At 40.1% G+C, this 57,671-nt stretch carries 53 protein-coding genes, 1 tRNA gene, 1 other RNA gene and 4 pseudogenes (1 of these 59 running past the window's edge); 22 read left to right on the forward strand and 37 right to left on the reverse strand.

Annotation, left to right across the window (positions count from 1 at the left end; translation table 11 throughout):
• Window positions 1-28: 28 nt before the first annotated feature.
• The 3 genes from truA to CZ367_RS05160 are packed head-to-tail and all read right to left on the reverse strand — an operon-like array spanning window position 29 to window position 2,938.
• Window positions 29-811 (reverse strand): tRNA pseudouridine(38-40) synthase TruA, encoded by a 783-nt coding sequence (truA, locus tag CZ367_RS05150; protein WP_077195897.1) that lies wholly within the window; start codon window positions 809-811, stop codon window positions 29-31.
• A 24-nt stretch (window positions 812-835) separates the two neighbouring features.
• Complete coding sequence (locus CZ367_RS05155; RefSeq protein WP_077195898.1) at window positions 836-2,389, reverse strand: ComEC/Rec2 family competence protein; 1,554 nt, start codon at window positions 2,387-2,389, stop codon at window positions 836-838.
• A 30-nt stretch (window positions 2,390-2,419) separates the two neighbouring features.
• A complete protein-coding gene (locus tag CZ367_RS05160; RefSeq protein ID WP_077195899.1) occupies window positions 2,420-2,938 on the reverse strand; it encodes a histidine phosphatase family protein in 519 nt (172 codons plus the stop codon).
• Window positions 2,939-3,061: 123 nt separating this feature from the next.
• Here CZ367_RS05160 and CZ367_RS05165 point away from each other — a divergent pair, with 123 nt between their 5' ends.
• The gene (locus tag CZ367_RS05165) at window positions 3,062-3,724 is read left to right on the forward strand and encodes a DUF308 domain-containing protein (RefSeq protein WP_077195900.1); all 663 of its coding nucleotides are present in this window, start codon (window positions 3,062-3,064) and stop codon (window positions 3,722-3,724) included.
• A 279-nt stretch (window positions 3,725-4,003) separates the two neighbouring features.
• On the opposite strand, the gene CZ367_RS05170 is transcribed toward CZ367_RS05165, so the two are convergent.
• The 4 genes from CZ367_RS05170 to CZ367_RS05185 all read right to left on the reverse strand — a co-directional run bounded on the left by CZ367_RS05170 (window position 4,004) and on the right by CZ367_RS05185 (window position 7,948).
• Window positions 4,004-5,572, reverse strand: a complete 1,569-nt coding sequence (locus CZ367_RS05170) for a peptide chain release factor 3 (protein ID WP_077195901.1) — start codon at window positions 5,570-5,572, stop codon at window positions 4,004-4,006.
• 171 nt (window positions 5,573-5,743) lie between these two features.
• A complete protein-coding gene (rfbD, locus tag CZ367_RS05175) occupies window positions 5,744-6,628 on the reverse strand; it encodes a dTDP-4-dehydrorhamnose reductase (protein WP_077195902.1) in 885 nt (294 codons plus the stop codon).
• 14 nt (window positions 6,629-6,642) lie between these two features.
• Window positions 6,643-7,248 carry a DUF4924 family protein gene (locus CZ367_RS05180; protein WP_077195903.1) on the reverse strand — a complete coding sequence of 202 codons (606 nt, stop codon included), beginning with the start codon at window positions 7,246-7,248 and terminating at the stop codon, window positions 6,643-6,645.
• 25 nt (window positions 7,249-7,273) lie between these two features.
• Window positions 7,274-7,948 carry a LysE family translocator gene (locus CZ367_RS05185; protein WP_202613140.1) on the reverse strand — a complete coding sequence of 225 codons (675 nt, stop codon included), beginning with the start codon at window positions 7,946-7,948 and terminating at the stop codon, window positions 7,274-7,276.
• 125 nt (window positions 7,949-8,073) lie between these two features.
• Here CZ367_RS05185 and CZ367_RS05190 point away from each other — a divergent pair, with 125 nt between their 5' ends.
• Window positions 8,074-9,054 carry an ROK family protein gene (locus CZ367_RS05190; protein WP_077195905.1) on the forward strand — a complete coding sequence of 327 codons (981 nt, stop codon included), beginning with the start codon at window positions 8,074-8,076 and terminating at the stop codon, window positions 9,052-9,054.
• A 316-nt stretch (window positions 9,055-9,370) separates the two neighbouring features.
• Here the strand turns inward: CZ367_RS05190 and CZ367_RS05195 are convergent, their stop codons facing one another.
• The 5 genes from CZ367_RS05195 to CZ367_RS05215 all read right to left on the reverse strand — a co-directional run bounded on the left by CZ367_RS05195 (window position 9,371) and on the right by CZ367_RS05215 (window position 16,507).
• A complete protein-coding gene (locus tag CZ367_RS05195; RefSeq protein WP_077195906.1) occupies window positions 9,371-9,811 on the reverse strand; it encodes a lipocalin-like domain-containing protein in 441 nt (146 codons plus the stop codon).
• Between the two features lie 11 nt (window positions 9,812-9,822).
• Complete coding sequence (locus CZ367_RS05200; protein ID WP_077195907.1) at window positions 9,823-11,406, reverse strand: capsule assembly Wzi family protein; 1,584 nt, start codon at window positions 11,404-11,406, stop codon at window positions 9,823-9,825.
• Window positions 11,407-11,730: 324 nt separating this feature from the next.
• Complete coding sequence (gene tnpC, locus CZ367_RS05205) at window positions 11,731-13,368, reverse strand: IS66 family transposase (RefSeq protein WP_237581549.1); 1,638 nt, start codon at window positions 13,366-13,368, stop codon at window positions 11,731-11,733.
• Between the two features lie 84 nt (window positions 13,369-13,452).
• A complete protein-coding gene (gene tnpB, locus CZ367_RS05210; protein WP_077195909.1) occupies window positions 13,453-13,797 on the reverse strand; it encodes an IS66 family insertion sequence element accessory protein TnpB in 345 nt (114 codons plus the stop codon).
• Between the two features lie 421 nt (window positions 13,798-14,218).
• Window positions 14,219-16,507, reverse strand: a complete 2,289-nt coding sequence (locus CZ367_RS05215) for an NADP-dependent malic enzyme (protein ID WP_077195910.1) — start codon at window positions 16,505-16,507, stop codon at window positions 14,219-14,221.
• A gap of 135 nt (window positions 16,508-16,642) precedes the next feature.
• Between CZ367_RS05215 and CZ367_RS05220 the strand changes: the two genes are divergently transcribed.
• A complete protein-coding gene (locus CZ367_RS05220; RefSeq protein WP_077195911.1) occupies window positions 16,643-17,263 on the forward strand; it encodes a TetR/AcrR family transcriptional regulator in 621 nt (206 codons plus the stop codon).
• A gap of 73 nt (window positions 17,264-17,336) precedes the next feature.
• On the opposite strand, the gene CZ367_RS05225 is transcribed toward CZ367_RS05220, so the two are convergent.
• Entirely contained in the window at window positions 17,337-19,547 is a 2,211-nt protein-coding gene (locus CZ367_RS05225) for a RelA/SpoT family protein (protein WP_077195912.1), read from the reverse strand.
• A 110-nt stretch (window positions 19,548-19,657) separates the two neighbouring features.
• On the opposite strand from CZ367_RS05225, the gene CZ367_RS05230 reads away from it, so the two are divergent.
• Window positions 19,658-21,187, forward strand: coding sequence for a DUF4301 family protein (locus tag CZ367_RS05230; protein ID WP_077195913.1), 1,530 nt, complete (start codon window positions 19,658-19,660; stop codon window positions 21,185-21,187).
• A 294-nt stretch (window positions 21,188-21,481) separates the two neighbouring features.
• Here CZ367_RS05230 and CZ367_RS05240 read toward each other — a convergent pair whose 3' ends face one another.
• From CZ367_RS05240 to CZ367_RS05270, 7 genes are all read right to left on the reverse strand, one after another.
• Window positions 21,482-21,637: a DUF4295 domain-containing protein gene (locus CZ367_RS05240; RefSeq protein WP_077195915.1), complete on the reverse strand. Its 156-nt coding sequence runs from the start codon at window positions 21,635-21,637 to the stop codon at window positions 21,482-21,484.
• A 35-nt stretch (window positions 21,638-21,672) separates the two neighbouring features.
• A complete protein-coding gene (gene rpmG / locus CZ367_RS05245) occupies window positions 21,673-21,861 on the reverse strand; it encodes a 50S ribosomal protein L33 (RefSeq protein WP_004364424.1) in 189 nt (62 codons plus the stop codon).
• Window positions 21,862-21,866: 5 nt separating this feature from the next.
• Window positions 21,867-22,130 carry a 50S ribosomal protein L28 gene (gene rpmB / locus CZ367_RS05250; protein WP_077195916.1) on the reverse strand — a complete coding sequence of 88 codons (264 nt, stop codon included), beginning with the start codon at window positions 22,128-22,130 and terminating at the stop codon, window positions 21,867-21,869.
• Between the two features lie 125 nt (window positions 22,131-22,255).
• A complete protein-coding gene (locus tag CZ367_RS05255; protein ID WP_077195917.1) occupies window positions 22,256-22,759 on the reverse strand; it encodes a CinA family protein in 504 nt (167 codons plus the stop codon).
• Between the two features lie 188 nt (window positions 22,760-22,947).
• Window positions 22,948-23,979, reverse strand: a complete 1,032-nt coding sequence (tsaD, locus tag CZ367_RS05260) for a tRNA (adenosine(37)-N6)-threonylcarbamoyltransferase complex transferase subunit TsaD (protein WP_077195918.1) — start codon at window positions 23,977-23,979, stop codon at window positions 22,948-22,950.
• A gap of 21 nt (window positions 23,980-24,000) precedes the next feature.
• Window positions 24,001-24,861, reverse strand: coding sequence for a type I methionyl aminopeptidase (gene map / locus CZ367_RS05265; protein ID WP_077195919.1), 861 nt, complete (start codon window positions 24,859-24,861; stop codon window positions 24,001-24,003).
• Window positions 24,862-25,886: 1,025 nt separating this feature from the next.
• On the reverse strand, window positions 25,887-26,558 hold the full coding sequence (locus tag CZ367_RS05270) for a Crp/Fnr family transcriptional regulator (protein ID WP_077195920.1): 672 nt from the start codon (window positions 26,556-26,558) through the stop codon (window positions 25,887-25,889).
• Between the two features lie 410 nt (window positions 26,559-26,968).
• Here CZ367_RS05270 and CZ367_RS05275 point away from each other — a divergent pair, with 410 nt between their 5' ends.
• The gene (locus CZ367_RS05275) at window positions 26,969-27,376 is read left to right on the forward strand and encodes an Hsp20/alpha crystallin family protein (RefSeq protein ID WP_077195921.1); all 408 of its coding nucleotides are present in this window, start codon (window positions 26,969-26,971) and stop codon (window positions 27,374-27,376) included.
• A 220-nt stretch (window positions 27,377-27,596) separates the two neighbouring features.
• Window positions 27,597-28,565: a calcium/sodium antiporter gene (locus CZ367_RS05280; protein ID WP_077195922.1), complete on the forward strand. Its 969-nt coding sequence runs from the start codon at window positions 27,597-27,599 to the stop codon at window positions 28,563-28,565.
• Between the two features lie 128 nt (window positions 28,566-28,693).
• Here the strand turns inward: CZ367_RS05280 and CZ367_RS05285 are convergent, their stop codons facing one another.
• The gene (locus CZ367_RS05285) at window positions 28,694-29,536 is read right to left on the reverse strand and encodes a TlpA family protein disulfide reductase (protein WP_077197369.1); all 843 of its coding nucleotides are present in this window, start codon (window positions 29,534-29,536) and stop codon (window positions 28,694-28,696) included.
• Between the two features lie 183 nt (window positions 29,537-29,719).
• Between CZ367_RS05285 and CZ367_RS05290 the strand changes: the two genes are divergently transcribed.
• The 7 genes and pseudogenes from CZ367_RS05290 to CZ367_RS16210 all read left to right on the forward strand — a co-directional run bounded on the left by CZ367_RS05290 (window position 29,720) and on the right by CZ367_RS16210 (window position 33,644).
• On the forward strand, window positions 29,720-30,412 hold the full coding sequence (locus tag CZ367_RS05290; RefSeq protein WP_077195923.1) for a queuosine precursor transporter: 693 nt from the start codon (window positions 29,720-29,722) through the stop codon (window positions 30,410-30,412).
• Window positions 30,413-30,461: 49 nt separating this feature from the next.
• Window positions 30,462-30,917: a preQ(1) synthase gene (gene queF, locus CZ367_RS05295; protein ID WP_077195924.1), complete on the forward strand. Its 456-nt coding sequence runs from the start codon at window positions 30,462-30,464 to the stop codon at window positions 30,915-30,917.
• A 693-nt stretch (window positions 30,918-31,610) separates the two neighbouring features.
• A complete protein-coding gene (locus tag CZ367_RS15335; RefSeq protein ID WP_154669290.1) occupies window positions 31,611-31,763 on the forward strand; it encodes a hypothetical protein in 153 nt (50 codons plus the stop codon).
• Window positions 31,764-31,797: 34 nt separating this feature from the next.
• Window positions 31,798-32,142, forward strand: coding sequence for an IS66 family insertion sequence element accessory protein TnpB (gene tnpB / locus CZ367_RS05305; RefSeq protein ID WP_077195310.1), 345 nt, complete (start codon window positions 31,798-31,800; stop codon window positions 32,140-32,142).
• Between the two features lie 782 nt (window positions 32,143-32,924).
• On the forward strand, window positions 32,925-33,083 hold the full coding sequence (locus CZ367_RS15830) for a hypothetical protein (RefSeq protein WP_154669291.1): 159 nt from the start codon (window positions 32,925-32,927) through the stop codon (window positions 33,081-33,083).
• Between the two features lie 146 nt (window positions 33,084-33,229).
• Window positions 33,230-33,397: pseudogene (locus tag CZ367_RS14855) on the forward strand (IS1380 family transposase); the annotation flags it as partial.
• A 12-nt stretch (window positions 33,398-33,409) separates the two neighbouring features.
• Window positions 33,410-33,644: pseudogene (locus CZ367_RS16210) on the forward strand (hypothetical protein).
• A 116-nt stretch (window positions 33,645-33,760) separates the two neighbouring features.
• Here the strand turns inward: CZ367_RS16210 and CZ367_RS05315 are convergent.
• From CZ367_RS05315 to CZ367_RS05325, 3 genes are read right to left on the reverse strand one after another with little or no spacing between them, the layout of a single operon-like run.
• Complete coding sequence (locus CZ367_RS05315; protein ID WP_077195926.1) at window positions 33,761-34,858, reverse strand: glycosyltransferase family protein; 1,098 nt, start codon at window positions 34,856-34,858, stop codon at window positions 33,761-33,763.
• Window positions 34,855-35,835 (reverse strand): glycosyltransferase family 2 protein, encoded by a 981-nt coding sequence (locus CZ367_RS05320; RefSeq protein WP_077195927.1) that lies wholly within the window; start codon window positions 35,833-35,835, stop codon window positions 34,855-34,857. Before CZ367_RS05320 ends, CZ367_RS05315 begins: the two co-directional genes overlap by 4 nt.
• The gene (locus CZ367_RS05325; RefSeq protein WP_077195928.1) at window positions 35,787-36,680 is read right to left on the reverse strand and encodes a glycosyltransferase family 2 protein; all 894 of its coding nucleotides are present in this window, start codon (window positions 36,678-36,680) and stop codon (window positions 35,787-35,789) included. The genes CZ367_RS05320 and CZ367_RS05325 overlap by 49 nt, the downstream gene beginning before the upstream one ends.
• A 54-nt stretch (window positions 36,681-36,734) precedes the next feature.
• Here CZ367_RS05325 and CZ367_RS05330 point away from each other — a divergent pair, with 54 nt between their 5' ends.
• Entirely contained in the window at window positions 36,735-38,231 is a 1,497-nt protein-coding gene (locus CZ367_RS05330) for an oligosaccharide flippase family protein (protein WP_077195929.1), read from the forward strand.
• Complete coding sequence (locus CZ367_RS05335) at window positions 38,218-39,210, forward strand: glycosyltransferase family 2 protein (RefSeq protein WP_077195930.1); 993 nt, start codon at window positions 38,218-38,220, stop codon at window positions 39,208-39,210. Before CZ367_RS05330 ends, CZ367_RS05335 begins: the two co-directional genes overlap by 14 nt.
• 8 nt (window positions 39,211-39,218) lie before the next feature.
• Here the strand turns inward: CZ367_RS05335 and CZ367_RS05340 are convergent, their stop codons facing one another.
• Window positions 39,219-40,067, reverse strand: a complete 849-nt coding sequence (locus CZ367_RS05340; protein ID WP_077197370.1) for a DnaJ domain-containing protein — start codon at window positions 40,065-40,067, stop codon at window positions 39,219-39,221.
• A 170-nt stretch (window positions 40,068-40,237) separates the two neighbouring features.
• Here CZ367_RS05340 and CZ367_RS14860 point away from each other — a divergent pair.
• Together CZ367_RS14860 and CZ367_RS05345 are read left to right on the forward strand one after the other, a co-directional pair.
• Window positions 40,238-40,399 (forward strand): annotated as a pseudogene (locus tag CZ367_RS14860) (IS982 family transposase); the annotation flags it as partial.
• Between the two features lie 7 nt (window positions 40,400-40,406).
• Window positions 40,407-40,571 (forward strand): annotated as a pseudogene (locus tag CZ367_RS05345) (transposase); the annotation flags it as partial.
• Between the two features lie 141 nt (window positions 40,572-40,712).
• Here CZ367_RS05345 and CZ367_RS15345 read toward each other — a convergent pair.
• The 7 genes from CZ367_RS15345 to CZ367_RS05380 form a co-directional block, all read right to left on the reverse strand.
• Window positions 40,713-40,783 (reverse strand) — tRNA-Cys (locus CZ367_RS15345).
• A gap of 322 nt (window positions 40,784-41,105) precedes the next feature.
• Window positions 41,106-41,513, reverse strand: a complete 408-nt coding sequence (locus tag CZ367_RS05355; RefSeq protein WP_077195932.1) for a YkvA family protein — start codon at window positions 41,511-41,513, stop codon at window positions 41,106-41,108.
• Window positions 41,514-41,546: 33 nt separating this feature from the next.
• Window positions 41,547-41,975, reverse strand: coding sequence for a hypothetical protein (locus CZ367_RS05360; protein ID WP_077195933.1), 429 nt, complete (start codon window positions 41,973-41,975; stop codon window positions 41,547-41,549).
• Between the two features lie 69 nt (window positions 41,976-42,044).
• Window positions 42,045-42,424, reverse strand: an RNA gene (rnpB, locus tag CZ367_RS05365) — RNase P RNA component class A.
• Between the two features lie 785 nt (window positions 42,425-43,209).
• Window positions 43,210-43,833: an AbgT family transporter gene (locus CZ367_RS05370; RefSeq protein WP_077195934.1), complete on the reverse strand. Its 624-nt coding sequence runs from the start codon at window positions 43,831-43,833 to the stop codon at window positions 43,210-43,212.
• Window positions 43,823-44,548: a DUF5932 domain-containing protein gene (locus CZ367_RS05375; protein WP_077195935.1), complete on the reverse strand. Its 726-nt coding sequence runs from the start codon at window positions 44,546-44,548 to the stop codon at window positions 43,823-43,825. The genes CZ367_RS05370 and CZ367_RS05375 overlap by 11 nt, the downstream gene beginning before the upstream one ends.
• A 15-nt stretch (window positions 44,549-44,563) precedes the next feature.
• Window positions 44,564-48,076 (reverse strand): sensor histidine kinase, encoded by a 3,513-nt coding sequence (locus CZ367_RS05380; protein WP_237581552.1) that lies wholly within the window; start codon window positions 48,074-48,076, stop codon window positions 44,564-44,566.
• A 202-nt stretch (window positions 48,077-48,278) separates the two neighbouring features.
• On the opposite strand from CZ367_RS05380, the gene CZ367_RS05385 reads away from it, so the two are divergent.
• Window positions 48,279-49,343, forward strand: coding sequence for a LacI family DNA-binding transcriptional regulator (locus CZ367_RS05385; protein WP_077195936.1), 1,065 nt, complete (start codon window positions 48,279-48,281; stop codon window positions 49,341-49,343).
• Window positions 49,344-49,432: 89 nt separating this feature from the next.
• Window positions 49,433-50,251 (forward strand): hypothetical protein, encoded by an 819-nt coding sequence (locus CZ367_RS05390; RefSeq protein WP_077195937.1) that lies wholly within the window; start codon window positions 49,433-49,435, stop codon window positions 50,249-50,251.
• Between the two features lie 105 nt (window positions 50,252-50,356).
• Here the strand turns inward: CZ367_RS05390 and CZ367_RS05395 are convergent, their stop codons facing one another.
• The 3 genes from CZ367_RS05395 to CZ367_RS05405 form a co-directional block, all read right to left on the reverse strand.
• The gene (locus tag CZ367_RS05395; protein WP_144005941.1) at window positions 50,357-51,127 is read right to left on the reverse strand and encodes a hypothetical protein; all 771 of its coding nucleotides are present in this window, start codon (window positions 51,125-51,127) and stop codon (window positions 50,357-50,359) included.
• Window positions 51,128-51,192: 65 nt separating this feature from the next.
• Window positions 51,193-51,777, reverse strand: coding sequence for a LemA family protein (locus CZ367_RS05400; RefSeq protein ID WP_077195939.1), 585 nt, complete (start codon window positions 51,775-51,777; stop codon window positions 51,193-51,195).
• 51 nt (window positions 51,778-51,828) lie between these two features.
• Window positions 51,829-52,608: a TPM domain-containing protein gene (locus CZ367_RS05405; RefSeq protein ID WP_077195940.1), complete on the reverse strand. Its 780-nt coding sequence runs from the start codon at window positions 52,606-52,608 to the stop codon at window positions 51,829-51,831.
• A gap of 649 nt (window positions 52,609-53,257) precedes the next feature.
• On the opposite strand from CZ367_RS05405, the gene prmA reads away from it, so the two are divergent.
• The gene (gene prmA, locus CZ367_RS05415) at window positions 53,258-54,130 is read left to right on the forward strand and encodes a 50S ribosomal protein L11 methyltransferase (protein WP_077195942.1); all 873 of its coding nucleotides are present in this window, start codon (window positions 53,258-53,260) and stop codon (window positions 54,128-54,130) included.
• Here the strand turns inward: prmA and CZ367_RS05420 are convergent.
• Both CZ367_RS05420 and CZ367_RS05425 read right to left on the reverse strand, forming a co-directional pair.
• Entirely contained in the window at window positions 54,054-54,929 is an 876-nt protein-coding gene (locus CZ367_RS05420) for a glycoside hydrolase family 25 protein (protein WP_077195943.1), read from the reverse strand. The genes prmA and CZ367_RS05420 overlap by 77 nt on opposite strands.
• Before the next feature lie 52 nt (window positions 54,930-54,981).
• Window positions 54,982-56,640: a diphosphate--fructose-6-phosphate 1-phosphotransferase gene (locus tag CZ367_RS05425; RefSeq protein ID WP_077195944.1), complete on the reverse strand. Its 1,659-nt coding sequence runs from the start codon at window positions 56,638-56,640 to the stop codon at window positions 54,982-54,984.
• 208 nt (window positions 56,641-56,848) lie between these two features.
• Here CZ367_RS05425 and CZ367_RS05430 point away from each other — a divergent pair, with 208 nt between their 5' ends.
• Both CZ367_RS05430 and CZ367_RS05435 read left to right on the forward strand, forming a co-directional pair.
• Window positions 56,849-57,121: a hypothetical protein gene (locus CZ367_RS05430; RefSeq protein ID WP_077195945.1), complete on the forward strand. Its 273-nt coding sequence runs from the start codon at window positions 56,849-56,851 to the stop codon at window positions 57,119-57,121.
• Window positions 57,122-57,124: 3 nt separating this feature from the next.
• Window positions 57,125-57,671 carry the 5' portion of a 1-acyl-sn-glycerol-3-phosphate acyltransferase gene (locus CZ367_RS05435; RefSeq protein WP_077195946.1) on the forward strand. The gene runs 14 nt beyond the window's last position, so 547 of the gene's 561 nt are visible here — the first part of the coding sequence; it begins with the start codon at window positions 57,125-57,127; the stop codon falls past the right edge of the window.

Raw genomic sequence — 57,671 nt, forward strand, 5'->3', positions numbered from 1 at the left:
CGAACAACTTGCTTGGTGAGCCAAAAGATTAGGCTTCTTTGGCAGTTTTTTCCGCTACAGGATAGGTTACGTCCCACAAGAAGAGTGCATTACCAGGCATACTTTCGCCTGCATCATTACGTGTACCACTGTCAACAATGCGCTTAAAATCGGCAAGCGTTATCTTGCCACGCCCCACTTCTACAAGCGTACCCACAACAGCACGCACCATATTGCGCAAAAAACGATTGGCAGAAATAACAAAGTACCAGTCTGCCCCATTGCCTTCGCCCAATTCGGCATCATAAGCTACCCATCGTGCCTCGGTAACATTGCAAATGGTGGTTTTAGAGTCAGCTCCCGACTTGCAGAAACACTTAAAATCTTTTTCGCCCAATAGGTACTTGGCAGCCTCGTTCATCTGCTCAAAGTCTAAAGCATACGTAAGTTGGTGCGAATAATGTCGTTGGAAGGTAGATTTGCGACGATGTATGTAATAATGGTAGGTGCGCTGTGTAGCCGAAAAACGTGCGTGCAAATCGTTGCTCACTTCATAAACGCTCGTTGCAGTAATATCTTTCGGCAATATTCGGTTCAACTTGTAAGTTAGTTGACCTCCATCTATTTCAGTTTCAAAATCGAAGTGTGCCACCATTATACGTGCGTGCACACCTGCATCGGTACGCCCTGCCCCAACGGTTTCGATAGGTGTGCGCAAGAGTGTAGACAAAGCCTTGTCTAAGACTTCTTGTACTGAAATGCCGTTAGGCTGCTTTTGCCAACCGTGGTAGCGTGTACCATCGTATGAGAAAGTTATAAAATATCGTTGCATATCTGCTCGCAAAGGTACAAAAAATTACTTGAATGGTTGTCGTTCTACAAAAATTCTCGCTAAGAACCATACGCAAGCAATGACGACATATACCAAAAATACTTGCAACATTGTGGGGTGTAAGGCTATACGGGCATAAGGAAGGTGGGCTATCCAAGAGATGGAGGTATTCATAAAGTCAACGATATAGGCAACACATTCGAACAAAAAGGTATGAACCTTAGGCAACAGCAGCAAAAGAGAGGCAATAACCATACCATAAAGTATGAGCAGCGTGCAAGGAATAACTATAAAATTGGTAAAAAGAAAGTAGGTGCTAAAGCCTCCAAAATAATAAGCTACAAGGGGAGCTGTTCCCAATTGGGCAGATACAGAAACAGCTGCTAAGCTCCACAAATATCGGAAAACAAAGTGACGCTGAAGCCACGTTTGCGAAACCAACTCATCGAAAAGGGGCATAAAAAGCAAGATGGCAAACACGGCAGAAAACGAGAGTTGAAAACCTATATCCCAAAGATTTTGAGGGCGGACTACAAGCAAAACAAGGGCTGTAAAGGCGAGCGTATTCAGCGAAAAACGATTGCGATTGAGCAGAGTTACACAGGTATAGATCGTTAACATTGTGGCAGAACGCACCACGGAGGGAGAAAAATCTACTAAGAATACATACGCCCAAATGAGTAAAACCACACTACATTCGGGCAAACGATAGCGAGCTAAATGGCGAAGCAGAGGCAAGTATTTCCAAAAGGAAAAAATACTGAGAAGAAAGATGTAAATGATACTAAGATGAAGACCTGAAATGGCGAGTATATGACTTGCACCAGAGATGGAATAATCGTCTTTTAAATCTTTTGTTAACAATGTTTTATCTCCCAATCCCATTGCTAACAATACAGCAATATTATTATTACCTGTAATAATGGATTTAAGGCTGTTCACCATTCGCTGTTTTTGGCATTTTATTACCAATATGGTGCGGTCAAGAACACTCAAAAAGCCTAAGGAGATAGCAGCTTTTTGCCAATGCTGATGATAAATAAAGGTTTCGGCAAGATAGCCTTGCTGTTTGAGCCAACGTGCATAATCAAATTCAGATTGTACAAAGTTGTAAGGCGGAGTAAGCGCTGAATAAGCCTGAATGCCATCGCCTACGTGAAGAGTAAGGTAACGTTGGGTAAGGGTATCACGAAGGATAGAAGCCTTGGTCTTAATGTATCCATTAGTGGTTTGTATAGCAAGGTCTACTTGTATCACCTTTTTGCGCTGCACAGGTTCGGACAATAGCACCGCATTATAAAGTTGCGGAGAGGTGGGAAGCTGTGTTTCGAGCTTCTTTTCCGACTTTGCCATCAAGCAACCACCCATTGACAGCACTGCAAAGAATAGTCCAAGAAGCGAAACAACTGGTTTCTTTAAGGCAAGAAGTGCCAATAATAAGCCTCCTACCACGAAGATAAGCCACGTAAATGCTGAGAAAAGCGAAGTGGTGTATCGTCCTAAAATCATACCCACAATAAAGAAGAGGGCGACTTTAAGTAAGGGATACAACTCAAAATTAAACTTTGCTTTCGTCATAAACGTTACTGAGCCTTGTAAATAATAGGTTTACAGTTCCAATATACGCACATCGGCATTTTTCATCACTGCTATTTCGTTCATTGGTTTGTTGTGATATACGCTCTGAATGGCTTTATTAATAATGCCGTGACCTACAGCCAATACTGTTTTATTCTCATAGTTTTCTTTCACAAAGGCTAAGAATTGTGCCGCACGAGTTTTCAGTTCATCTAAAGTTTCTATATCTTTCGGCCATTCATCCGGGTTATTTAAGTTAGCCAATTCGGGTATATATTTTCCTGTAAATGAACCCCAATCACGTTCACGCAGAAGTTTTGATTGAATAATATTTACATCTGGCTTCCCTGCAATAATTCTACACGTATCAATACATCTCTTCAAATCGCTTGAGATGTACACATCTATCGCAACAGACGCAAAGTTTTCACCTACTTGCATAGCTTGTTGGCAACCATTTTCGGTAAGTTCGCCTTGGGTTTGTCCTTGCATTATGCGCTTTACATTGTCAACAGTTTCGCCGTGTCGCACCAAATATAATGTAGTCATAGGATAATTTTTTAGACAAAAGTAATAAAAACTTGAGAGTTAGAAGACAATACTTCAGATTATTTTGTACATTTGTAACCAAATAAAGTCTACTGATTAGATTTATTCAAATAAATATTTTTTATGAAGATTATTCAAAGTTCAATTTTAAGAGCAGTAGTAGCAATTGCCGTGGGTGTACTTCTCATCAAGTATAGAGAAGAAACAATGACGTGGATGACTATTGCTGTAGGTGTGCTTTTCTTTATGTCAGGTCTTATTTCGTGTATCGTTTATTACTTTGAAAAAGAACGAGCAGCAAAAGCAAGTGGAAAGGTTGACGAGGCAGGAAACACCATCAAGGTGAGCCAACCTATGTTCCCTATCGTGGGTGTGGGTAGTGGTGTGTTGGGCGTTATTCTCGCTTTTATGCCTGAAGGGTTTATCAAGTGGGTGGCGTACATCTTGGCTGCAATTCTTATTCTTGGAGCTATTAATCAGTTTATGAACCTTGCTAATGCTCGCCACTTTGCACGTGTACCCGCATTGTTTTGGTCGTTTCCTATAATAACCTTATGTGTTGGCATCTATATCATTGCCAATCCAATGGAAGCAGCATCGTTACCTTTGAAGATAATAGGTTGGTGTTTGATGTTCTATGGTGTGGTAGAAATCATCAACTCGATAAAAATTTTCCAAATGAAACGAGCCTACGATAAAATAGAGGCTGCAAAGGTTGTAACAGGAACACCTGTTGCTGCAAACGAAGAAATAGAAGAAGCGGTGGTCATAGAAGAAGAAAAATAACAGAAAAACTTTTCTTTTCGGTTTTTAACCCAAATCGGTCATTAGACCAGTTTAGGTGCTTACTTTATTATTTTTGAAACTTATGAGCTGTCTTTTGGATTATTTTGGCTTTTTTTTACCTATATCTGCAGTCACATAGCCCGCTATGCTCCTTTGATATATGCAAAATAAATCTCAAAATAATCGCAAAATACATTCTCATTCTAACGACAGATTTGGGTTAAAAGAAGGTATAAAAACAATAAAAGCTCGGTCTGCAGAAACCGAGCTTTTATTGTTTTAGAACTCACTTGTAAAGTGGAATTTTATGTTTTCAAAGTCTTGTTGTGCCATACTTAGCACATATCCAGAGTCGGCAAGGAAGACATCGCGTCCTTCAATATCTTTTGCCATATATTGATACTTGCGCTTCTTGAAGCTGTCTAACTCTTTATCGTCTTCTGCTTCTATCCAGCACGCTTTGTGAAGATGCACAGGTTCCCAACGACACTTGGCATTGTATTCGTGTTCCAAACGATATTGGATAACCTCAAACTGAAGTTGCCCCACTGTTCCCACAATTCTACGATTGTTAAACTGATTGACAAACAACTGTGCTACACCTTCGTTCATCAATTGTTCCAAACCCTTTTGGAACTGCTTAGCCTTCATTGGGTCGTCGTTCTCAATATATTTGAACAGTTCAGGAGAGAAACTTGGTAAGCCACGGAAGTGGATATTTTCGCCCTCGGTAAGGGTATCACCAATCTTAAATACGCCTCCACTATCGGGCAAACCTACAATATCACCAGGATAAGCCTCTTCTACAGTGTTCTTGCGTTGTGCCATAAACTGTGTAGGCGAAGAGAATCGCATAGTTTTACCATTGCGCACGTGAAGATAAGGTTGGTTGCGTTGGAACTTACCAGAGCATACTTTGCAGAAAGCAATACAACTGCGGTGATTAGGGTCGATATTGGCTGTAATCTTAAAGATAAAGCCTGAGAATTTCTGTTCAGCTGGTTCTACCATTCTTTCTTCTGCCTTGGTGGGCTTAGGACTTGGGGCTATCTTTATAAAGCAATTTAAAAGCTCTTGTACACCAAAGTTGTTCAATGCTGAACCAAAGAATACGGGTGCAACTTCCGCAGAGCGATATGTTTCGATATTAAATTCAGGATACACACCATCGACCAATTCTATATCATTGCGCAACTGTTCGGCGAAATTGCTACCTACTTGCTTGTCCAACTCTTCAGAGTCGACAGCCACTTCTATAGTTTCGGTCACTCGTTGCTTGTTTGGAGTGAACAGATTGAGATTGTTTTCAAAGATATTGTAAACACCTTTGAAACGCTGTCCCTGCCCTATTGGCCACGAAAGTGGACGTACACTAATCTGAAGTTCCTCCTCCAATTCGTCTAACAATTCGAATGGGTCTCGACCTTCACGGTCCATCTTATTTACAAAGATAATTACAGGTGTATTGCGCATACGACAAACTTCCATCAACTTTCGAGTTTGTGTTTCCACACCCTTGGCAGAGTCTACCACAATGATGGCGGAGTCTACGGCAGTCAATGTGCGATAAGTATCTTCAGCAAAGTCTTGGTGACCTGGAGTATCGAGAATATTCACCTTATAACCCTCGTAATCAAATTCCATTACAGAGGTTGAAACCGAAATACCACGTTGTTTTTCTATGTCCATCCAGTCGGATGTAGCTGTTTTCTGTATCTTATTACTTTTTACAGCTCCAGCCACTTGAATTTGTCCACCAAACAACAAGAATTTCTCAGTAAGTGTTGTTTTACCTGCGTCAGGGTGAGAGATTATCGCAAACGTTCTTCTGCGTTCTATTTCGTTCATTTATTATCTTTTGTTTTCTTAATAATTTCTACTTGATTTCTTAGCACAAAGCCCCATCGTGCTCAATCTTTTTGCTCCACGTATTCAGCCTTTTGTTCCTCGTGCTCAATCTTTTTGCTCCACACGTTTAATATTTCAGCTTTATGTGTTTGATTTTATTGCCTCACGTATTCAATCTTTTTGCTTCATAAGGTTGCCCATACATACTTTAAGGCTATCCACCCAGTACGGAACATTTGTGCCAAAGGTTTCTTTAATCTTAGTTTTATCAAACACAGAATAAGCTGGACGCTTCACAGGAGATGGAAATTCGTCGCTGTGACAAGGCATTATCTTACAATCGGTATTGCCTGCAAGCTCTGCTATCTTGATTGTAAAATCGTACCAGCTGCACACACCTTCGTTAGAGAAGTGATAGATGCCTGTATTGCCCTCGTACTTACGATTTTCAACTATATCGAAAATGGCGTTGGCAAGGTCGACAGCGTATGTAGGAGTTCCACATTGGTCGAACACAACCTTTATCTCAGGCTTAGTAGAGGTGAGATTTATCATTGTCTTTACAAAGTTGTGACCAAACTCACCGTAAAGCCACGCTGTTCGTACGATGATATATTTTCCGCCCACAGCTTGTATTTTTTGTTCTCCGTGTAGCTTTGTTAGCCCATAAACACCTGTCGGTGTACCTTTTTGGTCTTCTTTGCAAGGGGTGTTGTATGGGTCGCCACCAAATACATAGTCGGTGCTTACGTGTACAAGGAGTCCGTCAACTTCTTTCATTGCTATAGCCAAATTTTCGGGAGCAGTAGCATTGAGAGTTTCAACTATTTCACCTGCTGTTTCTGCCTTATCTACATTTGTCCACGCAGCACAATTGATGATACACCCAACATTGTTCTCTTTTACACACGTACGTATGTCTTCAAGACTTGTAATATCGAGCTTCTGATAGCCATCGCACACATCTGTAAAGATGTAGTTGTCCTTGCTATCCTTTGCAACTACCTGAATGGTGTTGCCCAACATTCCGTTAGCACCTGTTACTAATATATTCATATTCTCTCGCTTTCTTAGTCTTCAAATATTAAACCTTCGGTTTTATCTTTCTGATAATAGTCTGACAACATTCCAATAAAGGTTGTTATTTCCTTTACGGCTGCATTTGTTTCTTGGCTTATTTCCTTTTTCTGCAAGCGCAACATCATCACACCATAAAGCAAGTCAAAGCAAGTTTCTATCTCGCTGTGACTTAAGTTTGCTGCTATCTCTTTTAAATGTTCTTCATTCTTGCGTGCCATACGGTCTGCCACTTGCTTTGTTTTGCCTCTAAGTTCAACGATAAACGGCAAAACACGGTAGTATTCGGCAGAATAGAATGGGAATTTAGACGATGCAAGCAGCTGGGCGTGAAGCTCAGTAAGGTCTTGCATCAATATTTTATTGATTTGCAAGTGTCCGTTCGTTCTACATCCTTCTTGGTTCATCATACGAACGAGGTCGCCAAACCAGTCTTCTTCCTCTTCTTTTTGTTCGTCTGTATAACCAAATTTATCAATGTATTCACGGCTAATTCGCGACAACGAGCAGTCGTAAACACGTATAATATTCTCTATTTGCCACATATAAAGCAAATATTCAGCAATACTTTTCTTTCTTAATTCTTTTGCTACAAACATACTATTCTAAGTTTGTTGTTTATCTTTAGTAGATAGATGGAAGATGATAAAGATTGAATACTGTTCCCACAAGTACAATTAAAGAGAACAATATAACAATCGAGCCAATGATTCGGTTGATAATCAAAATTCCATTCATATCAAACTTTTCACGGATTTTATCAACCAACCACGTTAGCCCATACCACCACAACAATGCTCCCAATGGAATACAAGCGAAGCCTACCGACATTTCAAAGGGACGCCCAGGGTGTACAAATGCGAATTGGGCATAAGTTGCCATCAATAGGAAGATAATGAGCGGATTAGAGAAAGTAACGAAGAAAGCCGTTATACCATTATGCCACAACGTTCCTTTGGTACGTCCGTTACTATGGATTTTCTTTGTTGGGTCTGACATAAAGCAATATACACCAAACAAAAGCAAAATTATACTACCTGAAATTTGAATAATGAATTGGTAGGCTGGATTTTGTAAGGGCTCCATAATGAAACTCATACCGAGCCCAACCACAAGTGCATATATAAAATCGCTAACAGCTGCGCCCACACCTGTTATAAAACCATACCAACGCCCTTTATTTAAAGTTCGCTGAACACACAAAATGCCTACAGGACCCATCGGTGCTGAGGCAATAAGACCTATTAGGATACCTTTGATTATGAAATCCAAGATATCGAATTGAATTGGAAAAGGCATGTTCATAATTAGGTGCAAAATTGCAAAAATTAAACGGAAAAAACAAATTTAGCAAACAAAAGTTTGTCATATACCACTTTTTTCCTATCTTTGTCCATAGATATTAAACTAAAAGTAAGAGAAAAATGGACGTACAAGAACAAAAGCCATTCGTTATTGGATTGGATTTAGGGGGGACAAATTCAGTATTTGGAATAGTAGACCAGCGTGGCCAAGTGCTCGCTACCAATTCTATCAAGACCCAAGCATACAAGAATGTAGAAGACTTTGTAGATGCTGGTATTGAAGCCTTAAAGCCTATTATTGCTAAAGTAGGTGGTTTAGCTCAAATCAAGGCAATGGGTATAGGTGCACCCAATGGCAATTACTATAGCGGAACAATAGAGTTTGCGCCTAACCTTCCTTGGGGACACGATGGTGTTGTCCCGTTGGCAAAGATGTTTTCCGACAAGTTGGAAGGTTTACCCGTAGCTCTTACCAACGATGCCAATGCTGCTGCTATCGGCGAAATGCAGTATGGCGTGGCAAGGGGAATGAAAAACTTCATTATGATTACGCTCGGAACTGGCGTAGGTTCGGGTATCGTTATCAACGGACAAGTGGTTTATGGTTGTGATGGCTTTGCTGGCGAATTGGGACACGTTACAATGGTTCGTGGCGAGGAAGGCCGACTTTGTGGTTGTGGCCGCAAAGGCTGTTTAGAGACCTACTGTTCGGCTACAGGTGTGGCACGCACAGCACGCGAATTTCTACAAAAATCTGCCGAGCCTTCAATGCTTCGTGAGATAAACCCTGACGAGATAACTTCGCTTGATGTAGCTATTGCAGCAGGAAAAGGCGACAAGATGGCTTTAGAGATTTTTGAATTTACGGGCGAAATGCTTGGTGCAGCGTGTGCCGACTTTGCAAGTTTCTCGTCTCCAGAGGCATTTGTATTCTTTGGCGGACTCACTAAGGCTGGCGATTTGATTATGAATCCTATCAAGAAATCGTACGAAAAGCACGTTATGAAGATATTCAACGACAAGGCTAAATTCTTGGTTAGCTCGCTTGATGATGCTGCCGCAGCCGTCCTTGGTGCATCGGCAATAGGTTGGGAGTTGTAATCCTTAAACTTCCACACTTACGCTTACAACAAGACAGCAAACATATTATAAACGTAAACAACCCAAGCATCTCTTTATGAGGCGTTTGGGTTGTTTTTATTTATCCCAAACCGGTCGTTAGACTTCTTCGAGATTTGCGAGCTTATTTTGAGCTATTTTGGGTTGTTTTTGAAGACGTTTAGCGAGCTAAACAACTGAAATAACAAACGAAAAGAGCCAAAATAAGGTGCAAAAACGAAGAAAAGCATAACAGCTAAACGCTTTAAAAAGTCTTTGCGGGCTAATGAGCGATTTGGGTTTATGTTATACTCTAACTTTAAAATTTATCGAAGTATAACTTTCTATTTCCACTTGTTAATATCAAACGACTATCATTTACAGTAATCCATAAGTCCATTCCGATATTATCAATTCCGTAGTATTGAAGCAACGAAGGCTCTGTCAAAAGTTCATCGCCATTTTCTCTATCGTATCTGTAAGGATTTCTTAGCTTTACCACATCACCTTCTAATGTGTAAAGATACAAGATACTTGGGTGAACATATTCTTTATCCTCCAACTGTAACAATTTACCTTGGAAGAGCCAATATACCTTCTTATCCGAATAATCGGTTTTCACTCCGTCTACCTCCACTGCCGTTAAGTGCCACATTCCGCCAAGCTTATGCCCTACTTTGTCTGACTCTATAGAGCAGCCATAGAAACATAAGAGGGCAAACAAAGCCAACACAACACTATATATTCTTTTTGCTTTCATACATTCAAATCTTAAAATACACCACGTTTACAGAAAGTCAACTGAAAACCATAATTCACACCTCCAAGGATAGAACCAAAGTCGGCACCACAAGCTCCCTTCAAAGTAGAATTGGTAAGCCAATTCTTTTTATCAGGATGGAATTCATATTCCACTTCGCCCAACAAGCTCGCATTATGTTTCACCTTTATATAAGGTTCAGCATACGTTCCCAAGCCATCTTGCCAAGTGCAAAGAAAACGCCATTTCACAAACTGGTTAGGCTTGCCTCCCAAACCTATATGATAAGCAGAGAAACGATTGTTGGCAAATCTTATTTTGCCGTCTTCATTATAAATAGGCGAACGATACAATGGATTTCCCATAGCTTGCCCCCAGTGCTGATTGCCTGTATATATATAATGGTTATAGAAATCGTCCTTTCCGCCCAAATGTTCGGCTATCGTCTTAGTATGGTCGTGATAGATAGGACCGCTCTGATATTTAGAATACATATACTCTAAAACAACTGTGTTCAACCACGAATCGGCTTTAAAATTATATTCAAAACCCAACAACCAGTCTTTTATGCCATAATGCACATACTTACTATCCTTTTTTACTTGCCATTCATCACCAACACCATATCCATCGTAATCAAGGAAAAGCATTGATGAGTGGTCTTCAAAATATTTATCGGCATAAAGCGCATACCTATTTAGGTCGCCATCATATTCCAGACGCATTACCCACGAGCCTAACTGATTGCCTTCAGCGTTCTGATAGGTAGTTTCACCCACATCGCCACCACCCGGTATAAAGGCACGCCAAAAGGTTTTCACACCTTTCTCACCTTCTTTGACAATAGATGAGCCATCGGGTAAAAAGGTATAAGATGTTCCGCCAAAGGTTGAAACCATCTCTAATCCCATTTCTAACGACCAAGGCGAGAATACCTCACGATTGCCCAACTTTAAATAACCTGCTTTAGAGTGATACAATACGCCGTCGGCATACTTACTTTGTTTCATTGTAAAATCGTGCTGCCAATTCTCATCTGTCATCTTCCCATAAGCAATATGGCCTTTCAGATGTAGCCAACCTTTCGTGTGTGGAATTGTCCAATAGTCTTTCAAAGCCAATCTTACTTGCGGTACAGGTCGAGCATTGATACCCAAGGTCTGCGAACCCGTACTAAGTTCGTTGTTTTTCAGTTCCATAGGATACTCTTTCGCACCTACACTCAGCACTCCGTGCAACCATCGTCCTTCTACGTATGCTTGCTGAATTACTACTTTACTGGTATAATTGAAAGGGGCAACAAGGTCTAAACCATAGCCCAATCCCCATTTACGTCCTTCGTCCGTGTTAAGGGTTCTCTCCACCGCACCACGTATATATCCATTCGTTTTCTCTAACGAACTCAATCCGTAACGGTTTGCATTTAGCCACAAAGGTGTCTTATTCCCCGACACACTTCCTTGCATCTCCACCTTGTATTCCACATTTTTCAGCGCACGTGCTTTCACTGTATCTGCCAATATAGGTTCATCAAATTGAGCCTTAGCCGATGTGATAGCCGCCACACCTAATGCAGCCAAGAATAGTCTTTTCATAAAGATATAAATATAGTTTTCGGCAAAGTTACAAAAAAATATCTGTTCTTCTGTACATAGAGAATCGAATCTTACAAAATAGAATGCGAAATTAACCCAAAACGCTTATTAGAACAGTTAGGAGATTTTTCTATTATTATTGAAACTTATGAGATGTTTTTTTGCTTTATTTTGCCGACATCTGCAGTCACATAGCTCGCTATGCTCCTTTGATATATACAAAATAATCGCAAAAATACATTTTCATTGTAAGCATCCAATATTAGCCGCCTTTCACACCAACAAATAACCCTTATATGTCTGGCAGCATATAAGGGTTATTTGTTATTTGAAGTTTGAAGGTAGCATTTTCGTGAGTTCCTCCTCCGTCATGTCGAGCAGGGGCTTTGAAAGGATTTCCTTCATCCATTTGTATGGCTCTATGTCTGCCTCCCTGCAACACGCCATAAAGGTATAGAAGATGGCGTTGTTCTCCGCTCCCTCATTGTTACCACAGAACAGGTAGTTCTTTCTTCCAAGCGTGATGGGTCTGATGGCCTGTTCCATAAGGTTGTTGTCTATGTTGAAGCGTCCGTCCTGCACATACCTGCCAATGCGTATCCATACGGCGAAGGCATAACGCAGTGCCTTCTCCATAGCTTCGCCTGGGGTGTACTGTTTGTGTACATCCAACATATAGGTCTCCAAATACTTAAGAATGGGATAAGCTTTAGCCTTTCGTTCTGTCTCCACTTCCTCGGGTGGTGCTTTCTTGTGTTTGAGGTTTTCCTCCAACTCATAAAGCGTGGCTATCGTTTCGATGATATGGGCGGCGTTCTTATCGTCAGCCGCCAGATGTTCGAACTTACGTCTCACGTGTGCCATACATCCTAACAGCACGATGCCCTGTACGTTCTCAAACCTGCTGTAGACCTCATATCCATCAGACTGTATGGCACCCTGGTAGCCCTTGAACAGCTCATCTGCCACAGCGCCCGACCGCGACCCGTCCTTCCAATGGAAGAACACACCCTGGGAGTGTATGGCGTCACGCACGCCCCACAGGTATCCCTTGCGCGTCTTTCCCTTGCGGTCGGCAACCTGTACGCTGGTCTCGTCAACCTGAAGGTAAGGACTTTGCAGGATCTGTCTTACTTGAAGTTTGTAAAGTGGATAAAGTGCATCGGCGACATCGTGAACCCAGCTGTTGACGGTTGAGGTGGGGAGGTTCACGCCCAGTTCCTTCCATCTTTCACATTGCCTATACTCGGGCTGGTGATAGGCGAATTTGGCGGTGATGATTTCGGCGAGCAGGGAAGCGTCGGCAAAACAATCCACCGCTTGCTTTTTCAAGGGGGCTTCCAGGATGTCGACCTTCGCATCCGTTGGCCGGGCTTCCTTCAGGCGGCAGATGACACGATCTTCTACCCTGACATAAAAGGATGAGGGACGCAGACACAGATGCTCACTTCTGTCATGTCCGATGATGACCATGCGCTCAGCGTCATAACCCTCTGGATATATCTCCGTCACCTGTCGCTCTATATTCTCGGGAACATAGGAGGCGTAGGCCCTACCCTTTCTGGAAGGACGGCTCACACGGCGTGATGACCTGCGTTGTCCGGCCTGCTGTTTTATCTCCTTGATGATGGGAAGGGCTTCTACCCGAGCCAAGGAACCCTCTTTGGCCCACTGCTCGTCAAAAAGCGTACCCGCCCAGCCGCTTGCACTCTCAGGCAGGCGTTTCTCGCTGCGCCTGCCAAATACCATGCGCTCAAGTTCAAGAATACGACGGGACTTTCGTTCCAGCTCAGCATCCTTAATCTTAAGCTCAGCATCCTTGTTTTTGAGTTGAGTATCCTTGTTCTTAAGCTCAGCATCCTTGTTCTTGAGTTGAGCATCCTTAATCTTAAGCTCAGCATCCCTTTGCTCAAGAAGTTTAACAACAGCTTCCCGAGTGAGAGAATGGTAGTCAGATGTCATTGTGCAATAAGGCATATCCATCACATTATCAGTTCTTTATACGATGTAAAGTTACGAAAAATATCTGACACTGACAAGAAAATACTAAGATTTATTGTATCTTTTTCTTCGGTAGCAATTAGGATTTATACCTTCAATATAGAGTACCAATTCGTCCCAGCGAAGTTCATAAAATCCAGTTCTCGCCCGTATGATTTTAGGACTCAGGCAACCCTGTGCCATCTGCTTGTGATACACGACAAAACCACAGCGTTCCCAGTGCAGCAATTTAATTCGGTTACGGGCTCGATTGTAGAAAACGTAGACAACACCATCAGAAGGATTGAAGTCATTGCTGCGTACCAATTGGGACAGGCGAAGAATACCCTGACGCATATCCACAGGAGTGCAACAAACCCGAAAAACATTTGTTTCGTTGAGTACAAACATAAGTTTTTCGGGCAAAGGTAGTAAAGCAAAAATGTTACACAAAGGCGGCTAATATTGGATGCTTACTTTTCATTCTAACGACCGATTTGGGTTTAATAGATGGATAAACGAAATTACAGAACTCAACAAAATAAATGATAAGGAGTTAAGGAAATATAGAACAAGCTGAAGAGAAATGCAGAAATAGAAAAACGCATTTGTAACTTTTTGAAAACAAAGGAGTTACAAATGCGTTCTAAAACATATATGTATGAGGGTGTCAAAGTTGAACTTTGAGAGGGTAAAACATATATGTTTAGGAGGCCCAAACATATATGTTTTACAATTCAAAGATAGAGGGATTACTTACGAAAGATGGAGCAAGGAAAAATAGAACAACACACGTTCGGTCTTACCCCATCTGTCTATTAAGTAAATAAACTTACTTTTTTTGCTTCAATTTTCCTACGTATGCATCTATTACTGCTACGGCTGTAATGTTGACGATGTCACGTACCGAGGCTTCAGAATCGGTAAAGTGGATAGGCTTGTTCAGTCCTATTTGGATAGGGCCTATAACTTCAGTCTCTGGGCTTAGATGTTGCAACATCTTGTAAGAGGTATTTGCCGATGAAAGATTTGGGAAAATGAGGGTGTTTACGTCCTTGCCCTTTAAGCGTGTAAATGGATATTTCTCGTCTCTAAGTTCACGATTGAAGGCAAAGTTTACCTGCATTTCTCCATCAATAGCCCAATCGGGATATTTCTCTTGCACAATACTTATCGCATCGTGTACACTCTCAGGCGAGCCTCCTGTATCGGTACCAAAGTTAGAGAACGAAACCATTGCTGCCACAGGTTCATCGTTGAAGAAGGTTACAGCCTCGTGGGTGAGTTTAGCTATATCGACCAAAGCCTCGGTATTAGGGTGACGATTGATAAGCGTATCCGAAATGTAATACGTTCCTCGCTTAGAGTTAAGAATGTGTACAGCTGCAAAATGGTTGTACTCAGGACGAATACCCACAATCTCTTTTGCAGTATTAATGGTATCGCTGTATCGGGTATAAAGCCCTGTGATAAAGGCATCTGCATCGCCATGTTCAACCATTGCCATACCAAAGTAATTGCGCTCGTACATTTTGTCGTAAGCCTCAACAAAATTGAAACCTTGGCGAGCACGCTTTTCTGCCAAATGCTTAGCGTATGTGGCACGGCGTCCTTGCTCCTTGTCGGCACGCATATCAATGATTTCTATGCCTGTTAGGTCGAGCTTCAAGCGGTTTGCCACACGGTTAAGACGGTCGGGATTTCCTAAAAGGATAGGTTGGCAAATGCCTTCTTGCTTAGCCTGAATGGCTGCTTTCATCATATTCTGATGTCCGCCTTCAGCAAATACTACACGTTGTGGGTGACGTGCTGCAGTGGCATGAATGGTACGTGTCAGTTTGGTTTCTTGACCTAAAAGTTGGCGAAGATTTTGCTTATACACCTCAAAGTCGGCTATCGGTGTGCGTGCCACTCCGCTTTCCATTGCTGCACGTGCCACGGCTGCGCTTACTTCAGTTATCAATCGAGGGTCAACAGGTTTTGGAATAAAGTAGTTTGCACCGAACGAAAGGTCGTTTACGTGATATACTTCGTTCACCACATCGGGTACGGGCTGCTTTGCCAAGTCGGCTATGGCGTGTACGGCAGCTATCTTCATTTCTTCGTTGATGGCACGTGCGTGCACGTCTAATGCGCCACGGAAGATATAAGGGAAACCTATCACGTTGTTGATTTGGTTAGGATAGTCGGAGCGACCTGTCGACATAATTATATCTTTGCGAGCCTCCAAAGCATCTTCGTATGATATTTCAGGAACAGGATTGGCAAGTGCAAAAACAATAGGATTGGCGTTCATCGATTGTACCATCTCTTTTGTGAGTACATTGCCTTTAGACAAACCTACAAAAACATCGCTACCACATACAGCCTCTTCCAAGGTATGTACATCACGGCGGTCGGTTGCAAAGAGTGCTTTTTGAGGGGTAAGGTTTTCACGGTCGGAGGTGATAACGCCACGAGAGTCGAGCATAAGAATGTTTTCACGCTTTAAGCCCAACGCCATATACAGTTTGGTGCACGAAATGGCAGCTGCACCTGCACCATTGACTACGAGTTTCACCTCTGCAATGTCCTTGCCCGCTACTTCTAACGCATTTTTGAGTCCTGCTGCTGAAATGATGGCTGTTCCGTGTTGGTCGTCATGCATTACAGGAATATTGAGTGTGCGCTTCAAGCGTTCCTCTATATAGAAACATTCGGGAGCTTTGATGTCTTCAAGATTTATTCCACCAAAGGTTGGGGCAATCTTTTCTACTGCTTCGCAAAACTTCTCAGGGTCTGTTTCGTCTATTTCTATGTCGAATACGTCTACTCCTCCATATATCTTAAACAGCAATCCCTTTCCTTCCATTACAGGTTTACCGCTCATCGCACCAATGTTGCCAAGTCCTAAAACCGCTGTTCCGTTTGATATTACTGCAACAAGATTGCCCTTATTGGTGTATTTATAAACATTATCGGGGGTTTCTTGAATTTCTAAACAAGGGTAAGCTACCCCTGGTGAGTAAGCCAAACTTAAGTCGGTTTGGGTGCTATATGGTTTGGTCGGTATTACTTCTATTTTACCAGGACGGCTATGCTGGTGATATTCTAACGCCGCCTCTTTTGTTATCTTTACCATAATGATTTGATATTTTTAATGTTATCAACTGTACAAATTATATTGTTTGCACAAAGTTAATAATTTATAGCATAAAAGAAATTGCATTGACAAGTTTTTTTTGTACTTTTGCCATTATATAATCAAAAATATGTTATGATGAATATAGAGAACCCGTATAGAATAGAATTGAAGAAAAAAATATTGATAGCTGCACGGTCGATGTTTTTCAAGGACGGCATACGTAAAGTGAAGATGGACGATATAGCCAACCACCTTAAAATTTCAAAGCGAACTCTATACGAAATTTATGATAACAAGGAGGTTTTGTTGCACGGAGTGTTACAGCTTAACGAGGAGGAACACTTGAAACGCCTAAAAGCTTTTGATACACCTGGTACAAATGTTATCAATATTATTATTGAGGCTTTTAATCTTAAAACACAAGAAGTCAATCCTGCTTTCTATGAAGATATTAGTCGCTATCCATCGCTTATCGAAAAGATAAGAGAACGCAAGCAGAAGCAAGCAGGTCAGACTAAAGAATTTGTAAAGCGTGGTATTGAAGAAGGCTATTTTTTGCCTAATATAAAGATAGAAATATTGATGCAGTTGGCTGATGCTTCGGTTCACTTTGTGATGAGCCAACAATTGTATAAAACTTATAGTATGAAAGATATTTTTTACACATACATAATGGTTTACGCACGTGGAATTTGTACATTAAAAGGTATTGAACTAATAGAACAATACTTAGAGGAGTTGGATCAGAAATAAACAATAATGGCTGAGAATTTCTTCGTTCTCAGCCATTATTGTTTTCGCTTTATGTTTTTTAAAACAGTGGTCACTAAATACGAGTAACTTGTTTTACACCTTTCACATTTGAAATTTTCTTGATAAGAAGTTTAAGTTTTGAGGTATCTTCTATCAATACTACAAGGTTGCAAGAGAAGAGTCCATCGTGCGAATCTATATTGATAGAACGCATTACAACCTTCTCTTCTTTAGACAGAATATTTGTTATATTGCTCACAATACCTATATCATCGTTACCAATGATACGCAGCGTAATGCTATAATTTGAACCTCCCTTCCCACTCCATCGAGCTTTCACAATGCGATAACCAAAGCGTTTGCGCAATTCAGGTGCATTAGGGCAGTCTTTGCGATGGATTTTTATTCCGCCATTTACAGTTACAAATCCAAAAACATTGTCTCCATAGATAGGATTACAGCACTTTGAGAGAGAAAAGTCTATACCTTTAAGGTTCTGACCTATCACTAAAACATCTTCATTAGCCTTTAGGCGTTGGGCAGTATCGTCTTCCAACTCAAAGTTTTCTGCACTCTCAGCTTCTCTTGTTGGATTTAAATTGTGCTCACGATTATAGATTTTTTGATACTTATCTATCACTTCGTTCACATCAAGTTTATCTTCGGCAATGTTTCGATAGAAATCTGACACTTCTTTAAAGCCAAGTTGCTTTATCAAGTGATACATCACCTGCTCTTCTATTTCTATCTTCTTGTTCTTAAACCTTCGCTCAAGCATCTCTTTAGCGTATGTTCCCATTGCTGCCTGTGTTTCTTTCAATGCTAAACGAATTTTAGAACGAGCCTTAGAAGACTTCACTATCGAAAGCCATTCTTGTTTAGGCGACTGATTATTTGCCGTCATTACCTCAACGGTGTCTCCACTATGAAGTTCTGTTCGGATAGACACATTCTTATGATTTATCTTTCCACCAACACATTGGTTTCCAACTTTTGAGTGGATATGGTAAGCAAAGTCTAAGAGTGTAGCTCCTTTAGGAAACTTCAAAAGGTCGCCTTTGGGCGTGAAAACATAAATTTCTTTATCGTAAAGGTCGAGCTTAAACTGGTCCATTACCTCAAGATTGCTTCCAGCCTCTAATGCCGAACGAATAGAAGCCAACCAGTTGTCCATTCCTCCTTCAGCCTTCACACCTTTGTAACGCCAATGTGCTGCCAATCCGTGTTCAGCTATTTCGTCCATTCGTTCGGTTCGTATCTGTACTTCTACCCATTTCTGTTGAGGCCCAAGCACAGTTATATGAAGACATTCGTAGCCATTCGACTTCGGTACAGAAATCCAATCACGTAGTCGTTTTGGGTTGGGCTGGTACATATCGGTAACAATAGAGTAAGCTTGCCAGCATTGCATCTTCTCTCTTTGTTCAGGTGCATCAAGAATAATACGGATAGCAAACAAGTCGTAAATGCCCTCGAAAGCGCATTTCTGCTTCTTCATCTTTTGCCAAATGGAATGGATAGACTTTGTGCGACCTTTGATGTGAAAGCGTAAACCTGAATTTTGAAGTTCTTTACTTATAGGTGCAATAAACTCAGCCACGTACGCATCACGGGCTTTCTTGGTTTCGTTGAGCTTCTCCTTTATATGATAGTAAGCGTCGTGTTCCAAGTATTTGAGCGATAAGTCCTCTAATTCGCTCTTCAACTGATAAAGACCAAGCTTGTGCGCTAAAGGTGCATAGAGATAACTTGCCTCTTCCGAGACTTGTCGCTGTGCCTCTTTGTTCTCCGTATCACGTATTTGGCGCATCAAGTTTACACGGTCGGCTATCATAATGAGAATAACACGCATATCTTCAGCGAAGGATAGCAAAAGATTGCGGAAGTTTTCGCTCTCAATAATTGGATTTTTCTCATACAATTTCTTTATTCGCACAATACCTTTCACTATCTTCAAAACATTTTCGCCATAAGTTTTGGCCAATGTCTCTTCAGTGATTGTGCCATTCAAATAGCCTGAATAAAAGATAATAGCAAAAACGGAGTCACGCTTTAATCCTATATCTTTCACCGCAATGAGCGAGGTTTGGAGAGAACACAGCAAGGTATTCAGTCCGAAAACATTACGTTCGATAGCGTTATTCTCCTCTACTGAATGAAAATAATCCAATATTCTGCGTTCATCGTCTTGATGTAACGTGTCTCCCAATACTTTCTTTAACTCCTCGAAGAGGGCATTAAAGCGTATTTTCTCGTCTGCTGTGAAAAATAAAGAAGTGTTCATAAGCGCATTAAAATTTCATTACAAAGATACAAAAAAATACGAAAACATTCCCGAAATTCATAAAAAGTAACTATATTTGCCCTATCCTAAATACTTAAAATCGTATTTTTATGCTAACAAAACAAGATGAAACACAATTAGCAGAGAAAGGTATTACCTGTGCTGACTTGGAGAAACAATTATCCAACTTCAAGACAGGCTTCCCCTTCCTTAAACTTGATAGTGCTGCAACAATCAATAATGGTATTCAGAAACTATCTCAAAACAATGTAAACAATCTAATTACAGAGTGGGGCAACTATCTCAAAACGGAGCATAACATCGTGAAATTTGTTCCTGCTTCTGGTGCTGCAAGTCGTATGTTCAAGGACTTATTTGTCTTCTTAGATGCAGAATACAACACCCCGACTACAGCTTTTGAAGTAGCATTTTTCAATAATATCACCCAATTTGCCTTTTATGAAGCGTTGAACAAGCAATGTCTGACCAACGAGGGACAAGATATTGCTACCTTAATACAAGACAATCAATATAAAGCAGTGGTGGCAAACCTTTTGAAAGATAAAGGTTTAAATTATGGTCATTTGCCCAAAGGCTTATTGTTCTTCCATCGTTACACTAACGAGATACGAACTGCAATGGAAGAACATTTGGTGGAAGCTGCTCAATACACCGCAACAAAAGGTACAGCAAAGGTACATTTCACAGTTTCACACGAACACATCAACCTCTTCAAAACTGCAGTTGCTCACAGCGTAAATAAATACGAAAAGGCTTACAACATCAAATATGCAATTGACTTTTCTGAACAGAAACCAAGTACAGACACCATAGCTGCCAATACAGACAATACTCCTTTTAGAGAAGAAGATGGGTCTTTGGTATTCCGCCCGGGAGGTCACGGAGCATTAATTCAGAACTTGAACGAGCTCAACGCTGATGTGGTATTTATTAAAAATATAGATAACGTAGTACCCGACCACATCAAACAAGAAACCATAACTTGGAAAAAAGCAATTGCAGGTTACTTGGTTAGCGTACAAAAGAAAACCTTTGAGTATATCAGAATACTAAAATCAGAGGCGTATAATGCAGCAGACTTAAATGAAATAGGCAATTTCATTGAGCAAACACTTTGTTGCAAACACCCTAATATTTCAGCCTTGTCAACTCAAGAATTAGCTCAATACTTCTTAAACAAACTCAATCGTCCGATAAGAGTTTGCGGAATGGTGAAGAACAGTGGAGAGCCAGGTGGCGGACCTTTCTTTGCCTACAATCCTGATGGTACGATAAGTCTCCAAATACTTGAAAGTTCACAGATAGACAAGAACAATGTTGAAGCCTTGAGAATGTTCAAGGAAGGCACTCACTTCAACCCTGTAGACTTGGTATGTGGCATAAAAGATTACGAAGGGAAAACTTTTAACCTTCCCGACTTTGTTGATCCACAGACAGGGTTCATCAGCAACAAATCAAAGAATGGTAAAGAACTGAAAGCATTAGAACTTCCGGGGCTGTGGAATGGAGCTATGAGCAATTGGAATACCATTTTTATAGAAGTACCCGCTATAACCTTCAACCCTGTAAAAACAGTAAACGACCTTCTTCGCACAGAGCATCAGCCTGCGAACGCATAAGGTTAAACCCAAATCGATCATTAGCCCGCAAAGGCTTTTTAAAGCGTTTAGATGTTATGCTTTTCTTCGTATTTGCACCTTATTTTGGCTCTTTTCGTTTATTTTTTTCAGTTGTGTAGCTCGCTAAACGTCTTCAAAAACAACCAAAAATAGATCAAAATAAGCTCGCAAATCTCGAAGAAGGCTAACGACCGATTTGGGTTAAAACTTTCAACAATAAGAGAAAGGAAACCTATAAACATAAAAAGGGGATTGCAAAACTGCAATCCCTTTTTATAATTCATATTGAAATTCTTACTTGAAGAACTTCTGTACATCTTCGTTTGGTACCATTTTCTCATCAAAGATATAAGCACCTGTCTTAGGGCTCTTTACCATCTTGATAACTTTTGTATATGCGCGACCATCCGTTGAACCTTCACGAAGGGTAGCGACCGCTTTCTTTGCCATAGTCTAAAAATGTTTTAACTATTTAATAAACGTGCTTACTTAATCTCCTTGTGAAGAGTCATCTTCTTAAGAATTGGGTTATACTTCTTGAGCTCAAGACGCTCAGCAGTATTCTTACGATTCTTAGTTGTAATATAACGGCTTGTACCTGGCAGACCGCTACTCTTCATTTCAGTACATTCAAGAATAACTTGAACTCTATTGCCTTTAGCTTTCTTTGCCATGATAATTAGTCTCCTATTACTTTAATGTCCTTCCAGTCAACATAACCTTTAGACACAGCCTGCTTCAATGCTTGATCCAAGCCGACTTTGTTGATAAGACGAAGACCAGCAGCGCTAATCTTCAATGAGATCCAGCAACCTTCTTCTACATAGTAGAATTTCTTGCTGAAGAGGTTTACGTCAAAGCTGCGCTTTGTGCGGTGCTTTGAGTGAGACACATTGCAACCAATTTGTGCCTTCTTTCCTGTGATTTGACAAATCTTAGACATCTCTATCTTTAGTTTTGTAATTCGTTAATGATACCTATTCCAAACAGGGTGCAAAATTACAAAATTTATTTAAATACACAAAGAAAACCACAATATAATGTATCTAATTAAGTTTTTTTGTGAGTTTAACCTTGTTTTTCAAGCTTTTCGTTGATAAAATCGAGCATCAAGTGCATAGCTTTATTGGTAGCAATGGCAAGGTTGATGTCGCGTCCAAAGTTCTCTGTAAGTTTGAAGGTGCGAATATCGTCTTTGCTGCCATAACCTATCCAAATTGTACCTACAGGATTTTCAGGGGTTCCACCTCCAGGTCCAGCCACGCCCGTTGCCGAAATAGCATAATCTACTCCGAGTGTACGTATAGCACCTTCCACCATTTCGCGTGCCACTTCTTCGCTTACAGCTGTGTGTGCTTCAAGTGTAGTTTGCTGAACGCCCAACACGTTGGTTTTCACATCGTTAGTATAGCATATCACACCTCCTTTAAAATAGTTTGAAGCACCTGGGATAGCTATTATTGCCTGTGCTATGCGCCCACCTGTGCAACTTTCTGCTGTGCCAAGAGTGATACCTGAAGAATAAAGAATATCGCCTATCTGTCGTGAAATAATCTTGCTTTCAAATTCCATAGTTTTATTTTTTAGATCGTTAGAAAGGACTAAAGAGAGTTAGGAAGGAGTTAGAGAGATTGCCCAACAGCAGTTTTACAGCGTCGTAAGTCAATGAAAATAATGCTCACTACGTTTCTCGTTAGGCTCCACAACTCGACCGCTCTCCTTACGCCTTTTAACCTTTCAACTTCTTTAATTATTAAGTTCTATTCAAATGTAACCTTGCTAAATGCGGGCATATCTATTGTACCAAACTTTTGGTCACGATACTTGAATGTACCCACACTTGCTATCATTGCTGCATTGTCGGTGGTATAGCTGAATTTGGGGATATAGATAGTCCACCTATACTTGCCTGCGTGTTCTTGGAAAGCATTGCGAAGACCGTTGTTTGCCGACACTCCACCAGCCACAGCAACGTGCTTGATACCTGTATCTTTAACTGCCTTGCGCAATTTCTTCATCAATATGTCGACAATGGTAAACTCAAGGCTGGCTGCAATGTCTTCCTTATGATTTTCAATAAAGTTTTCTTCGCCTGCCACCCACTCTCTAAGATTGTAGAGGAACGAGGTTTTAAGTCCCGAAAACGAATAGTCGTAGCCAGGAACATTGGGTTCGGCAAACTTGTATGCCTTCGGATTGCCTTGACGAGCCAACTTATCAATAATCGGACCACCGGGATAGCCTAAGCCCATTACCTTAGAACATTTGTCAATCGCCTCGCCTGCCGCATCGTCAATGGTCTGACCCATCACCTCCATATCGTTGTAAGCATTTACACGAACAATTTGCGAGTTGCCACCCGATACCAAAAGGCAGATGAAAGGGAAAGGTGGTTGATGGTTATCGTCCTCGGTTTCCTTGATGAAGTGTGCCATCACGTGCCCTTGAAGATGGTTCACATCAATGAGAGGAATACCTAACGAACGTGCAAAACCTTTAGCAAAGTTGATACCCACAAGCAAACTACCCATCAACCCTGGGCCACGCGTATAGGCAATAGCCGAAAGTTGCTCCTTGGTAATGCCAGCTCGCTTAATGGCTTGGTCTACCACAGGCACAACGTTCTGTTGATGCGCACGTGATGCCAATTCGGGCACAACGCCTCCGTATGCCTTATGCACATCTTGCGAAGCGGTAACATTGCTGAGTATCACCCCATTCTTGAGCACAGCCGCACTCGTGTCGTCGCAACTGCTCTCTATACCTAATATATATATATCCTGATTTTCCATTCTTTATTACCTTAGGTTTGCTTAATAGGTGAGAATTTCCAATCCCTCTTCTGTCATAACGAATGTGTGTTCCCACTGCGCCGATGGCAATTCGTCGCCTGTGATAACTTCCCACCCGTATGGGTCTTCTGAGTCGATAAACACCTTCCACGTGCCTTGATTAATCATTGGTTCGATGGTGAAAACCATTCCCGGAACGAGCAACATACCCGTACCACGATAACCATAGTGAGTCACTTCAGGTTCTTCGTGGAAGTCTAAGCCCACACCGTGGCCACAGAGGTCGCGCACCACACCATAACCATTCTTTTCGGCGTGTTTCTGTATGGCGTGACCAATATCACCCACAAACGAATAAGGCTTAGCAGCTTCCATTCCTTTTTCCAAACATTCTTTAGTTACACGCACCAACTTTTCCTTTTCAGGAGTGGTTTTTCCGATGATAAACATACGACTTGCATCTGCATAATAGCCATCTACAATGCAAGTCATATCCACATTCACAATATCGCCTTCTTGCAATACGTCTTCTTTCTTTGGAATACCGTGGCACACCACTTCGTTAATGCTTGTGCAAACGCTCTTTGGAAATCCCTCGTAATTCAAGCAAGCAGGTATAGCGTTATGGTCTTTGCAATATTGCATACAAATATCATCTATCTCTTGCGTGTTCATTCCCACGTGAATAGCCGAAGCCACAGCGTCCAAACAACCTGTATTTACCACGCCAGCACGACGAATACCCTCTATCTGTTCAGGGGTTTTAATCAAGTTGCGTGTAGGAACGAGTTTGCCTTTCTTCTCAAAGGCCATTATCTTTAAGTCCATTTCGGTAGGCTCTTGTCCAGAAAGACAGTGCCACCTCTTTTTCTTTAATATCATTATCTTGAGTTTTTACTTTTCTGCAAAAGTACCAAAATTAATATAGACTTCAAAGAAATTAACCGAATTTATAGAAGAACAACGGCTAAATACCTACACCTTGTTATTCAGAGACAACAAACGACAAAAGGTAATGAAGCACAAAAGATATATTTGTGGGGGTAACGTAGGGGCTCGATTTATCGAGTTCCGCTTAACAACTTGTGATGAGCGGAACTCGATAAATCGAGCCCCTACACCCCCTTACGTACATTGAAATCTACTTCAAAAGGGGCTTTCGTTTAGTTATATCTTTGTTAAACCCAAATCGGTCGTTAGCCCGCAAAGGCTTTTTAAAGCGTTTAGATGTTATGCTTTTCTTCGTCTTTGCACCTTATTTTGGCTCTTTTCGTTTGTTTTTTCAGTTGTTTAACTCGCTAAACGTCTTCAAAAACAACCCAAGATAGCTCAAAATAAGCTCGCAAATCTCGAAGAAGTCTAACGACCGATTTGGGTTAAACAGAGATGTGTATAAAGAGTAGTTCATTACCCCGTGCAACCTAACAACATTTTCGGTTATACTCTCCCTTTTTACCAATTTAAGGACCAAAAGTGTTAAACGTATCGGTCATATTTCTCGTATTTGCAAACGAAAAGCAATTTGTACGCAAATACAAGAAATATGAGTGTGCAATTATAAAGCATTGATACACAAAGGGGAACAAGGAAATAGAAAGAGTATGTGCAAAAAACACATCGAAAATTTAGAAAACATCGAACCATAAAAAGGAAAATGCGAACAAGAAAGACTGCTTTTGATGATAAATAAGAAGGCAATACATCAACTAAGAGCGAGTGAAAGTTCAACTTTGGGGTGGTAAAACATATATGTTTGGCTGCCTCATAGTTGAACTTTGGCAAGCCTAAAGTTACAAACAAGAGTTTTAGAATATAAAATAAGAAAAGCGGAACATTCCTATTTTGCTATTTCAAATGTTAAATTACGCATAGCAAAACAAGGTTAGGAGAATAGGTAAAAATAAGCCCTACCCTATCAGTTTTTGCTTGTTCAATACCTTTATTACCTTACCATCAATCTGTAAAGCACCGTCCTTTTCAAATTCAGACAATACTCTCAATAACGAAAACTTCTGAATACCAAACGAGTCGGCTATCTCTTGGCGTGAACGCTTTAGATGTATCTCCAGTGATTGCTGTTCGCGCACAAGTTCTAAGATCATATAAGCCACCTTCTCACGCACAGTAAAAAGGCTCAAAACCTTCATCTTATGCGTTAGAAAAACATCTATATTAGACAAGGTGCGTATAAAGTTCATTCGTATTGCTTCATCGGTATCGAGCAACATCTTCAGTTCGTCGGGTTTCATTCGCAATAGTTTTACCTTGCCTTCGGTCTCCACGCTAACGGGCATCTCTCGCTTATTGGCAAAAATAAATGCAGGGGCTACCACTTCGCCTTCGCCCAATCGGCTCACCTCTACTTGCTTTCCTGAGAAAGAAGCCATACGACTTATCAGTACACCACTAATAATAATATCGGCATATCTGCAAGGTATTCCTGCTAAGGCATACACCTCGTGTGCAGGAAGGTCAACAATGCGATAATTGGTATTGCTCAATGTAAGTTCTATTTGTATAGTGCTCATTCCTGCAAACAGCTGACACTTGCTAAGCACATTCAGTATTTTCTGTTCCATACGTGCAAAAGTAGTGATTTTCCACTTTAGTCGCTAAGGTATTAACTTGTTTTAACCACTTGAACAAGCAAAGTCTGTGAAGGCTTAAACCCAAATCAGTCATTGGCCCGCAAAGGCTTTTTAAAGCGTTTAGATGTTATGCTTTTCTTCGTCTTTGCACCTTATGTTGGCTCTTTTTGTTTGTTTTTTCAGTTGTTTAGCTCGCTAAACGTCTTCAAAAACAACCAAAAATAGCTCAAAATAAGCTCGCAAATCTCGAAGAAGTCTAACGAGCGATTTGGGTTAAAAACTCGTTTTTGACAATTTGACACACAAATAAGACATTTTGTCTTACCTTCTCTTTTGGTATATTACTTGCCTTATGCTTAGTGTAAACATAAAAACAACTTAAAGAAAAGGAGACAATTATGATGTACAGAAATTCTTGGTTACCAGAAGTTTTTAACGACTTCTTTTACAACAACAATATGCCTAAGGCAAACCCAACAGCACCAGCCATTAACGTTTTGGAAGCTGAAGAACAATACATAGTAGAACTTGCTGCTCCTGGATTGCGCAAGGAAGACTTTAATATGAGTATTGACGACAATGGCGACTTGCATATCAAGATGGAGAAAAAGGCAAGCGAACAGAACGAGAAGGCTCACTATCTGCGCCGTGAGTTTGCTTATAGCAAGTACGAGCAAACCCTTATTCTTCCTGAAGATGTAGACAAGGAACAGGTTTCGGCACGTATGGAAGATGGTGTGTTGAATATTTATCTTCCAAAGATAAAGCAGAATATTCAGAAAGTGGCACGCCAAATCGAAGTAGGATAAGTTTAGGTAAAATGAATTGAATAAGGATAACAACAGAAAGATAAAGAACATTTTTTCATAAATAGTTTTGGTGTGGTTAATTTAATAAGTGTGTAATTGTTAGAAAGGTAAACCTCGAGCGTGTGAAACGCTCGAGGTTTTTATTGGTTATAAGTAGCTTTGATAAGGATTTCTGAAAATTTTGTGTATCTTTGCGTATGTTTTTTAATTCAAAAGATTTATGTTATTAAACATTGTTTTTATTATCGTGGGAATGGCAATTGTACTTTGGGGAGCTGACAGACTTACCGAAGGAGCAGTAGCGGTAGCAGAAAAGATGCACATTCCACAATTTGTGATAGGACTTACCATCGTGGCAATGGGTACAAGTATGCCCGAACTTTGCGTCAGCCTTGTATCGGCACTAAAGGGAACACCCGACTTGGCGGTGGGAAACGTTGTAGGTTCAAATATCTTTAATACCCTTGCTATCGTGGGAATTACAGCAATGGTAGCACCAATGACCATCTTGAAACTCACGGTAAGAAAAGATATTCCCTTTGCTTTTGTGGCAGCAGTAGTACTGATGATGATGTGCTTTGATGGCAAGATAAGTCGTTTAGATGCTGCAATACTATGCTTGCTCTTCCTAATTTTTATGATGATGACCCTTCGTGGTGCACAAGAAGCGCAAGGAGATGTAAAAGAAGAAATAGAAAAGGTGGGCGAAGAAGTAGAAAAAACAAATGCTACAAAAACTATTTCGCCCATAATGTCTGCCGTATGGATAGTTGTGGGTTTGGCTTGCTTGGTCGGTGGTAGCAATTTGTTTGTAGAAGGAGCAACAAAGGTGGCAACTTCGTTAGGCGTTTCCGAAGCAGTGGTAGGTCTTACCATTGTGGCTTGCGGTACATCGCTCCCCGAATTGGCAACCAGTGTTGTAGCAGCTCGCAAAGGAAATAGCGGTATAGCCATTGGAAACGTTTTGGGTTCTAATGTCTTCAATATCCTCTTTATCCTTGGTCTCACAGGTATTATTTCGCCTATGCAGCTCACAGGCATTACAATGAGCGACCTTTCGGTTATGGTGATTTCTATGATTATGATTTGGTTCTTCTCGTTTACCAAATACATCATCGAGCGTTGGGAAGGAGCAATACTTTCCCTTGTCTTCTTTGGCTATATGAGCTATCTTGTTATAAACGCATAAGAATATCTTATTTATAAAACATAAAAACGTCCGAATATGACCACTCATACTCGGACGTTTTTATGTTTTATGCTGCTATTATTTTGCTTCGTAAGCCCAAAGATAGGCTACTAAGCATTGTTTTTAGCTTACTTGTAAATCTCAGCCAACTTGTCTTGCAATGCTTGTTCGCGTAAGTCTACAGCTACAATCTTGCCTTGTGGGTCTAAAAGAACGTTTGCAGGGATAGCACGGATACCATAAGCACTTGCACCAGCACTCTGCCAACCCTTAAGGTCTGACATTTGAGCCCATTCCATACCCAACTTCTTTACTGCAGCAGCCCAAGCTTCCTTCTTTTGGTCAAAACTTACACCTATCACTTCAAAACCTTTTGCGTGATATTTCTTGTAAGCCTCTACAACGTTAGGCATCTCTGCACGGCAAGGACCACACCAACTTGCCCAGAAATCTACCAATACATAGTTGCCCTTACCACACCAGTCGCTAAGCTTTACAGTCTTTCCTTCAAGGTTAGGCATAGACAAATCGGTAAACATCTTACCTGGTACACGGAGTTCAAGTGCCTTGAGAAGTTCCTTAGCCCCTTTCAAGTCAGCTTCATTGTAATAACCTGTTGAAGGGTCGAGTAGAGCCTTGAGTTGGTCATACTCCAATGAGTTAGCAATCATACTTACATACTTAGCTGGAAAAGTTGTAGCCTTAAACTTCTCTGCAATCTCCAAAGCAGTTGCAAGCAGTGCGCTGTCAAGCTCGTTAGCACGTGCAATGATGTCCTGTACTTGCTTCTTATCCGCATCAGTCATGGTTGCAGGATCTTTCTTTGCTATTGCTCCATAAGATGTTTCAAGGGTCTTGTATTCAGCTTCAATCTTATCCATCTTTTCAGCGTATGGCTTTTGTTCAGCTGTTTGAGCTGTTGCTGAGAATACTTGTGCAGCCAATACAGCTGCTAAAAATAGCTTCTTCATACTTTTAATATTAATATTTATAATTCGTTCTTCCTCGTATTCAACGTGTGAAATTTGAATATTAGATGCAAAAATAGCTAAATGTATTGAATTAGACATCATTCTTTAAGATTTTTTTGTACCTTTGCAGTCACTTTTTAATTCACAGGGGTACTTGCTTAACCCCCTTTAACAAAACAAGATATGATAAAGACAAAACAACAAGTGAGTGTGCTGTTTATGTTGTTCAGCATACTTTTCTGCGTTTGCCTTATAGCGGCAAACATTCTTGAGACCAAGCAAATCTCAGTGTTAGGTATTAGTTTAACAGGTGGACTTATCGTCTTTCCTGTTTCTTACATCATCAATGATTGCGTATGCGAGGTGTGGGGATTTCAGAAAGCTCGTCTATTGATATGGACGGGATTTGCTATGAACTTCTTCTTTGTCAGCGTTGGTGCGCTTTGCGATTGGATTCCAGGGGCTGCTTATTGGACAAACGATGCAGGATTTCACGCTATTTTCGGTTTTGCACCACGTGTGGCAGCTGCTTCGTTCATAGCTTTCGTCATCGGTTCGTTTGCCAATGCGTACGTAATGAGTAAAATGAAGATACTTGATGGAGGCAAACGCTTCTCGTTAAGAGCCGTTCTAAGCACTATGGCAGGTGAAACTTGCGACTCTGTTATCTTCTTCCCTTTGGCGTTAGCAGGTGTTGTTCCAACCGAAGAATTACCAAAGTTGATGTTATGGCAAGTGGTATTAAAGACCCTCTATGAGGTCATCGCATTGCCTATCACAATACGTATTGTGAAGAAACTCAAAACGCACGAAGGCGAAGACGCTTACGACAACGGCATCAACTATAGCATTTGGAAGGTGTTCAGTTTAAGTTAAGCACAATAAAACACTAATAAACGCATCATAAACAATAACTTATAAGACAATGGAAAGAAAAGACGAAGGACTTCAACAGTTAGGTGCGAAGACCACATACAGTATGGATTATGCTCCTGAGGTATTAGAATCATTTGAAAACAAGCACCCTGAAAACGATTATTGGGTAAGATTTAACTGTCCCGAATTTACAAGTTTATGCCCTATCACAGGTCAACCCGACTTTGCAGAGATACGCATCTCGTATGTTCCAGATGTACGAATGGTGGAAAGCAAAAGCCTTAAGCTCTATCTATTCAGCTTCCGCAACCACGGAGACTTCCACGAAGACTGCGTCAACACTATAATGAAAGACCTCATCAACTTAATGCAGCCTAAGTATATTGAGGTAACAGGCATCTTTACACCTCGTGGCGGAATTAGCATTTATCCATTTGCCAACTACGGAAAACCAGGTACAAAGTATGAAAAGATGGCTGAAACAAGGTTTATGAACCATCAATAAAACAATAAAGAAAGGTGTGAAGCACAAAAAACATTAGTTGCGTTCACACCTTACTTTATGTAAAGTAGGCACATTCTTAAAATTAAGGGGTCAGTCGTAAAACCCAGTTGCACCCCTCTCTCCTCGTACACATAATTTCATAAGCTGTAAAGGAAGAAAGGAATATCCGTTACTCCCCTGAACTGTGCCCTGAAGGCTTTGACTTTTGCGATCTTCGGCTTTTGTTCCCCTGATCACAGCTACCAGCGTACCCCTGCCACCTTTGCCAGCCTTGTTGGTCAGAAACGTATAGACCTCACCGCTGCTCAGACAAGTCTCATCGATACTCAGGCTCTCTCCCAGGTTCTCATCAAACAGCAGCCAGTCTCCCGTATGCGACAACTGCTCCCACTGGCGATAATCGCTGAAATGCTCCTTGTATTGGGTGGAAAGCTGCTTACTGTGCCGGCCTTGCGGTCTGCTTCTTCCATAAAGTTACGCTCATCCAACCAGAAGTCTATCTGGGAAATACGCTCTTGGATATCTATCACATCAAAATAATCTGCGAGTATCTCTGGAAAGATACAACGCAACAATTACTCGGTCTTTATGATGCAAAGATAACAAATACTTATGAAATTATGTGCATAAGGGGAGAGGGGTGCAACTGGGTTTTACGACTGACCCGAAAAATGTTTCTTAACTCCATACACGATGTCATCAGTAATCCTGATGAAGTATGGCTTAATTATGATGCTTCAGAGCCTGACAAAAAAGACAATTACCTCAACCAATGGCACTATCTTAAATATTACAAAGGAATTGCGATTGTTTGGTAAGCATCCAATATTAGCCGCCTTTGTGTAACATTCTTGCTTTACTACCTTTGCCCGAAAAACTTATGTTTGTACTCAACGAAACAAATGTTTTTCGGGTTTGTTGCACTCCTGTGGACATGCGTCAGGGTATTCTTCGCCTGTCCCAATTGGTACGCAGCAATGACTTCAATCCTTCTGATGGTGTTGTCTACGTTTTCTACAATCGATCCCGTAACCGAATTAAATTGCTGCACTGGGAACGCTGTGGTTTTGTCGTGTATCATAAACAGATGGCACAGGGTTGCCTGAGTCCTAAAATCATACGGGCGAGAGTTGGATTTTATGAACTTCGCTGGGACGAATTGGTACTCTATATTGAAGGTATAAATCCTAATTGCTACCGAAGAAAAAGATACAATAAATCTTAGTATTTTCTTGCCAGTGTCAGATATTTTTCGTAACTTTACATCGTATAAAGAACTGATAATGTGATGGATATGCCTTATAGTACAATGACATCTGACTACCATTCTCTCACTCGGGAAGCTGTTGTTAAACTTCTTGAGCAAAGGGATGCTGAGCTTAAGATTAAGGATGCTCAACTCAAGAACAAGGATGCTGAGCTTAAGAACAAGGATACTCAACTCAAAAACAAGGATGCTGAGCTTAAGATTAAGGATGCTGAGCTGGAACGAAAGTCCCGTCGTATTCTTGAACTTGAGCGCATGGTATTTGGCAGGCGCAGCGAGAAACGCCTGCCTGAGAGTGCAAGCGGCTGGGCGGGTACGCTTTTTGACGAGCAGTGGGCCAAAGAGGGTTCCNAAGGCGGCTAATATTGGATGCTTACATTGTTTGTGTTTGCAAATTACAAAATGGTAAGATGAATTTCTTAACCTTTTATGAATACGAACGACATAAAAATATGAAGAAAGATTTGAGAAGCGGTTTTCTCATCTATCACAAATAAAAGGCGAAGCTGCTCAGTCCTTACGTCCGCCGTCCTAATTCTTGGTTTTGCCACACGTAGCAACTCCTCGTCATACGGTTGGATAGTGGTGTCCTTGCAGCCTCTTCAGGTTAATGTTGGTTTTCGCTGTCAAATATCAGCCTTTAGAAATTCCTACCACCTGCGAGGATGTATCTCTCGATTTATCCCGAAGCCAACACTTATTTGCAAAGTTACAACTTATTTTGATAAAAACAAAAGAATATGAATATAAAAGAGTTAGAAGAGTATCTGCGTACAGTTCCGCAAGAGCTCATTGAAGATGCAGCCGACATTACCGCTGAAACGGCTACGGAATATTTCAAACGAACATTCCCCTTAATTCCGCAACACTATTATAAATTAAACTTTTTAAGTACCTGAACAACAAAAAGCTCTTGCTTTGGCAAGCGGCAGAACCGAGCGGCTCAGGATTTTGCCATATCAGAATTTTCACTTATCTTAGTGTTGCAAAAAAACAAGAGAATCCGATGATAGACATGGCAAAGATACAAAGCTAATTTATAGAACTAGCCTTAAAGAAGTTCGGACTCAATGCAACAAGCCGCATAAAAGCGTTTGTCTTCAGGTTTATCTCTGTACCTGAGAAGTGGATCAGGATATCAAGGCGGTATGTGCTGAATAGCTATACCTGTAATAATAATTACGCAGATGTTTTCCAGACTGATTTTGGATAATGCCTACAACTTATGGGAATGATATTGTGTATTGCCTCAAGTCACATTGTAGGGTAAGGGGATATTGTAGGCCGCAAGTGGGTGCTTCAAGTTCAAATTATCTACAAATTCAGTAATGAGAGGACGTGTAAACGCAACAAGGACGTTCAAGGGCTTAGTTGCAGATTTGAGGTATTATACGTTTGCGCCCCCTTATTGCACTCAAGCAATGAGGGGGGCGTATTTGTTTGTAAGTATTAGGTTTTAATTTGGGTGTGTTAAGTTTTGGATATACTTTAATCTATAGTGGTCATTCGACTAACATAGTTGTTTTAAATAATATATTTGACTTATAAACTATCTTTTGTGATAATTGTTTTGGGTTTAAAGTATCGATTTATAAAGCTTTTCGTATTGCTTTGCTACCTTTATATAATCGTGGTGTTTAGCAATATAGGCAATGCTTTGTGCTTTAAGTTCATCAATCTGTTGAGGGTGAAGAACGAGTTGGCGGAGCTGGCTCACACAACTTTCATAATTAGGCAATACATTGATGATAGGATGGAGGGAAGTTTCGTTTAGTATTTCGTAGTTTTCAGGCTCTCCACCTCCTACACAGATAATGCCGCGTGCCATTGCTTCCAATGGGTTCATCGAAGGCGTGTAGCTGTAAAGTTGGTCTAAGATGGCATCTGCACCATTCATCAGTTTCACATACTCGGCAAAGGGAATACCATTGGCAATGCTTAGTTCTACTTTATCGGGATATTCCGCTTTCACGGCTTCAGCAGCACGCAGCATAATATCGGTTCCTTTGTATTCCGATCTACTTTTGCTGATGCCTATAAATAGTTTTACGGGCTCGTTTATATTTTTCTTTTGGAGCGAAACTGCTTTAGGAACAATAGGAAAAGGAATAAATACAGTTTTGTTAGGAAATATTGGTTCGTAGCACACCATATATTCGTAAAGACCTGCTACAATGCCATCACAATCGTTGGCTATCAGTTTGTTAAGCTGTCCCTTTTTAGTATTAATCCAGTCTTCTTTTTCTTTCACAGCATCAATATTGGTTCGCAATTCCTTACCCATATTGAAGTCGCTGTACCGCAATGGCATTGTTGTACAATTGGTATGCACCCAATAGTAGTCCATACCAAAAGCACCGAGTACAATTCGCTTGTTGTGTTTGCGTAAATAGCGATATATCGGAAAAATGCGTTCTGCTTTTACTTCAAAAAAAAGTGGATTGATGAGCTGAACAACATCATACCCACGTAGCTTGGGCAGCAGACGAGCAATGCGTAGAAGCAACTTTATACCGCCTAATTTGCCTTCTTCTCGGGAAACATCTATATCACGTGGATAGTTTTTCCAGAAGTCCCCATTCGATACCACTGTTACCTTATGCCCCAACTTGCGCAATCCTTCTGCCAATGTCCAATGCACGTTGCTATATTCGCCTAATAATAATATTTTCATCCTTGTTTCGTCTTTAATAGTACAAATAACAGTCGACGGCTTACATTATGGTTGACCAATCTACTGAAAACACTGTACTTCTTTGTGTAATTGCGCTGTGGAAGCGGGAACAAACCTTGTTCTTTCAACTGCTCAATATATTGCGTTGTTGTGGTATAATTACGTGTTAGTACCATTGTGTTATAGATTAAGTCCATTGTGAGTTGTGCAACTCTACGCCTTAAAGCTCGCTTTTTTGTGTTTGGAAGTTCCAAGCGATGTAGATGCAGAATAACTTTAAGGTTGTCGTCTAATCGTTTTCTTATCCTTTCTTTACTCTTTTGATGCAATACCGATGCTTCGTGTTGTCTGTAATAATAAGCCTCGGCAGTAGTTTCTATCACGCTGTTGCATTTTAAGAGCAATTGAGGTGTAAATTCTTCGTCCTCTCCGTATGCTATGCCTTGGCTAAATCTTAGGTTCTTGCTGCACTCTTTTCGGAAAAGATAGCTCCATACTGACGACCTAATATTATTACGTTCTACGTATGTAATGCCATCAACTATTGAGCTATCTGTATAGTTTGTTTGACTTTCATTGATAGTGAAGCGAAATAATACTGCATCAATCTTCCCTCTTTTTATGAGATGAATACAATGGTCGTATTGAGGTTTTACAAGTTTGTCATCAGCATCAACAAATTGTACATACATTCCTCTGCTTATTTCCAATCCCTTATTGCGCGCCACACTCACACCTGCATTCGCTTGCGATATACATATAATGTGTTTGTCTAAAGCAGTTAGGCAAGCCATCGGACTAATTTCTGAACCATCGTCTACCACAATTATTTCTCTTTCATTGGGTTGTAATGAAAGCGACAACACACTCTTAACACACGCTTCGAGCATTGCAAGAGGTTCGTTATGGTAAGGAATGATAAAGCTAATCAATGGATTAGCCGCATCACTCTGTGTATCAACTCGTTCAGTTTGCATAGTTGTTTTAATCCTAAGATGTGGAGCAACCTTAGTTTTAAGGTGTTTTTAAAAGGTAATATAGGGAGTGTAGGTGTGCTGTGTGTAGTTTCGTACACGTCCATCTGAATGTTGAGCAAGTGAGCATAATACGCAGCATCTATATTTTGTGTATCTTTTATATAGTCCAAATGCGCATTGAGCAAATTGGTAAGGTCTGTTCCATTTGCATTTTGTGTAATTCCTTTGTCGTTAAAGCAGTAGTAGTAAGTACCAATAGAGATAGTTGCCACTTGCGTAGCTTCTTTTAAGATTTTAGGAAGTGTAAAAACATCTTCAAAGGTCTTACCCTTTGGAAATCTTACCTTGTCAAACAATTCTCGTTTGTACACCTTGTTGCACGCATAAGAGTGCAGATAAGCCTTGCCCGTGAGCCAATATTCGTTCATATTGCTATACACCTTATTGGGCAAGCAAAGGTGGTTTTGCTGTTTTGAGCCATAGCGTTCCATCACCGAATATTCTATCATATCCCACGTGGGATGTTGGGCTAATAGGCTCATTAGTTGACTTAAAGTATCTGTTTCGATAAAGTCGTCAGAGTCTATGAATGTGAGGTACTTACCCGTAGCCCTATCAATTCCAGTGTTGCGTGCTGCCGATAATCCTTGGTTGGGTTGGTGTATAGCCTTAATACGTGCATCTTTTTCAGCATACTTGTCTACTAAGCGAGGCGATCCATCGGTTGCGCCATCGTCTACCAATATCACTTCGTAATCGGTAAATGATTGCGAAAGCACACTTTCCACACAGCGCGAAAGTGTGTCCTCAACATTATAAACAGGTATGATAATACTTAATTGCATAATTTTTTATAACTGCAAAAATAATAAAAACTTTTAATTTACGTTTAATAGTTGATGAAAAAAACGGATAGCTATAACCATATACTTCGCTACACTGGGCTTTTTGGAGGAGTTCAGGGGCTTAACATCTTAGTAGGCATCGTGCGAAACAAACTGGTTGCTATGATTTTAGGGCCTGACGGAATGGGACTTATTTCGTTGTTTAATTCTACTTTGAAGTTGATGAGCGACTCTACCAACTTTGGAATTTCCATCAGTGCCGTGAAAAGCATATCCGAACATTATGACAAAAATGACGAAGCCGAACTTGCTAAGACTGTGAAATTAGTGCGTTCGTGGAGCTTGTTAGTAGGTTTGTTAGGAATGTTTCTCTGTATTCTTTTAAGTTCGTTGCTTAGCAAGTTCACCTTTTCTTGGGACGGCCATACGCTTCACTTCATTTTTCTTTCGCCTATTGTGGCTCTTATGGCTATCTCTAATGGCGAATTAGCTATCCTAAAGGGCTTGCGACAGTTAAAGAAATTGGCTGTTATCTCCATCTACAACGTGTTAGGCGCACTCCTTACCTCTGTTCCGCTTTATTACTTTTTCCGCGAACAAGCCATTGTTCCCTCGTTGGTGATAATGGCGATAATTCAATTGGTACTCAATATTGCCTTTTCCTACCATATCTACCCTTTGCGATTGATGAATCGTTGGCGTCCAATGAGCAAAGGCTTTGGAATGTTGCGCTTGGGTATTGCCTTTGTTTTAGCAGGTATATTGGGGTCAGGAGCCGACTTTTTAATCCGCAGTTACTTGAATAATGTGGCAAGCATTGAGACGGTAGGACTTTTCAATGCAGGTTATATGATGACGATGACTTACGTAGGAATGGTGTTTGCAGCGATGGAAACCGACTATTTCCCCCGTCTTTCAAGTGCTAACAAATACGATTTTACGTTCAATCAAACCGTAAATCGGCAAATAGAGGTAATGCTGCTCTTGGTATCTCCACTCCTTGTGCTGTTTACACTTTTTCTGCCTATCCTTTTACCTTTATTATATACAGGGCGATTTATGCCAGCCTTGGGAATGATGCAGGTTATTATGCTTGCAATGTACTTCCGTGCGGTGTACCTCCCCGTGCAGTATATTCCGTTGGCAAAGGGCGATTCTATATCTTATCTCTTTCTCGAAGCCGTTTACGACATCGTTTTGGTGTTGCTTGTCATCTTCAATTTTGACCGTCTCGGCCTTATTGGTGCAGGGTGGGCAATAACCATTGCTGGACTTATAGATACGTTGGTGGTTTTTGTTTATGCACGTTGGAAATACAATTATAAGGTGTCGTCCAATGTAATGCTTTACATTGGTATACAGTTCCCATTGGGTTTACTCACTTTTCTGCTTACTCAACAAGACAATTCTTTGTTGTATTGGGGTGTGGGATTGTTCTTAGCTTTTGTTAGCGGAGCAACTTCAATGCGTATTCTTAGGACAAAAACCAATCTTTGGAATAGTTTATCGGCTAAAATTCTTAAACGTTTTGGACGCAATGACAAAAATTAGTATTCTCGTAGCTGTATATAACACAGAACAATATTTACCCCAATGTCTTAATTCATTGTTAGCACAAACCTTGCACGACATAGAAATTATCTGTATAGATGATGCTTCTACCGATGGGTCGCTCAAGTTTTTGCAGCGTTATGCCGAACAAAATAGTTGTATAAAGGTGTTGCAAATGCCAACGAATAGTGGTAGTGCAAAGGCAAGAAATGCGGGATTAGAAATTGTTACGGGCGAATATGTAGCCTTTGTAGATAGCGACGATTGGTTGGCACCAGATGCTTGTGAACAGGTATATAATACTTTCGCTGCTAATCCAACTGCCGATGCTGTGCTTTTTCGTGTAGAAAATGTTTATGAAGATGGGCGAAGGACGGTTTATGAGATGCCCAATTTCGACAGCTTAGACGGTTCTCAAGCCTTTGAAGATAGTCTTACGTGGAAGATACATGGGGTATATGTCGTGCGAACAGCTATTCATAAGCAGTTCCCTTATGACGATTCGGCTATTTCGTATAGCGATGATAATACTACCCGACTGCATTATCTTAATGCACGGAAGGTAATGAAGTGTGATGGAACTTATTTTTATCGTCAACATTCTACATCTGTAACCCATCGTATAAGTTTGCGCAGATTTGATTATTTGTTGGCGAATAAAAGTATGAAGCTACAATTAGAGCAATTGAATGTTTCGGCCGCCATACTCAATAAGTATGAAGTGGTGCGATGGCGCAACCTCGTTGGGGTGTATATGTTTTATTTTTTGCACCGCAATGCTTTAGATGAGGCTTCACGCAAGGAGGGTTTGCAACGCTTGAAAGAAACGTGGCAAACCATCGAAATACACCGTCTCCCGAAATCGTTAGTTAGAAAGTTTGGCTATCGTCCTTTCCGTTGTTCGTGGACACTTTTTCGCTTGCAAGAAGAATGTTATTTTGCTTTGCGTGCCTTAGTGGGGCGCAACAAAGAGGCTTAATGCTTGTTTTAAAGTCCACGTGCTTTAAATATACGTTCCTTTGCCTCGTTAATCTCTTGAAACTTTCGTTCAGCTGCAAGGCGCACATCATCGCCAAGCGTACTCACACGGTCGGGGTGATGCTTCAATGCCATTTTGCGATAAGCAGCTTTCACCTCATCATTGGTAGCATTGGGACTGATACCTAAAATCTTGTACGCATCTTCAATACTTGCTGTAGCTTTGCCGTTATTGCCCATATTCAGCATCGACTCTACATCTTGTGCCGACAGTCCCAAATAGCCTGCAAGTTCTTTAAGGGCTGCCACTTCCTCTGGACTAACATTTCCATCTACCTTAGCTATTATGACCAAGTAGTTGAGCAATTGTAAGCGTTGTCCCGAATTGGTATGGAACGATATTTCTACACAGCTCTTGCGTATGGTTTCTTTAAATTGGGCTTCGCCTTGTTCTTTTTGAAGTTCGAAAAGTCGCAACAGAATACCTTCACCTTGACCAACTGCCTGCTCGCCAAAGTTATCGCGGAGGAACGAACGTACAAATTCCATTTCTGAGTGCATCACCTTATCATCGGCTTTGATAACGTAAGACGAAAGTACAAGCATAGAGAAGAGAAACGAATTGCGCTCTTCCTCAAAGGGGCGTTGCCCAAACCTACTATTGGGGTTGTAGCCACTATTGGCATTAGCGTTTGCTCCAAAAGCACCATTGTTATTAAATCCGCCTGCGCTATTGTCAGAACCTGCAAACGCATCGTCAAGCAAACTACCTATGCAGTAGCCAGCCACTGCCCCTAATACACTGCCGCCAGCAAGAACCCAGCCTAACGCACCGCCAATCCATTTTGCTATTTCCATTATTTTCTTTTTATTTTTGTTCTGTGTGGTTTCAGCCCTTGTGTCTTTGATATTGGCTTCCACCTTATTAACCTAAACTCGGGATAAGAATAATATCATAAAAAGTTGTTAATCTCGTTATTTTTTGTAACTTTATAGTTGATAATCAACAACTTACAAAAAGAACAACGATGAATTCCAAAGACAAAATTACAGAAATATTTTGTATTGCAGATGACTTTTGCAAAGAATTTGAAGTAGAAATGGATAAAATTGCTTTATCTGATCCCAATATGCCTAAGCGTCGCAAGCGAAAATGGCATATGAGTAAGTCAGAAATTATGACCATTTTGGATTGACACCTTTAAGAACCATTATGATAGCATACTCAATTTCTTTGTCAACAGAGCCACAAATGCCAATGCTGAATCCTTCAACGCAAAAGTCAAAGCCTTCAGGGCACAGTTCAGGGAAGTAACGGATATTCCTTTCTTCCTTTACAGGCTTATGAAATTATGTGCATGAGGGGGAGAGAGGGGGCAACTGGGTTTTACGACTGACTTCTAATCCCCACCTTATTCCTACTGAGCCCTTATTCCTACTGAGCCGATATTAGGCGATGATAGTAAAAGAAAAAGCTCAAAAGAAAAATCTTTTGAGCTTTAGAGGTGCCTAGCGGAATCGAACCGCTCTACACGGTTTTGCAGACCGTTACCTAACCGACCGGCCCAGGCACCATTATGAAATTTCAAGCTATGAAATATATCATCTGCTTGATTTCGTGTGCAAAATTACAAATAATATTTTATTCGACCAAATTTTTCATTAATAATTACAGCATCTTTGCGTTTTATTTTTTATTTCTTGCGTTTTATTGCGCATTATTTGCCGTTTTATATCACAACCTCTACAACCTCCACACGCATTATTCTTTACTTTGAAGATTCGCACGAGTTGGCGTGCGACGTATGCTATAGCGGCTAAAAGTACAACTCCAACAATTATATATTGTATCATTTTATTCCTCCTTAGTATGTATATGTTTTGTATATGTTGAAATTAAATAGGCGTATCTGTATCATTACTCTTAAACAAATCATCAGCCTTACAAATTTCATCTTCATCGAACCATTGGCTTAGTTTTGCTTGTGCTTTGGCTTTAACTTCATCTTCTACGTCTCCCCATATCTTGTGCAAGATGTATATCAGTACGGCTAAATCGTCACCTAAGCCTGCAATTGGTATGGCATCTGGTACAACATCTAATGGTGAGATGAGGTATCCCAACGCTCCTATTACAATAGCCTTATCCTTTAGCGAAACTTTGTCGCTTTCTAACGAATAATAGAGTATTAAGGCTGCATACACCAATTTTACTCCAGCTCGTTTGGCAATACGATGTATCTTTTCGATAAAGGCATTCTTATTAAATTTGTCTTTATACTTTAGCAAATCTGGCATTTCCATATTTTCCTTGTTTACGATTATTTTTAGTGTACATTAATTAATATAAGCCTTTACTTTTTCTACGTAGGCTTGTGCTTCGGGATAGGTTTTATTTACTGATTTTATTTTCGATTTCACCATTATTTTCATTGCTACACGATAAATAAAAAATAGTACCAATCCTATGCTTACACCGAAAATCACCTCTTTATATCCTGTATAAGGCAAGCTTTTTTCGGGAAAAGCCGACATAAAAAGCAAAGGCAAACACATTAAAAATCCAGCAATGGTGTATTGTGTACGTTCTGTACCTTCGCTATCTAATGCTGCTTGATACTCAAAAAGATAGTCTGAAAGTATTTCTTCTGTAAGCGTATTACCCATTTGAGGAAAATTAGGTTCGTTTTTATGGTTCTTTATTTTATTTTCTATTTGTTGCTGAAAATCGTCTAATACAGTTCGATAAGTATAAGTTCCTTTCATTTTGTATATTGCTTTAATAGATTAGCAAACTCGTTTCCCTCCCATTATAGGGAGAGAAAGAGTTGTGCATCAAGTAGTATTTCTATAAGCCGGGTTCTGTTTCTTTCTCATCTTTCGATAATAGAAAGACGTCTGCCATTTATCTTTCTGACGGGTCACCCCATTCAGTTTAGCGTTCTACCCTCCATTGTGCAAAATGCTTGGGCGAGCTACCCTCAAACAATGGTATACATGAACTTGCAGCTCCTGAACGGTACAGCCAAGCTGTCGCCAACTTGCTGGTGGTCTCTTACATCACCTTCTCATCCTTACTCTACAAGAGAGCGGTTATTTTCTTCTACCTTCATCTACTGTTGCCAATAGCTTCCATTTTCAGAAGCAGGACGCTCTGTGCTGCCCGGACTTTCCTCTCGTGTCTTAAAACACCAGCGGCAGAACCGAAATGCTACCTATATAGTACTTAGATATTGCTGTATAACTATTGATTGCATATTCGTTGCAAACGAAAATTATTATGTGCTATTGAGCTTGCGTATAAGTAAAACTCTATATTTTCCGAATGCAGCTATATCTTATGCAAAGATAAACGAAATTAATCAATTATTCAAATAATCTTTCTATTTTTAATTCTCAATAACATCTTAGCAACTACCAAAGTGCACCTATCACATTCTAACGACAATTGAAGGTAAAACGGAAAAGCGAAATATAGACCAATCCGGAAAGGTTGTCATACTGCAAAAAAGATAAAATATAACATATTGAATATCAGATATTTATAAAATGCTCTGCAAAAGTTTAACTTTGAGCCCCTAATACATATATGTTTGAGGTGGTCAAAGTTGAACTTTGGGACTCCCATACATATATGTTTTACTTTTAAAACGTTGATATTTTATAGCATTAGCATCGTATGGTTAAAAATAGAACAATATTAACCCAAATCAGTCATTAGCCCGCAAAGGCTTTTTAAAGCGTTTAGATGTTATGCTTTTCTTCGTCTTTGCACCTTATTTTGGCTCTTTTCGTTTGTTTTTTCAGTTGTTTAGCTCGCTAAACGTCTTCAAAAACAACCCAAAATAGCTCAAAATAAGCTCGCAAATCTCAAAGAAGTCTAACGACCGATTTGGGTTAATGGGAGCATAAATTATAAAGTTGTAGCCTATTTTTAGGTAATAAGCGTATAGCAATGTATAACTATAGCATCTTAAAAAGAGGTAAAAGATGCGTAAGATTAGAATAAATCGAAAATAAAAGCAACAGATTTAACTAATTCTACAATGATAAGATAAAAAGGGAAAAACTTACCAAAAAGCCCAAACCCATTTGCAAAAGCATTGTAAATATCTTGTAGATTTTTAAAGATACCACACGCTGCACCATACGAAACTGATGTTACGGCAAAAATAAAACAAATGGAAGGCACTAATCCTTCGGTTAATGCACTTGGGAAAAAGCTGCCCGTAACACTCAACAAAACAGGTTGAGGAAGACAAGTAAGAAGTATGAAACAAGCAATGTACAAGATAAATTCCACCAATACGGTGCGAATAGCTACTCGCTCACGATAACGAAGATGTTGAAGTGGGTGGCGATGATGGAGAAGGCTGGAAATTAAGGTGTAAAGACCACTCGACTTGAATACTCCTGCTGTTGTAAAAAACAAGAGCATCCAAATCAAGAAGTCGGTTTTAAGATTGGCTACAAATTCGCCTACAAACCAACGAAACCCTTCACCACTTAGTAAAGAACGCACGCTAACTTCAGGAAAGGCAGCTGTAACCAACCACGAGCCTAAGAAAAGCAGTAGCTGAAAACCTATCAATATTAGCGCAATAATTCCATACTTATTCTTCATCTGAATGGAGGTTGTCAATATCAATAATTCTTAATTCTAATGCACGCACTACAAGTCGTGTGGCGTTGATATTCATTCCACCTCTGCTTTCGCCAAAAAGCTTTTGTACCAATTCGTTTTGACGTTTCTCAAGGCTTTTTACTCCAAAAGGCATACCACGCAAATTGGTAATTTGTTCCTTGGTATAGCCTAATGCCAAGTGACGAAGGAAGCGTTCGTCATACTCGTCTATCTCATAATTTATCATTGCTTCTTGGTGCATTAATCGGCTATTGACGCTCTGCTTAAATCGTGAAACTATTTTTTCAAGAATAGGTTGATTGAACACCAATTGCTTACCAGCCATAACACTTGCTACATCGCCTCGTGTGAGCAGCTCGCCACTCTTCAGACAGATGCCGTCAGCTCCTGCATCGAGCACATCAACCCATAGTTTTTCGTTGATGATTTCGCCTGTAAATATAAGTACTTTTAATGCAGGATACATTTCCTTAGTTTGGCGACATATCTCTACTCCGATAGTGGTAGAACCTCCAAGACCAAGGTCGAGCAGAACCAAATCGGGCAATTCGTTTTTAATAAGTTTCCAATACGCAATTTCGTTTTCGGCAGTTCCTATAACCTTTGCTTCAGGTATTTCGTTGCGGAAAATTCCTTCAGTTCCTTTCAGTTCTAAAGGTACGTCTTCTACGATTATAACTTTAAATTTTTCCATAATATAGCTATTCTTCTATTTCGTTCTTGTTAATATTATCTCAATGTGCACCTTTCCATCGTTGCTAATAGCAGTAACGCCACATCTGTGATGGTTGGTTGCATCGGCATTTTCACGCACTATTTGTCGGCAAATGAGGTACGGAATATGTTCTACACTTGGCGAGAAGAGCATCAAACATTCCTCATCGGTAAGCCTTAATGATGGCATTGGGATTTTGAAAAGCAAATATTCGTTGGCAATCGGTTCGATGTGTATCAATGAGTTTTCGTTCCCACTCAACTTGTGTATTATTTCAAAAAGATAAATCAGCAAATCTTCATCTCCCAAGATAGTATAATTTGCCATTTCGGGGCTTTCCGTCTGTATGTGTCGGCTCAAAATATTTTTCACGCTAACGGGTTGACAAATGGGCTTTATAGAGCTGAGATGGCGTGTAGCTTGCATACTCAGAATAGTATAAAGCTCTTTGTAATAAGTAGCAAGTTCGTCAATGGATTGCAGTTCTTGGTCTTTCCCACTCACAAGTTGACTGATGCGTGAGGGATAATACATTGTTTCGTGCTTCAATGTAGAAAGACAGTTGTCCAAAATATTATTGCTGATGTGCAATTTATTATCCTCAAAATCCATTTTTCTCAACTCATCTTCTGCCAATTCTATATTGGTTTTACTCAATTCACGACTTTCTATCGACTGCTGCAAAGCCTGTTGTATCTTTGTAGCAATATCTTTTAATTCTTCAGGAAACTTGTCTGAAAGAATTTCGTTGATGGCAGTTTTTTTAATAGTAGGTGCATCCGAGCTAAGCAATATCTCGTTCATTTGTTTCACACGCTCCATATAGAACTGGAAGTAGAACCTATGGCGGTAATACATAAAATAATAGAGCGGAAAAATGGAAAGCAAGAGCACAATAAGCAGAATGACAGCCACACTCTTATTAGACTCTGAACGTTGCATCATTCTACAATATTCTCCTAAAGTTTTGTCTGCCGAGTTTTCTTTAAAGAGCAGTGTGTACACATTATTATTATATTTGTACAACTCCCAATCGTGTAAGGCAAGAGCAGCTACCGCACTTTCGTTTCGTATGTCAAGTATAATGCTGTAATTGGTTGGGAAATTATCGTGCAACCACTGCAATTCCGCAGGTATAGCTGTCAGTTCGCCTGTTCGCTTCATTAGATAACGACCATTCGGACGCAGTTGCAAATAATATTGATTGAGGTAGTAACGGCACGTATCTGCAAAAGAAAGCGTTTTTTCATAGTTGCCTTTAATATTGCTATAGTAAGCCGAATCGGCATATATATTAGCCAAATCGAGATATTGTAAGCGGTGATTGGTAGCTTGTGTAGCAGACCTTGGCAAGGTGGATGATTTTGCATTGGCTACTGTAATAAAGCCATTGCAGATAACAAATAAAAGAATGAGAATACGGGTAATGCCCTTGGGCAAACGGAAAAAGAAACGACTACCCTTCCCCACTTGGCTTTCAGCTTTCAAACAACAAACCGAAAACAAGTTACTTGTCTTCTTGTACTTGTTAATGATACCTTGACAATTCATCAAACCAAAACCGTGCGATTCTGAATTTTTATAATCTACAATGGCTTTATGCTCGAATATGTGTGCCAAATCGGCCTCGGCAATTCCTTTTCCCGTATCTTCTACCGATATTTCTACATAGTTGGGCTCTTCTTTCGCCACGATAGTAACTTTTCCGCCTGCATCTGTAAATTTTCGTGCATTATCTGCTAAGGTGTTCAACATAAAGAGTGTAAGCACCTTATCAGCCTTCACAACTGCAGAAGTTGGTTTTATATCCAATTCTATTTCCTTGAGTAGAAAGCTGGTCTTGCTCTTTATTACGACATCAAAGATATTTTGCAACGGGAAACTTTCTATATACATTGACAAAGCACCTTGATGAAGCTGTATCCATTGGGTCAAAACATCATTATAATCATTTATCTTAGATGTTAATTCTGAAATATAGAGGTAGCGTTCATCTCTCAATTGAGCAGCCTCGGTAGTGCTTTTCAATCGAGTAATTTCGTGAAGCATACGGTCAATAAAAGGTGTTATCGTACTGACAAGGAATAGCTTAGCACGCTTCTCTATGTTGCGTTTCTTGTTTTTCGAAACGTTTGCCTTTGAAATATAGTATTCTTCTTGTATCTCTTCACATTTTTCTTCCATCAACTGCAAATCGTTTGCATTACGTTCACGCCATTCTTCAAGTGGCTGTAGCAGTTTCTCTAACGAATTTTCATTACTTTTGCGACGACGAAGATAGTGAAAAAATAACAGCAGACACAGTACGAAAGCTATCATTAATACCACCTCAACTATCATAATGTTAAGTTGTCGAGATGTAGCCTCTAACTGTCCAGCATGCGATTCAAGATACCTATCTTGACGTGTGCGCTCCTGTAAGTCAAGATAGATATTACGATTATAATCGCTGCTGTGCTTATCGTTTACCGCAGAATAAAATACACTAAGCTGTTCTCTAATAGAAGCTATCAAGTCGGGGGCTTGTTGGATAGACTTGTTTTCTGCCAATGTGTTTTCTAAACAAGCTATTGCAGAGTTATAATCTGCTATTTGCCAATAACACGACGCCAATGTACGATACGAACTGGCTATCTGATAAACATCACCATACGAACGAAACAAATCGGTAGCTCGTTGCGCAAGATTACCAGCTAAAAGGCTGTCGGGCATTTCGTCAACATTGATATACTTGATGGTTGGCAAATTGTCTTTAATGAGTTTATCTCTACTCTGCGGAGTAATAAGGTGTTCGCTCAATGCTTGCAGTGAGTTGGCCTCCCAGTAGTCGTAGTGCAACTGTCGAGCCATAATATAGCATCGTGCAAGATAATCGAACTCTTGTTGATAGACGTCGTCTTGATGTTCTTTAATAGGAATTCCGCCTGCTCCAACGTTATACAAATAGCTCAAATATTGGGCTGTATCGCCTTGAAGAAGCACTTCTGGATTGATACTCTCTATGGCTTTGTGCGATGATTCGCCCAATCCTACATAATAATAGTACACTGAAGTAACGATGCTAAATTCAGATTTGGCATACAATAAACGCTTTGCTTGGTGTTCAGAAAGTCTTTCCTCTTCCTCGTGAATACGACGTTGATGTCGTAAAGCCAACTCATAGTAATCGTAAAACTCTTTGTTATTAGATTTACGTTGGCATAGTCGCATAAGCTGAACATCAGCTATCATTAGCTCCACTTGGTTATTGGTTATGCTCAAAATCTTATTTAGCTTCTTCGCAGCACCAGGATAATCCATTTTAACAATATCGACAAACGCCAAATTGTTCAATGCTTCTGCTGCTCCTGCATCATAGCCACGCGATAATGCTAATGCTTTTTTAGCGTATGCATACGTAGAATCAATATTCTTAAAATGATAAAAGTAAGCCTTGGCATTAAGTCTATCCACCTTATCCGTGTCTACGTGCGAACAAGCAGACAAGATTGATATGATTAAGAACAAAAAAATTGCTCTTAAAGATATTCGCTTATTATGATAATTCGGGCCTATGATACTCCAATAAATTTGATACAAAAATACAAAACTATTCTGAATTATGCGCTATGAGTACATATTTTAATTTTGTTTGCTCTAAAAAGTAGAGAAAAGTGGTATAGCTTTTCAACTTTTTTTATTATTTTTGCAACTAACAACCTTATACAGAATGGTAGAAAAAATTAGAATTAAGGATATAGCACTCAAAGCTGGAGTAAGTGTAGGCACGGTAGACCGCGTACTGCACAAACGACCTAATGTATCGAAAGAAGCATTAGAAAAAGTAGAAAAGGTGCTCAAAGAGATAAACTATCAGCCAAATGCAATAGCCAGTGCATTAGCTTATAACAAAAGATATAAATTCTTTTGCTTACTTCCCAAGCACTCAAGCGAAGCTTATTGGGAAGAGATTGAAGTGGGAGCTATCAACGCTGTGGAATACAGACGCGACTTTCACATTGACATCGAGATAATGTATTACAGCCGATTGCACCCCGAATCGTTTGTAGAAACTTACGAATCGTGCTTAGCAGCCAATCCCGATGGTGTTGTTTTGGTACCTACGACATTAGAAATAACAAAGAATTTCACCGACCAACTGCACGAAAGAAATATCCCCTTTGTACTTCTCGACTCGTATATGCCAGACCTTAACCCCCTTTCGTTCTATGGTCAAGACTCTCTGCAAAGTGGGTTGTTTGCAGCAAAGATGCTAATGCTCATAGCAAGAAACGAAAAGCGCATTATGCTAATGAAGCAAACCAACGAAGGAAAGATGCCCAGCAAGCAACAAGAAAATCGTGAGGTGGGCTTCCGACTCTATATGAACGAGCACTTCCCAAGTGTGGAAATCGTTGAAGTAAATCTACCTTTGGACGAAGAAACGAAGCGTTATGATGGTATTTTAGAACGTTTTTTTACCGAAAATCCCGACATTCATCATTGTTTTGCGGTCAACTCTAAAGCGCATATCGTGGGCAAATTCCTCTTGAAAACCAATAGAAGGAATGTTCAGATTATGGGTTACGATATGCTTCACAAGAACGCAGACTGCTTACGCCAAGGCAGTATATCTTTCCTCATTGCACAACACGCTTTCCAACAAGGCTATTCCAGCATTGAAACCTTGTTCCAAGCCATTATCTTAAAGAAGAAAGTGCAACCTGTAAACTATATGTCGATAGAGCTATTATCCAAAGAGAATATGGATTTTTATCATCGCACACGAATATAGTATCAAGCTGATAAACAGGAAATTGCAACACACAGTTCAAGCAAGACAAAGCAAATAAAAATAGTTGCTCAAGCAAGAATATTTAGGTTATGGACATTATACAACGCAACTTCTTCAAACTACTTCGTTCGGGAGCTTTCAATGAGAAGGCTTCCATTGAGATAATGTCAGCTTTCAAATGGCGCAGACTGTTCCAAATTGTTCAAGCACAGAACGTATTAAACATTTTTGTGCGAGGTATAAACAATCATTCTACCGACCTAAATTTGAATTTGCCAGAAGACTTAATAGCTGAAATACAGCAAAAAATAGACGAACAAAAAAATACAACAGCACTTATAGACGAGAAGAACACCTATTTGAGCAATAAGTTTAGGAATAAAAAGTTTCATAAAATTATACATTCCGAACTCCATAGCATCGACACGTCCGTAGAAGCCTTAGACATCTTGAAGCTTGTTGTATTTAATACCAATGCTATGCTCAATTCAGGTATAAGTCTTGAAGGGGTTATAAAACTCGGTCAATACCTCCGAACCAAGGGCGACAAAGTAGACTTCTTAAAATTAGAGGCTTGGCTCGATACGCTCCATTTGCAACGTATGGCTCAGTTGCAAGGCAGTATTCTAATGGCTGTTTTTGGTTTTGAGCAAGATGAAATACCTTTTGTTATTAAAGAAGAGAAGAACGCTAAACAGCTTACAATCAAAACAATATCCAATTTGGTAAAAGATAATGCTGAAGAATGGCACTTCAAACAAGGCTCTACAGGTTTTGTTTATAATAACAACAAGGCACTTCGTAGAAACTTACGTCGAAGTTATCGCTACTTCGATTATGCACCATTAGAAACAACAAGCAACTTTATAAACAACTTTGTCAAAGGTTTATCAGAAATAGAGGAATAAGCCTACAAGCTCAGGGGGGAAAACCTTTGAGAAAATAGAACATACAATAAAAGCTCCTCACTTCATCAGCGAGGAGCTTTTATATTATCCGCTATCTCTCGTAGCTTAGAAACTCAGCATCTTATCATATTGTTCAGCAGTTAAAATCTTTTGCAAAGCAGCGTGATAAGCCTTATATTGTGCATTCTTTTCTTTAAATTCCATACTCTTTTTGATGTCGTTAGCAGCATTTGAATCTATGCCGTATTTTTGTGGCAACATCTTTTCACGAAACTTATGTTCTTTTGTTGTGTCACAATTTTGACACTTCTCATTCTGCTTGTCGCACCCCTTAGCTTCCTTGCAACAGCTCTTACCCTGCTGCTTACCACAACTTCCTTGTTGTTTGTCGCAGCCTTTAGCTTCCTTGCAACAGCCTTTACCCTGCTGCTTACCACAACTTCCTTGTTGTTTGTCACAGCCTTTAGCTTCCTTGCAACAGCCTTTACCCTGCTGCTTACCACAATTGCCTTGTTGCTTTTCGCAGCCCTTGGCGTCCTTGCAGCAATCCTTTGCTACGCCTTGCTTACAATGTCCATTGCCACAACTACCCATTTGCTTCATCTTACCTGCGCAAGAACGGTTCATTGGCAATCCTACAAAGCGAGGGTCTGCAATATACTTAGCATATTTTTTATTCAACTTCAAGAGTTGTTTAGCTTGCTTTTTATTTAGCTTCAAGGCGTTAACAAGTGTTTGAGTAACCACCTCAGGAGTGATTTTCTTCTCTGTCTTAGAACATTGAACACTTACAACAGCCTTGCTTGATGCTGTCGAAGATGTGGGAGCAACTATCATTAGCCCCATCACCAAAAAACTTAAAAATAACTTTTTCATATCTATACCTATTTAATTTATACTGTCCATTATCTCTTTATCTCATTAATCTGAATACATACTACTTAAATATCCAATTCAGGAGCTTTCTCTGCACCTGCTGCAGCTTCAAATTTTGCCATCTTGTCAAAGCCAAACATACCTGCTAACAACGAATTTGGGAAGTGACGAACCGTCTGATTATAGTCTTGTACAGCTTCGTTATACTTCTTTCGTGCTTCGCTAATGCGATTTTCAGTGCCTTCTTCTTGCACCTGCAATGCCTTAAAATTCTCGCTTGCTTTCAGTTCTGGATAAGCCTCTGCCACAGCTATCAATCGTGAGAAAGCCTGTGCCACCTGATTTTGAGCCATTTCGTACTCTTTCATCTTTTCGGGTGTAAGGTTACTTGCGTCCAAATGTATCTGCGTTGCAGCATTTCTTGCCTTTGTCACAGCTTCAAAAGTCTCTTTCTCGTGCTTTGCATAGGCCTTTACAATCTTTGCCAATTGTGGCATCATATCGGCTCTTCGCTGATATTGCGTTTGCACATTGCTCAACGCTGTTGTGGCCATTTCTTGCTTATCTACCATACCATTGTAGCCTGAAAATGCCCAAATGCCAAATACAGCCACAATTCCTAATACTATCCAAAACGTTTTATTCTTCATATCTTTTTACTTTAAATAATTAATAATCACATTCTTAAGTTGACAAACTTTTTACCAACCACCGCCAGCACCTCCACCGCCGAAGCTGCCTCCGCCAAAACTTCCACCAGAGAAGCCTCCACCAAAACCGCTATCATTGATGTGTCCAGGGTTACCCCAGAAGAAAGGTCCAAAGCCCGAACCACCTCGTCGGCCTCCGCCTTTTCCACCATTATTGCCTTTACTAAGCATTATAAATACCCAAAAAGCAATAACAAGTATTATAATAATGAGCCCTCCAAAGTCGTCTACATCTTCACCCTCTCGTTCTACCCCCGTTTTGTCCGTTTTAAATTTTGAATACACAGCCTTAGCCGTTTCAAACATTGCAAGGTCGGTATTGCCCATTCGCATATTTTTAACAATGCAAGCGCGTGCAATATCGTCACATTCTACGTCCGTAAGGTCGCCTTCCAAGCCTTCCCCGGGAGCAATAAAGTAGCGTCTGTCGTCTACAGCTACTACTACAACAAGTCCACGGTCGATTTTCTTATCTCCCACCCCATTCTTATTGCCAATATCTTGTGCCACTCGGAACGCATCGCCATCGGCTACGTGACCTACTATAACAAAAACGGTCTGTATTCCACACTCTTTTTCAAGGCGATGAAGATACATATCTGTAGAGTCGCGTAAGGCTGCCGACATTAGGTTTTCGGGGTCGCAAACGTAACGGCGAGCATCTTGAAGGTGCACCATAGGAATATTATCTGCTGTCCATTCTTCTGCCGAAAGCTGAAGACTATGAACCGCCAATACTAAAAATATCAATATGTTGAATATTCTTTTCATAAATGTTGCGTGCAGATTATACTTCTAAGAAGTTAAAGAAGTTCCGTTTCCAAGGAGTTAAAGGAGTTACGGGGGCAATATTAAGGAACTCGATAAATCGAGCCCCTACACTACACAAGTGCAGCCTATCTTATGCAAAGATAATGCAAACGAGGGCAATACAAGCTTGCTTGAATATTGCAGAGTGCAGCCTATCTTATGCAAAGATAAGAAAAAAAGAATTACCACAATGATAAAAGCAAAAAATCTTATACATAATATAATCAAAAGAAAGCTAAAAATAATGTTGACTAAAACAAACGCATAAACTTATAATATTGAGAAATAAAAAAACAAGAAAACATTGTTCTAAATTTCGCATATCCAATTGGCAATCTTAAAACATCAATCTTTGAAATGCAAAACATATATGTTTGGGCTTGCTAAAGTTCAACTTTGAGCGTGTCATACATATATGTTTTGGGTGGTAAAACATATATGTATTGGAACCGATTTGCAAACAATTGACTTACAACATATTACAGACACACATTTAAGAAATTATCATCGTTTCAAGATTGGCCTATTTGTCGGCTAATAGAAATTCAGAAAATGAGGAGGTAAGTCATATTTTTTATGTACTTTTGCAACACAAAAACGTATTGAAAAGATGAAATATATAGAAATTAAATTCAAACTAACACCCGATACCGACTTAGCGCGCGAACTATTAATAGCAATGGCGGGCGAATGGGGCTGCGACTCGTTTGCCGAAGAAGAAGCGTATGTAACGGGTTATTGCCTTGAAGACTTATTCGAAGAAGAAAATATAAAGCAAGGCATTGATAACTTTATTTTGCCTGATGTAGAAATAAGTTATGAGGCAAAAAAAGCAGAGGACAAAAATTGGAATGAGGAGTGGGAAAAGTCGGGATTTAAACCTATCGTGATAAATAATCGTTGTGTTATTTGCGGCTCAAATGAGGAAAATCCACTTGCCTTATTGTCAGAAAATATAGACACGCCCCCCTTAGTGGTTAGGATAGATCCCAAACAAGCCTTTGGATCAGGAAGTCACGAAACAACCCAAATGATTGTAACCGAATTGTTGAACACCGATTTAACAGACAAGACTGTGTTAGACTGTGGTTGTGGCACAGGAATACTCTCAATTGTAGCTGCAAAATGTGGTTCAAAAAAGGTGTGTGGTTACGACATAGATGAATGGAGTGTAAGAAACGCTATTGAGAACGCTTCATTGAACAATGTAAAACTTGAGATAAAAGAGGGTAACAAGCAGGTAATCAATGCTTTTAATAGTAAGTTTGACATCGTTATAGCAAACATAAATCGTAATATTTTATTGGCTGATATGGATAGGTTTGCAGCAACATTAGCAGCAAAGGGCACACTCATTCTTAGTGGTTTTTACAAAGAAGATGTAGAATTATTGGAAGAAAAAGCAGCTACTCTACAACTTGAAAAGTGTCGACTTGTAGAGAATCAACAATGGTGCTGTCTGGTATTTCAACGGACTCAATAACTTCAGGAATAAGCATTTGTGAGAGCTTAAAATAAGAACCATTAAAGATGTTTAAGTCTACATAGCCTTTCACACCTGGCAGTTTACCCGCATCGGTATGCTGCCAAAATGCCCAATCGCCCGTATATTCCATCTTGTCAACATAGTAGTGGGCTATCCAATAAGGATAGTCGTCGAAGCGTGAGTCGGAAAGATATTGATCCTTAAATTTATAATAGGTGTAAATGATAGGCTTCACGTGGTAGTGGTCTTCTACAATATGAAGCCACGTTAACACATTCTGTTGAAATTCTTCGGTAGAAATATCCTTTGGTTTAGTTTCCACATCAAGCACGGGAGGAAGGTCGCCAGGTTCTAAATTTGCCATAGCAAGAAAGAAGTAAGCTTGTCGGCGAGCCGAAGAACTATTGCTCAAAAAATGATACACTCCACGCAAGAAACCCCATTCCTTGGCATTAAAAAAGTTGGGACGAAACATTGGGTCGACGTGGCTATCGCCTTCGGTAGCTTTCATAAAGACAAATCGAATGGGCGATTGTTGTACCATAGCATTCTTTAGTCGCGCCCAATTCACATTGCCTTGGTAGTGACTAATGTCAATGCCGTGAATTTCATAACCTTTGGGATAGTCAGGGTCGCCATAAATGGCACGCCATCTGAACCCCGAAGGTGCTACTAAAAAAATATAGAAACAAAAACAATACAAAAAAGCAATGGATACTCCTCCTATCCACCATACCCACGAAGGAGTATGATGAATGTTGGTTCGCAAGCGATTTAACCACGAGGGAGTGCCCATTGCTTATTATTTTATTAAAGGTTTTATTATCTGTTCATTGCGCTAAGAGCATTTAGAAAACACTAACCTCTGCGCCTTGCTCGTAAGCCAGCGTGCGTGTAGTTTGGTCGCATACCTCTGAAGGTCCCCAATACTGCACTGGTCCTGGGTAGATATAGCTGGTTTCTTTTGCCCACTTGTCGCGCATAGCAGCGAAAGCCTTGAAAGGTTCGCCCTCCAAATCTACCAATGCTTTGCGAATAACAGGCTTCAATTCGCCATTTCTACGCTCCATATTCATCATCATCGTGATAGGTACACCACCTGCACGCCATTCGCTTGGGTGAGCCGTGGTATTCTTCACAATTGCCATATAGCCTGTTTTGCCGTTAGCAATCAATTGCACAGCCGATGTACCCAACGAGTAGCAGTAGTCGGCATCAAAGTTGGAAGGGGCAGCACATCTACCTTCATAACCAAGGAAGTGATGAAGAGCAGCAAATTTGCCATCGTATTTTCTTTCTTTAGCCCACTTATTCAGCTTCATTTCTACCATATCCGAAATAAGTTTTTCGGTCTCTATAAGCGATACTTGTACATTTCCGTGAGGGTCGCGTTCAAGCGAAAGTTGACGAGCTACACCTTCAGGAAGTGTCTCGAATGTAGCCTTGTTGGCTTCGCTCAAATGGTTGATGATGTATGCACGCTGTGTCTCTTCGTCTAAGTCTTTGTACTCGTGTCCGTGCTCTGCAAGAAGGTCGTTGAGTTCTTGTATCAATCTACCGATGGCAGGTATAAATTCGATAAGTCCTTCAGGAATAAGCACTACGCCATAGTTGCGACCGTCTTTTGCTCGACGTGCCACTACGTTTGCAATATCCTCAATGATGTCATTCAAAGTCAAGTCCTTGGCTTCAATTTCTTCTGATATTAAGCAAATGTTAGGTTGGGTTTGTAAAGCACATTCCAAAGCGATATGCGATGCAGAACGTCCCATCAACTTGACAAAATGCCAATATTTGCGAGCCGAATTACAGTCGCGAGCAATGTTTCCGATAAGTTCTGAATAGGTTTTTGTAGCGGTATCGAAACCAAAAGAGGTTTCTATTTGGTCGTTTTTCAAGTCTCCATCAATGGTTTTTGGACAACCTATGACTTGCACGCCATACTTTTTAGCAGCATAATATTCTGCCAAAACACACGCATTTGTGTTAGAATCGTCGCCGCCAATGATAACTAAAGCATTAATATCAAGCTCTCGAATAATTTCAAGACCTTTCTCAAATTGGTCTACTTCCTCAAGTTTTGTTCGTCCAGAGCCTATGAGGTCGAAACCACCCGTATTGCGGTATTTATTGATAAGGTGGTCTGTTATTTCAATATAATTATGGTCTACCAAGCCACCAGGTCCCATCAAGAAACCAAAGAGTCTATTTTCAGGATTTAATTTCTTAACTGCATCAAACAAACCTGATATAACGTTGTGTCCGCCAGGTGCTTGTCCGCCTGAAAGAATTACACCTACATTAATGCTAAGCGATTTTGTGTCCTCGGCAGGAACAAATTCTATAAGCGGCATACCATAAGTGTTTGGAAATAATTTTTTTATTTCTTCGTGGTTATCAACACTTTGTGTTGGTTCTCCTTCTTTAATTTTTACTGCACCCTGAAGAGCCTTTGGTAACTTAGGCTGATAGCTTGCACGTTCTTTTTGCAAAGCACTCGTTTCCATAATCTTTATACCTTAAATTTTAATCAAATTATTTATAACAATCTTATTATCACTATGCAAATATACGTTTTTTATATCGTAATTAGAAAAAAATATTCTTAAAATAAGGCTTAAACACTATTTTTCTTGATGTATTCTTGCTTTTTGTGTTTTTATTTATTATCTTTGACCTATAAATCTACAAGAAACATTTTAAAAAGAAAACTCTATGAGCAACAAAAGAGATTTAAAACGTACGATTAATTATATATGTAGCGACTTGTTTGCTGAAACAATCGCAGTTTCACTCTATGGTAATAGCAAAAACCAAGAGACAATTGAAGCCATCTTGACTTCGATTGTTGTAATGCGAAGCAACTATATCAGCAGAGTTTCACATATAGAGCCTGGAATGAAGTCGGCAACTTATTTCAAAGACTTAAAGCATAAATTGAACGAAGAAGTTAACGAAATAATAGACCAAATCTCCAACTTAGAATAAATTATGGTGAAACGTTTTGCAGTTTGGCTATTATATAAGGTAATGGGATGGACTAAAGATGTAAAAGTAGACTTCCCCAATAAATGTATAATTTGCCTTGCTCCACATACCAGCAATTGGGACTTCTTTATCGGGCAATTATATGGAAAGGCTGAAAACCTAAAGAGTAACTTTCTTATGAAGAAAGAATGGTTTTTTTGGCCTTTAGGTTCGATGTTCAAAAAAATGGGTGGAATACCTGTTTACCGCAGCAAACATAATAGTATGACCGATGTTTTAGCCGAACACGCTAAAAATGCAAGTTCTTTTCAGTTGTGTATAACACCTGAAGGAACACGCTCGCTAAACCCTGAATGGAAAAAAGGATTTTACTACATTGCACAAAAGGCTGAAGTCCCTATCCTCTTGTATGGATTAGACTACGAGAAAAAGCAAATAGTATGTAGAAAGATTATCCATCCAGGTGGTGATGTTGACAAGGATATGATTGAAATAAAACAGTATTTCAAAGACTTTAAAGGGAAGCATCCAGAAAAGTTTACGATAGGAA

Source organism: Prevotella ihumii (assembly GCF_900155655.1).
Classification (GTDB): domain Bacteria; phylum Bacteroidota; class Bacteroidia; order Bacteroidales; family Bacteroidaceae; genus Prevotella; species Prevotella ihumii.

Excerpts from the sequence above, each read along its gene's own strand:
- truA (WP_077195897.1), bottom strand. The coding sequence starts at position 811 with ATGCAACGATATTTTATAACTTTCTCATACGATGGTACACGCTACCAC.
- CZ367_RS05335 (WP_077195930.1), top strand. The coding sequence starts at position 38,218 with ATGACAAAAATTAGTATTCTCGTAGCTGTATATAACACAGAACAATAT.
- tnpC (WP_237581549.1), bottom strand. The coding sequence starts at position 13,368 with ATGACATCTGACTACCATTCTCTCACTCGGGAAGCTGTTGTTAAACTT.
- tsaD (WP_077195918.1), bottom strand. The coding sequence starts at position 23,979 with ATGGAAAATCAGGATATATATATATTAGGTATAGAGAGCAGTTGCGAC.
- CZ367_RS05420 (WP_077195943.1), bottom strand. The coding sequence starts at position 54,929 with ATGGGCACTCCCTCGTGGTTAAATCGCTTGCGAACCAACATTCATCAT.
- CZ367_RS05195 (WP_077195906.1), bottom strand. The coding sequence starts at position 9,811 with ATGAAAGCAAAAAGAATATATAGTGTTGTGTTGGCTTTGTTTGCCCTC.
- CZ367_RS05375 (WP_077195935.1), bottom strand. The coding sequence starts at position 44,548 with ATGGAAAAATTTAAAGTTATAATCGTAGAAGACGTACCTTTAGAACTG.
- CZ367_RS05170 (WP_077195901.1), bottom strand. The coding sequence starts at position 5,572 with ATGAACGAAATAGAACGCAGAAGAACGTTTGCGATAATCTCTCACCCT.
- CZ367_RS05290 (WP_077195923.1), top strand. The coding sequence starts at position 29,720 with ATGATAAAGACAAAACAACAAGTGAGTGTGCTGTTTATGTTGTTCAGC.
- tnpB (WP_077195310.1), top strand. The coding sequence starts at position 31,798 with ATGTTTGTACTCAACGAAACAAATGTTTTTCGGGTTTGTTGCACTCCT.
- CZ367_RS05280 (WP_077195922.1), top strand. The coding sequence starts at position 27,597 with ATGTTATTAAACATTGTTTTTATTATCGTGGGAATGGCAATTGTACTT.
- CZ367_RS05315 (WP_077195926.1), bottom strand. The coding sequence starts at position 34,858 with ATGAAAATATTATTATTAGGCGAATATAGCAACGTGCATTGGACATTG.
- CZ367_RS05230 (WP_077195913.1), top strand. The coding sequence starts at position 19,658 with ATGCTAACAAAACAAGATGAAACACAATTAGCAGAGAAAGGTATTACC.
- CZ367_RS05180 (WP_077195903.1), bottom strand. The coding sequence starts at position 7,248 with ATGTTTGTAGCAAAAGAATTAAGAAAGAAAAGTATTGCTGAATATTTG.
- CZ367_RS05385 (WP_077195936.1), top strand. The coding sequence starts at position 48,279 with ATGGTAGAAAAAATTAGAATTAAGGATATAGCACTCAAAGCTGGAGTA.
- CZ367_RS15830 (WP_154669291.1), top strand. The coding sequence starts at position 32,925 with ATGAATATAAAAGAGTTAGAAGAGTATCTGCGTACAGTTCCGCAAGAG.
- CZ367_RS05200 (WP_077195907.1), bottom strand. The coding sequence starts at position 11,406 with ATGAAAAGACTATTCTTGGCTGCATTAGGTGTGGCGGCTATCACATCG.
- CZ367_RS05255 (WP_077195917.1), bottom strand. The coding sequence starts at position 22,759 with ATGGAATTTGAAAGCAAGATTATTTCACGACAGATAGGCGATATTCTT.
- rpmG (WP_004364424.1), bottom strand. The coding sequence starts at position 21,861 with ATGGCAAAGAAAGCTAAAGGCAATAGAGTTCAAGTTATTCTTGAATGT.
- prmA (WP_077195942.1), top strand. The coding sequence starts at position 53,258 with ATGAAATATATAGAAATTAAATTCAAACTAACACCCGATACCGACTTA.
- CZ367_RS05430 (WP_077195945.1), top strand. The coding sequence starts at position 56,849 with ATGAGCAACAAAAGAGATTTAAAACGTACGATTAATTATATATGTAGC.
- CZ367_RS05160 (WP_077195899.1), bottom strand. The coding sequence starts at position 2,938 with ATGACTACATTATATTTGGTGCGACACGGCGAAACTGTTGACAATGTA.
- CZ367_RS05270 (WP_077195920.1), bottom strand. The coding sequence starts at position 26,558 with ATGGAACAGAAAATACTGAATGTGCTTAGCAAGTGTCAGCTGTTTGCA.
- rpmB (WP_077195916.1), bottom strand. The coding sequence starts at position 22,130 with ATGTCTAAGATTTGTCAAATCACAGGAAAGAAGGCACAAATTGGTTGC.
- CZ367_RS05240 (WP_077195915.1), bottom strand. The coding sequence starts at position 21,637 with ATGGCAAAGAAAGCGGTCGCTACCCTTCGTGAAGGTTCAACGGATGGT.
- CZ367_RS05275 (WP_077195921.1), top strand. The coding sequence starts at position 26,969 with ATGTACAGAAATTCTTGGTTACCAGAAGTTTTTAACGACTTCTTTTAC.
- CZ367_RS05370 (WP_077195934.1), bottom strand. The coding sequence starts at position 43,833 with ATGAAGAATAAGTATGGAATTATTGCGCTAATATTGATAGGTTTTCAG.
- CZ367_RS05225 (WP_077195912.1), bottom strand. The coding sequence starts at position 19,547 with ATGAACACTTCTTTATTTTTCACAGCAGACGAGAAAATACGCTTTAAT.
- CZ367_RS15335 (WP_154669290.1), top strand. The coding sequence starts at position 31,611 with ATGTCATCAGTAATCCTGATGAAGTATGGCTTAATTATGATGCTTCAG.
- CZ367_RS05215 (WP_077195910.1), bottom strand. The coding sequence starts at position 16,507 with ATGGTAAAGATAACAAAAGAGGCGGCGTTAGAATATCACCAGCATAGC.
- CZ367_RS05155 (WP_077195898.1), bottom strand. The coding sequence starts at position 2,389 with ATGACGAAAGCAAAGTTTAATTTTGAGTTGTATCCCTTACTTAAAGTC.
- tnpB (WP_077195909.1), bottom strand. The coding sequence starts at position 13,797 with ATGTTTGTACTCAACGAAACAAATGTTTTTCGGGTTTGTTGCACTCCT.
- CZ367_RS05165 (WP_077195900.1), top strand. The coding sequence starts at position 3,062 with ATGAAGATTATTCAAAGTTCAATTTTAAGAGCAGTAGTAGCAATTGCC.
- map (WP_077195919.1), bottom strand. The coding sequence starts at position 24,861 with ATGATATTAAAGAAAAAGAGGTGGCACTGTCTTTCTGGACAAGAGCCT.
- CZ367_RS05425 (WP_077195944.1), bottom strand. The coding sequence starts at position 56,640 with ATGGAAACGAGTGCTTTGCAAAAAGAACGTGCAAGCTATCAGCCTAAG.
- rfbD (WP_077195902.1), bottom strand. The coding sequence starts at position 6,628 with ATGAATATATTAGTAACAGGTGCTAACGGAATGTTGGGCAACACCATT.
- CZ367_RS05395 (WP_144005941.1), bottom strand. The coding sequence starts at position 51,127 with ATGAAAAAGTTATTTTTAAGTTTTTTGGTGATGGGGCTAATGATAGTT.
- CZ367_RS05190 (WP_077195905.1), top strand. The coding sequence starts at position 8,074 with ATGGACGTACAAGAACAAAAGCCATTCGTTATTGGATTGGATTTAGGG.
- CZ367_RS05355 (WP_077195932.1), bottom strand. The coding sequence starts at position 41,513 with ATGGAAATGCCAGATTTGCTAAAGTATAAAGACAAATTTAATAAGAAT.
- CZ367_RS05285 (WP_077197369.1), bottom strand. The coding sequence starts at position 29,536 with ATGAAGAAGCTATTTTTAGCAGCTGTATTGGCTGCACAAGTATTCTCA.
- CZ367_RS05325 (WP_077195928.1), bottom strand. The coding sequence starts at position 36,680 with ATGCAATTAAGTATTATCATACCTGTTTATAATGTTGAGGACACACTT.
- queF (WP_077195924.1), top strand. The coding sequence starts at position 30,462 with ATGGAAAGAAAAGACGAAGGACTTCAACAGTTAGGTGCGAAGACCACA.
- CZ367_RS05330 (WP_077195929.1), top strand. The coding sequence starts at position 36,735 with ATGAAAAAAACGGATAGCTATAACCATATACTTCGCTACACTGGGCTT.
- CZ367_RS05320 (WP_077195927.1), bottom strand. The coding sequence starts at position 35,835 with ATGCAAACTGAACGAGTTGATACACAGAGTGATGCGGCTAATCCATTG.
- CZ367_RS05390 (WP_077195937.1), top strand. The coding sequence starts at position 49,433 with ATGGACATTATACAACGCAACTTCTTCAAACTACTTCGTTCGGGAGCT.
- CZ367_RS05400 (WP_077195939.1), bottom strand. The coding sequence starts at position 51,777 with ATGAAGAATAAAACGTTTTGGATAGTATTAGGAATTGTGGCTGTATTT.
- CZ367_RS05185 (WP_202613140.1), bottom strand. The coding sequence starts at position 7,948 with ATGCCTTTTCCAATTCAATTCGATATCTTGGATTTCATAATCAAAGGT.
- CZ367_RS05340 (WP_077197370.1), bottom strand. The coding sequence starts at position 40,067 with ATGGAAATAGCAAAATGGATTGGCGGTGCGTTAGGCTGGGTTCTTGCT.
- CZ367_RS05405 (WP_077195940.1), bottom strand. The coding sequence starts at position 52,608 with ATGAAAAGAATATTCAACATATTGATATTTTTAGTATTGGCGGTTCAT.
- CZ367_RS05360 (WP_077195933.1), bottom strand. The coding sequence starts at position 41,975 with ATGAAAGGAACTTATACTTATCGAACTGTATTAGACGATTTTCAGCAA.
- CZ367_RS05220 (WP_077195911.1), top strand. The coding sequence starts at position 16,643 with ATGATGAATATAGAGAACCCGTATAGAATAGAATTGAAGAAAAAAATA.